The organism is Deinococcus sp. KSM4-11 (genome assembly GCF_004801415.1).
Lineage (GTDB): Bacteria > Deinococcota > Deinococci > Deinococcales > Deinococcaceae > Deinococcus.
In genome coordinates this window covers 1-56,233 of sequence record NZ_SSNX01000004.1, presented here as the reverse complement: position 1 = coordinate 56,233, position 56,233 = coordinate 1, and the positions used below count along the sequence as shown (strand labels likewise).

Genomic DNA, 56,233 nt, shown 5'->3' with positions numbered 1-56,233 from the left:
CAGATAGAATTCGCGCCCACACGGATCAGCACGTCGTCCGGGCCGGGCACCGGCCGGGGGATTTCTCCGATCTCGATGTGGTGGTCACCCTGCATGATCGCGGCAGTCTGCGTCGCCATTCAGTTTCCTCCGTTCGGCAGCGCGCCCAGGTCGGGCCAGCCGTCCGCGTCCCAGCCGAGGTGGGCGGTCTGGAAGTGACTCACGCCATTCTGGTTGCCGTCGTAGTAGTGGTACACGAGGCGCTGCTCCGCGCCGTCCGTGTACACCTCCTGACCGCCGGGGCCGATGTAGCGCCCTTTGGTCGCCTGCACCTGCGTACCGCCGCCCTGCATCATCGGCACCCCCTCGCGGTCGGTGTACGGTCCGGTGATAGCTGTGGAGCGGCCCACCATGATCCGGTAGGTGCTCTCCACGCCCGCGCAGCAGCGGTCGAAGGACACGAACAGGTAGAAGTGGTTCCCGTGCCGCACCAGCGTGGCGGCTTCCACGGCTCCCCCGCCGCGAGACGCGAGATCGTACTGTTTCGTGCCCCTGAGCTTGCCACTGACCGGATCGAGTTCACGCAGCTTGATGCCAGTCCAGTACGAGCCGAACACCATCCAGGCCTTCCCGTCGGGCGTGTCGAGGCGGTACGGGTCGATGGCGTTGAAAGAGTCGCCCTTCTTCGTGGTCAGCACCGGGCCGCGATCCACCCAGCCGCGATCCGGGTGCGCCGGGTCGAGTTTCGCGTTCGTGGACAGGCCGATCACGCTGGTGTTCTCGCCGAACACGGACGCCGCGTAGTACAGGTAGGTCACGCCGCCGTGCGTGGAGAGCGTCGGAGCCCACAGGTTCGGAGGCTGCGTGCCGATCTGGTCGTAGATCCAGTCCGGAATGCGGACGCCCAGCGTGCCCGCGTCCGCCCAGGTGAGGCCGTCCGGCGAGGTGCGCAGGCGCAGGGTGCCGCCGTCCACGTTCTCGATGCCGGTGCCCATCGCCACGTACCCGCCGCCGACCTTCAGCAGGGTGGGATCGTGGAGCTGGGTGTCACCCTTCAGGACGGGCTGCACGGGCGGGCCTCCCCCGCCGGCCAGGGCGGCGGACGCGAGCAGGAGCACGGCCAGGAGCTTGCCCTTCATTACGCCCTCAGGCCCTGGGCCAGGACGTAGTACAGGTCGTTCAGGCGCAGGGACTGGCGGAACTCGCGCAGTTCGGTGTTCGCGTCGATGATCGCCAGTTCCACGCCGGCCATCGCGGCAAAGTCCTCGATCATCTCGGTCGTGACGGCCGTCGAGTACCCGGTATGGTGGGCGCCGCCCGCGTAGATCCACGCCGCGCATGCGGTCTTGAAGTCCGGACGGCACTCCCACACGGCCCGCGCGACCGGCAGCTTCGGCAGGGCCGGGTGCTCCACCGAGTCCACCTCGTTCACGATGAACCGGAAGCGGCTGCCCAGGTCGATCAGGGACACGTTGATCGCCGCGCCCTGCTGGGCATCGAACACGAGGCGCACCGGATCGTCCTTCCCGCCGATGCCGAGCGGATGGACTTCCACGCGCGGTTTCCCGTCGGCGATGGTCGGGCAGATCTCCAGCATGTGCGAGCCCAGCACCTGGTGCTTGCCGGGTTCCAGGTGGTAGGTGTAATCCTCCATGAAGCTCGTGCCGCCCTCCAGGCCGTGTGCCATGACCTTCATGGCGCGCACCAGGGCCGGCGTCTTCCAGTCGCCCTCACCGCCAAAGCCGTAGCCCTCGGCCATCAGGCGCTGCGTGGCGAGACCCGGCAGCTGCTTCAGACCGTGCAGGTCCTCGAAGGAATCCGTGAAGCCCCGGTACCCGCCCTCGTCCAGAAAGGCACGCATGCCCGCCTCGATCCGCGCGCCGTCCAGCAGCGACTGGTGCCGTTCACCGCCCGGCCGGAGTTCCTCAGCCACGTCGTATTCCTTGAGATACGTGTCGATGAGCGCCTGCACATCGGCGTCCGTGGCGGCGTTCACGCGCTCCACCAGATCCCCGATGCCGTGGGTGTTCACGCTGAAGCCGAACTTCATCTCGGCGCTGACCTTGTCGCCGTCGGTCACCGCCACGTTGCGCATGTTGTCGCCGAAGCGCACGAACTTCGCGCCCTGCCAGTCGGCCCACGCCCACGCGGCGCGCGTCCACGCGCCCAGCCGGGCGTGCACGTCCTCGTCACTCCAGTGCCCGACCACGACCTTGCGTTCCAGGCGCAGGCGGGTGTGCAGGAACCCGGCCTCGCGGTCACCGTGCGCGGACTGGTTGAGGTTCATGTAGTCCATGTCGATGGAGTCCCAGGGCAGTTCCCGGTCGAACTGCGTGTGCAGGTGCGCGAAGGGCTTCGTCAGGCTGCTCAGGCCACCGATCCACATCTTCGCGGGGCTGAAGGTATGCATCCACAGGATCAGGCCCGCGCATGTGGGGTCGGCATCGGCCTGCCGGCACAGCGCCCGGATCTCCTCAGCGGTGGTCATCACGCCCTTCGGGACGATCTTCAGCGGGATGGCGGCGCTGCCGTCGAGCGCAGCAGCAATCTGCGTCGCATGGTCGGCGACCTGATCCAGGGTCTCGGGGCCGTAGAGGTGCTGGGAGCCGCATACGAACCACAGTTCCGGGGTGTCGAGGTGAATCAGGGCAGGTGGACTCTGGGTGGGCACGGGGAACTCCTTCAGCGCTGTCCGTACACGGTCGTGTAGCGGGTATGGAGGGCGTCGATGTCGGCGGGGTCGAGGGTCTTGACAGGCGTGCCGAGGCTCGCGGCGAGCTGCACGGCCAGGAACACGCTGCGGGCGACGTCCTCGGCCATCACGGCGGCCTTGAGCGCCGCTTTTGGCGTAGGCCCGATGGTGAACACTCCGTGGCTCTGGAGGATGATTGCCGGGGAGCGGTGGCCGGTCAGGACGCGCACGACCTCCGCGCCGATCTGCTCGCCGCCGATCAGGGCAAAGCCGCCGCAGGGAATGGGGCCGCCGAACTCGTCGGCCATGGCGGTCAGGATGCACGGGATCTCGCGGCCCTGGGCCGCCCACGCGGTGGCGTAGGGGCTGTGGGTGTGCACGATCCCGCCCACGTCCGGCAGGTGGCGGTAGATGTACGCGTGCGTGGCGGTGTCCGAGGACGGGCTGTGCTCGCCCTCCAGCACCTTCGCGTCCAGGTCTGTCATAACCATGCTCTCCGGCGTCAGGTTCTCGAAGGTCACGCCGCTGGGCTTGATGAGCATGCCGCCGTCCACGCGGGCGCTGATGTTCCCGCTCGTCCACGTGACCAGCCCGTTTTTCGGCAGTTCCAAGTGCAGAGCGGTCAGGTCACGGCGGACGTCAGGGTGGCTGTGGGACATACTCATTCGGCCCTCCGGCGCGCCCGCAGGCGGTGCATGACCTCGTTCGCGCCACGCCCGAAGTAGTCGTGGAGCGTGCGGTATTCCCCGTACAGTTCGGTGTACACCGCCTGCGCCGCGGGGTCCGGCACGTAGACGTTGCGGCTGACCTGCCCCATCGCCCTGGCCGCCTCGAAGATGTCCGGGTAGATGCCGGCGGCCACGGCGGCGTGGATGGCGCTGCCCAGGGCGGGCCCCTGCTCGGCGTCCAGCACGCTCAGGGGGCGTCCGGTCACGTCGGCGTAAATCTGCATCAGCAGGCGGTTCTTCTTCAGGCCGCCCGCGATCACGAGTTCATGCACTGGGACGCCGCTCGCCTCGAAGGTCTCGATGATCAGGCGCGTGCCGTACGCGGTCGCCTCGATCAGCGCGCGGTAGATGTCCGGCGCGCGGGTGCCCATGGTCAGGCCCACGATCATGCCGCTGAGTTCCGCATCGACCAGCACGCTGCGGTTGCCGTTGATCCAGTCTAGGGCGACCAGGCCGTGCTCACCGGGGGCCTGTTTCGCGGCCTCGCGTTCCAGCAGGGCGTGGATGTTCAGGCCCTCCTGCTCGGCCTGGGCGTAGTACTCGGCGGGCACGGCATTCTTCACGAACCACGCGAAGATGTCGCCCACGCCGCTCTGCCCGGCCTCGTAGCCGTACAGGCCCGGCACCACGCCGCCCGGCACCACGCCGCACATGCCCGGCACCTCGCGCAGGTGCTCGTCCACCATGACGTGACAGGTGCTGGTGCCCATGATCGCCACCAGGCGGCCGGGTTCGGTCACGCCGGCGGCGGGCAGGGTCACGTGCGCGTCCACGTTCGCCACGGCGACCGGCGTGCCGGGATTCAGGCCGGTCCAGCGGGCGGCCTCCTCGGTCAGGTGTCCGGCGAGGCCGCCCAGCGGACTGAGCTGGTCACCCAGGCGCGTCTGCACGAAGTCCGCGAACTCGGGGTTCAGCGCGCCCAGGTACTCGGCACTGGGGTAGTGGCCGTCCTGGTAGATGGCCTTATACCCGGCGGTGCAGGCATTGCGGGTCTCCACGCCGGTCAGCTGCCACACGACCCAGTCGGCCGCCTCGATGAACCGCTCGGTGGCGGCGTAGGTGTCCGGGTCTTCCTCCACGATCTGAAGGGCCTTGGCGAACAGCCACTCGCTGCTGATCTTCCCGCCGTAGCGCGGCAGCCAGCTCTCGCCGCGCTGCTCGGCCAGGGCGTTGATGCGGTCGGCCTGGGGCTGGGCGGCGTGGTGCTTCCAGAGCTTCACCCACGCGTGTGGTCTGCCGGCGTACTCGGGCAGCAGGGCCAGCGGCGTGCCGTCGGCGCGGGTGGGGAGCACCGTGCAGGCCGTGAAATCCACGGCGATGCCGGCGACGTCGTCGGCGCGCACGCCAGAGGCGCGCAGCGCGGCGGGCACAGCCTGCTGGAACACGTCCAGATAGTCCTGCGGGTGCTGCAGCGCCCAGTCCTTGCCCAGCGGCGTGCCGTCGGGCAGGGTCGTGTCCATGACGGCGTGCGCGTAGGGCGTGACGCCCTCGCCGACGCTGGCGCCGTCCGAGGTGCGGACGACGACAGCGCGGCCGGATTCCGAGCCGAAGTCAACGCCGATGGTGTACTTGTCGGCCATGGGGCCTCCTGCGGGTCTGTGGGGGTGGGCCGTGACCGCTGGGGCCGTCTGGGAGCGGGGCCGGAGCGGGGGCCGTGCGGGGTCGGCCGGATGGGATGCTTGACTGTGAACGATCACAATGTATGATGAGTCGTCCGTATCTGTCAACGCAATCTGAGCAAGACGCCCGTGTCCCTCGCCCCCGCCTCACCCGGCTGCCCTTCGTCTGCACCGTATTGTCCGAGCGTTCTCGCCGTGTCCCGGAACTGGAATCCGGCCATCCCCGCCACCCGATCGTCCTGCCAGGAGGTGTTCCCAGACGTCGACCGCCTGAACTGACAGCGGCCGACCCAGAATCGGCCCACCACACCAGACGACCCCCTGCTTCCCCACCCCTGCTGGCCACGGGACGCCCTGTGCCGTCCCACCCGCTCCCGAGAGGATGACTGTGACTACCCAATCCACTGCTTCAACAAAGACTGGCCGCACCGCGACCGTGGCGCTGAACACGCAGCGCATCGTCTCCGACATCTCCCCGCTGATCTTCGGGGGCTTCGCCGAGCACATGGGCCGCTGCATCTACGAGGGCATCTACGATCCCGCCTCACCGCTGGCCGACGCGCGCGGCTTTCGCCCGGACGTCATGGCCGCCCTGAAAGACCTGAACTACCGGATCATGCGCTACCCCGGCGGCAACTTCGTGTCCGGCTACCGCTGGACCGACGGCATCGGCCCCAAGGCCGACCGCCCCCGCCGCCGCGCGCTGGCGTGGCGTTCCATCGAGACGAACCAGTTCGGCCCGCACGAGTTCATGGAATTCGCCGAGGAACTGAAGACGGAGCCCATGTGGGCCGTGAACCTCGGCACCGGCAGCATCCAGGACGCGGCCGATCTGGTCGAGTACATGAACCTGCCCACCGGCACGCACTTCAGCGACCTGCGGGCCAAGAACGGCCACGCCGATCCCTACGGCGTGAAGTACTGGTGTCTGGGCAACGAGATGGACGGCCCGTGGCAGATCGGGCACCTGGAAGCGAGCGTGTACGCCGACAAGGCCGTGGAGGCCGCCAAGCTGATGCGCTGGATGGATCCGTCCATCAAGACCATCGCGTGCGGGTCATCGAACACGGCCATGCCTACCTTCCCGGAATGGGACCGCGTGGTGCTGGAACGCGCGTGGGAGCACATCGACTACTTCTCCATGCACTACTACGTCGGCAACCCGAGCATGCCCGACGCCAAGGAAGCGGTGGACACGGACTCGTACCTGGCGAGCAGCGTGCACTTCGACGAGCACGCCGAGACGGTCGCGGCGGCCATCCGGCTGGCGAAGGCCAAGAACCGCAGCAAGAAGGACGTGGGCCTGTGCTGGGACGAATGGAACGTCTGGTACCGCGCGGTCGGCGGCGACGGCAACTGGGAGGAAGCGCCGCACATCCTGGAGGAGGTCTACAACCTCGAGGACGCGCTGGTGGTGGCACAGTGGCTGGGCACGTTCCTGCGCAAGTCGGACATCATCAAGATCGCGTGCATCGCGCAGATCGTGAACGTGATCGCGCCGATCATGACGCGCGCCGACGGCCTGTTCCTGCAGACGATCTACTACCCGCTGATGATGTTCAGCAACCACGCGGTCGGGAACTCGCTGGACGTGCTGGTGCAGGCGCCCACCCATGAAACGAAGAAGTTCGGGGAGGTGCCGCTGCTGGACGCCACCGCGAGCTACGACCCGGCCAGCGGGAAGGGCGCGGCGTTCCTGGTGAACCGCTCGCAGACCGACCCGCTCGACGTAACCGTGAAGTGGGAGGACGTGGCGCCGGGCGAGCTGACGCAGGCCTGGCAGATGGCGGGCCACGACCCGATGGCCGCGAACTCCTTCGACGCGCCGGAAGCGGTGACCATCCACACCATCGACGTGCCCAAGCTCGACGGCGGAAGCGTGACGCTGACGCTGCCCCCGCTGTCATTCACGGTGTTGACCAGCCAGCATACGCCGGGCTGACGGCCGAGGCTTGACAGCCCCCGTACGCCGAACTACTATGTGATCGTTCACAAATTCAGTGCCGGGGCGACCCAGTCCCCACCGCGTCGCTGCGGCATGTCCAGACGCCGTACGGAGCCGGTTGCCGTGTCAGCCGTCCTCCACCGCCCTCTCTTTTGCTTCAGGAGGCACCACATGCGCATCACCAAACTGCTCGCCCTGGGACTGGCCCTCTCCGCCTCGGCTCAAGCCGCCACGACCATCGTGTTCTGGGACTTCTTCGGCGGCGGCGACGGCATCCGCATGAAGCAGATCGTGGACGACTTCAACAAGTCCCAGAGCGACATCATCGTGAACCGCACCACCCAGACCTGGGGCAACCCCTTCTACACCAAGGTGCACACCGCCACGGTCTCCGGCCAGACGCCCGACGTCATGACCTACCACCTGTCCGCCGTGCCCTCGGGTCTGCAGAAAAACGACCTGCGGCCCTTCAGCACCGCGGACCTCGCCATGGCCGGCCTGAAGGCCACGGACTTCCAGGCGAACCTGGTCAGCACCCTGAATACCGATGCCAAGGCCGCCGGCAAGACCGGGCTGTACGCCCTGCCGCTCGACACGCACACCTACGTCGTGTACTACAACAAGGATCTGCTGAAGAAAGCTGGCCTGCTGGGTGCCGACGGCAAACCCACCGGCATGAACTCGGTGGCCGACATGACCAAGGCGCTGCAGACCATCAAGGACAAGGCCGGCGTCACGCCCGCCGCGTTCAGCACCAACCAGGATCCGGCGACCCTGTGGCGCATGTGGTACAGCCTGTTCCTGCAGTCCGGCGGCACCATGTACAAGGACGGCAAGCTGTACCTGGGCGACCTGGACACCAAGGGCAAGGCCGCGCTGCAGACCATGGCCGACTGGACCAAGAGTGGCCTAGTCACCAAGAACACCGCGTACCCCGCTGCTGTGGCGCTGTTCACCGCCGGGCGCACCGCCATGATGTTCAACGGCAACTGGGAAGTCCCGACCATGGTGGACGCCAAGTCCAAGGGCACCCTCAAGTTCGACTACGGCATCATGGCCTTCCCCAAACTCGCCGGCAACAGCGAAACCTGGGCCGACTCGCACACGCTCGCCATCCCGAACAACAGCAAGACGCCCATTAGCGCCGACAAGCTCAAGGCCGTCATGACCTTCATCGGCTACGTGAACAAGCAGGGCGGCCTCGGCTGGGCCGGCGGCGGGCACATCCCCTCCTACCTGCCCACCCAGAGCAGCGCGGCCTTCAAGGCGCTGCAGCCCAACGTGCAGTACTCTGCGACGGCGGCCAAGGACGCCACGCTGGAACCCAACGTGCCGATCTTCGGTGTGGGCGGCCCCGTGTATGACGCCGTGGGCAACAACTTCACGCCCGTACTGCTCGGCCAGCTGAGCGCCGATCAGGGCATCGCCAAGTTCAAGGCAGCGCTGACCAGCTTCAACAAGTAAGCGTGGCTTTCAGAGGAAGGGGAGTCGCGTCACGGCGTTCCCCTTCCTCTGAGCGTTTTTAACCCACAAGAAGGCAGGTGACATGCTCAAGACCGCCCCCTCCCAGACCGCGGTGCTCAGCCCCCAGAAGCAGCTTCAGGTCAGGAAACGCTGGCTGACGGCCGCGCTGATGTCCGCCCCCTTCGTGCTGATCTACCTGCTGTTCCTAATCTACCCCTCGCTGCGGGTCATCGTGCTGAGCTTCACGAATTCCGACCTGACCGGCAACGGGCACGGTGTCGGCCTGGCGAACTACACCAAGCTGTTCCGGGAGCCCACCTTCTGGGCGGCCCTGAAGGGCACGGCGTACTTCATCCTGCTGACCGTCGTGCCGAACACCCTGGTCGGTCTGGGCCTGGCGCTGCTGATCATGCGCCTCAAGCGGCTGCGCAACCTGGTCATGGCGGCGTTTTTCCTGCCGTTCGTGCTGCCGGTCAGTGTGGTCACCCTGATCTGGAACTGGGTGCTGGACTCGAACTTCGGGCTGTTCAACACACTGACCGGCTCGACCGTCGCGTGGTTCCAGGATCCCGTGTGGGCCATGCCTGCCGTGGCCCTCGTGACGATCTGGTGGACCGTGGGCTTCAACGTCCTGCTGTTCATCGCAGGCCTGCAGAACATTCCGCCGGACATCTACGAGGCCGCCGCGCTGGACGGCGCGTACGGCTTCCGGATGTTCCGCTCGATCACGTGGCCGAACCTCTGGCCGGTGACCAGCCTGATCCTGCTGCTGCAACTTATCGCGCAGTTCAAGATCTTTGACCAGGTGTACCTGCTCACCGGCGGCGGCCCCTTCGACAAGACCCTGGTGCTGCTGCTGTACTCATACCGCGAGGGCTTCCAGCAACAGCACGGCGGCTACGCCTCGGCAATCGGCGTGGTGCTGATGGTCATCATCCTGGTCGCCTCGGGCATCCAGAACAGAGTCCTGAACAGAGGAGCGCGTTAAATGACGGCGACAACGACTCCACTTCCCCGCACCACCAAGCCCCCACCGAGCCTGGGCGTGCGCCTGGCCCGCATGTGGGGAGCGCTCATCACCGGCCTGACGCTGCTGCTGGCCGCCGCGTGGTTCTTCCCGATCTACTGGGCGGTCATCACGTCCGTGAAGCCCGAGCCCGATACGATCACCGCGCCGCCGACCCTGTGGCCCAAGACCTTCGACCTGAGCAGCTACACCTACATCTTCCAGAACAGCCCGATCGTGCGCTGGTACGCCAACAGCGTGATCACGACGCTAATCATCACCTTCCTGGTGCTGCTGTTCTCCATGCTGTGCGCGTACGCGCTGTCGCAGATCGACTTCCGGGGCCGGCGCTGGCTGTACTTCCTGATCCTGGCCGGGTTCATGATTCCCTTCCAGGCCAGCCTGATTCCTCTGTTCATCTTCATCAACAAGCTGGGGCTGGTGAACAACTTCATGGGCCTGATCGTGCCGCAGCTCGCCGCGCCCGTCGCCGTGATCATCTACAAGCAGTTCTTCGATCAGGTGCCGCCAGAACTCGGGGACGCCGCCCGCATTGACGGGGCCAGCGAGTGGCGGGTGCTGTTCGGGATCTTCCTGCCGCTGAACTGGAGCATCACGCTGTCGCTGGGCATCGTGACGTTCATCGGCGCGTGGAACAACTTCCTGTGGCCCTTCATCGTCATGAACGACACGGCCAAACTGACCATCCCGGTCGGGATCACACAGGTGCAGTCCGCGTACGGTGTCGCGTATGCCAAGAGCATGGCGACCGCCGTGACCGCCGCCATTCCCACCGTGTTCGCGTACCTGATCTTCCAGCGCCGCGTGACCGAGGGCGTCATGGCCACCGCCGGCCTGAAGTAAGCTCACTCGTCCCGCCGGCCCGCCACTCCCGCCACACCACGCTGGGACACGGCGGGCCGGCCTTTTGGGCCCTGGACGTTCGACCGGCCAGAATGGAGGGTGAATGACCACGTCCGAGAAGTCCACTCCCTCTCCTCCCACCGACCGGGCCCGCCCCCAGAACGTCACCATCCACGACGTCGCCCGACACTCCGGCGTGTCCTACCAGACGGTGTCCCGCGTCATCAACAACCATGCGAACGTCGCGCAGCACACCCGCGCGCGCGTCCTCCAGACCATCCAGGAACTCAATTACCGCCCCAGCCTATTGGCCAAAGGGCTCGTCACAAGGCGCTCGCAGCTGATCGGCGTGGTCGCACACGGCATGAACCAGTACGGACCGTCACAGATCCTCCAGAACGTGCAGGAAAGCGCGCACGAGGTCGGCTATGAGGTCATGCTCACCACCCTGCAACAGGTCGACCTGGAGCAGGTGCAGGAAAAGGACGTCCTCACGGCCGCGCGCCGGCTCCAGCAGTTCGGGGTGGACGGCCTGGTGCTGCTTACCAACTACGACGCCCACGACATCGCGCACGGGTTGAGCGGCAGCCTGCCCTTCGTGATGATCGACGCGACCGCCGACGTCCAGGGCCCGACCGTCAGCATCGACCAGTTCGGCGGCGCGGCCAGCGCCACCCGGCACCTGGCCGCGCTGGGCCACCGGCGGCTGCTGCACATCAGCGGCCCGCCCGGCTGGAGCGACGCGAAACTGCGCCGCGAGGGCTTCCGGAGTGTCGTGCAGCAGGGCGGCCTGGAAGTCCTGCCCACCTACGACGGTGACTGGAGTGCCCAGAGCGGTCACCAGGCCACGCTGCGCGCGCTGGATGATGGCCTGGACTTCACGGGGGTCTTCGCCAGCAACGACCAGATGGCGCTGGGCGTCCTGAGCGCCCTCAAGGAACGTGGGCTCACCGTACCCGGAGACGTCTCCGTGGTGGGCTTTGACGATACGCCCGAGGCCGCGCACTACGACCCGCCCCTCACCACCGTAAGGCAGGATTTCGCGCAGCTGGGCCGCAAGAGCCTGGAGGAACTGCTGCGCCTGATCCAGGAACCCGCCGGCCGCGAACGGCATTTCGTGTTCGGCTCCCAGCTGGTCGTGCGCGCCACTACCGCTCCTCCGCGCTGAAGCAGGATGGCGAGAGGCGGGCGCTGAGCATGGCGTGGAGCCTCCGCGCGATCATGGCCTGATCACGGATCAACCGAATACTGAATCCAGCTGAAGCGTCCCCGCCGGTCTCGTGGGCCAGTGCGGTTCCGGCGCGCTCACGTCCACGGAGTGGGGGTTCACATGAAGCTTGCGGCGTTCCGGCCTGGCCTGCCTCTCGTTCTCGCTGCGCTGCACGGTACGGGGGCCGCACAGGATCCGGGGATGATGCTGGTGAACTTCAACGTTCCGGCAACCGTGCCCACCGGGGCCGTCGCCCGCAGCCGGGTCGCGGCGTCCCTGACGCGCTGGCAGGGGCTCGGTGCCCAGCCGGCCACGGGCCTTCAGAAAACCAACGTGGGCACCTACCTGGCCCGGAGCGGGGTCTTCACCGCAGCCACAGCCATGACCGTCGCGGCGGCTCCCATCGACGTGAAGGACGTGGTGGCGGCCGGTTCCGTCTCCTACCTGGGCAACAGGGTGACGGTGCTGCGCGGTCAGGGTTCCATTGCGCTGACGAACCAGGCGGTGACCCAGAACGGCTTCGACAGCGCCCCCAAACTGACGGTCGTGATGCCACTACTCGAACGGCAGAGCCACTTCAACATCGAGGTGAACAGCGCCCTGCTCACCCCGGACGCCGGAGCGACCGCCGGGGACGACTACCGCGTGGTGTTCGACCAGATTCCGGCAGACCTGCAGGTCAGCAAGACCGTGACCGAGGGCGGCAAGATCCTGCTGGATTTCTCGACCGGCGACGCGGCCATCAGGGATCAGGTCCTGTCGTTCGAGCTGTACCGCACGTTCCCGGCATTGAATCCCACCGTGTACGGCAGTGACTACCTCCAGCAGTCGTATGGCGCGGCGGTACCGCCCGGCAGTCCGCTGGCGCGGCAGGTCACGGTTCAGAACTCCAGCCTGCGCTGGACCCAGATCGACTCGCCGTTCTACCCCACCCGCCCCGCGCAGATCGTGCTGAACCGCCCGCCCCTCAAGGAGATCCTGGCCGGCTTCAGGCTCGCCCAGGGCGTCTTCAAGGATCCGGCGCAGGCCATCAGCGACGGCAACCTGGGCCGCAAGAACGGCTACACCCCGTCGAACGACACGCCGCTGTTCCGGGCGATCCAGACCACCGGGTCGTGCCAGGCGAACATCGTGAGTGTCGACGGCCCTGACGCCACCCACGGCGCCCACGGCTGGGTCTTCGGCGCCCGTCCCCCCTGTTACAACATTCCGGGCTGGCAGCACGAGGGCACGGACTTTCACGCCCTGCCGGGCCAGCCGATCTACGCCATGCTGCCCGGCGTGGTGAATGCCGCCCACCGCCTGCCGGGCAGCAGCGTCCGGCCGGGCGGGGCGGTGGAGGTCACCCTGGGCCGCTTCACGGATGCGAGCGGCTATGCCAACGACGTGGTCATGCGCTACCTGCACCTGAATTCCTGCCGGTTACAGGTCAAGGCGGGCGAGACCGTGAAGGCCGGGCAGCTGCTGGGCTATGTCTCCAGCCAGGGCGCCAGCCCGTGCACCATCTCCTTCGGGCCGCACTTTCACCTGGACGTGAAGGTGATCCGCTCGCGGCCCGCCGCGAATACCAATGTCGCCGATTACTACTTCGTGGACTCCATGCTGTTCGTGAACCAGGTGTACCACTACCTGCAGAACGCCTCCACGGGCACCACCACGCCTCCGCCGGATCAGGCCCCGGTCTTTACCGGCTGGACGCTGGACCGCTGCGTACACGCCGGTCAAGCGGGCAACGTGCTGCTGGCCGGTGCAGGCGTGCACCGCTGCGACATCACCATCGACACGGTGCCCAATGGCACCACGGCGGTGCGGGCGGAATTCTCGTACGAGCTGTACTACACCGGCCCGGACGGCCAGCGCGTGCGGGTGGCGATTCCCGACATGGACGTCTGGGACGCCCGGACATCGGGCTCCCCGGTGGGCTTCACCACGCAGGGCGCCCAGTTGCGCATCCAGCTGCCGCTCTCCGTGCGCAGACGCCCGGATCGCGTGTACTCCGAACTGCGCGTGATCGGCCGGGTATACTTCGACAACACGTCCAGCAAATCCATCGTGCAGGCCATCAAGGTGCAGTGAGCGCGCCTGCGCGTACGATGACCCATGGACACGCTGCGCAGACCCTTCTTTCTCGGCGCGGCGCTGTGCTCGCTGCTGGTCGTGCTGGTCGAACTGGGGCAGGCGTTCCTGATCGCGGGCGGGCAGGCGCGGCCGGGCTTCGGCGTGCGCTCGCTGGCGCTGATCGACGGGGTGCTGCTGTACAACGTCATCCTGATGGGCCTGGCCCTGGTCGTCCCGGAGCGCGTGCAGGGACGGCTGCAGGGCATCGTGACGCTGCTGCTGTCGCTGCTGCTGCTGCTTGGCGTGATCGTGCTGGGCCTCACGGCCTTCGTGACCCTGACCGTCATGCTGGGCCTGCTGCTGTCCTTCTTCGGATTTCCCGTGTACCTGGGGCTGTTCGGGCACTTCGACCGCTCGGGCGCGGCCGCGACCCTGGCCCTGCTGATGACCCTGAAAGTGGCCTTCGTGATCCTGCTGGTGCTGGCCCAGCAGCGCTTCCTGCAGAACCGCAGCCTGGTGCTGCTGATTCTGACGTCGATCGTGAGCAGCCTGCTGCTGGCGTGGCTGCACGCCCTGGTGCCGGGCCTGCTCGTCAGCGTGACCGACGCCATTGGCGCAATCGTGGTCGCCATCCTGGCCTTCATGTGGGGCGTCCTGCTGCTGATCGGCGGGGCGGTCGCCACGGTGAAGAGCATCCGCCTGCGGGTGTAGGTCGCGACTGCTAAGGCCCGCCCTGCTGGACGCTGCACGGGAGTTGCAGGCAGGTCACGATCACCTGCGCGCCGTTGCGGGAGACGTCCACGGTCACGTCGTAGCGGCCGTCCTTGACCTTGGCCGGTTCCGGGGTGCCGTGCAGGTCGCCGTAGACCAGTTGCACCTGAAACGGCTGCGGACTTCTCAGGCGCAGGTCACGGGTCACCGCGCTGGTCTGCGGCAGCGCACGGAGGACGAACGAACAGCCCTGCCCGGCGCCCAGCGTGAGCAGGTGCGGATCGGGACACGCGCCCAGCAGCGCCTGGATGTCGGCGTCCTGCACGGGGCGGTGGCGCACCAGCCGGCCGCCCAGCCCCTGCGCCCAGGCGGGCGGATCCGGCCTGGCGTCCGTGGCCTGGTCGCGCCGGGTCAGGCTCAGGCCGGACGCCACGTACGCCGCCACGACCAGCACCGCCAGCAGCACGAAGAACACGCGCGGATTCATGGGGAGGGAGGCGTGATCATCTCGGTGCGGAATTTGATGGTCGGATTGATGAGCACCGGGTCGATGGAGAGGTTGCAGAACCGGCCGCGGCAGGGACCGGCCGACACCGCGACCGTGACCGCACTGCTCTTCGTGACCGGCTGACTGGCTGGCGGCGCCGTGCTGATCACCTGCTCTTTCGGGACGGTATCCGAGTACGTGGGGGCGAGCTTGAAGGTCGTGATCCCGGCCTGTTGCAGGATCGTCACCGCCGACGACGCGGCCCGTCCCACCACGTCCGGCATGGGGAAACTGGCCGGGCCGTTCGACGCGACCAGGGTCACGGCCGCGCCGCGCGCCTGTTTCGTACCCTGATCCGGCTCGGTGCGGATGACCAGGCCCTGCGCGACGGTGTCGCTGTTCTCCTGCTTGGGCGTGTCTGCGACCTTCAGCCCGGCCGCCGTGATGAGTTCCTGCGCCTTCACGAGGCTCTGACCGGCCACGACTGGCACGGTCGCCTGCCGGTTGCCGAGCAGCAGGTACGCGCCGAGGCCGCCCAGCAGGATCACGGCAGCGACGATCACCACCCACCACGGGAAGGGCTTGACGGGCGGGGGCTCTGCCACCTGGAGGGTCACGCTCTGACCCTGCACCACGTCGTCGGGGGAACTCACGTCCTGCATGTCCAGCCGCAGGATGTGCTGCCCGACCGGGGCGCTGGGCGGCAGCGTGAACTTCACCGTGAACTGCTGCGTGCCGGCGATCGGGAAGACGCGCTCGGCGTCACCCTGTACGGTGGCCCAGCCGCCTTTGTCCGTGGCCCTGGGCTGCCATTCCAGCAGGGCGCGGCCCTGCATGGGGCGGCCGCTGACGTTGGTGACCACAAAGGTCGCCTCGCCCTGCCGGTCCGGGCCGAGGGTCACAGTATTGGTCGCGGTGGTGATGGTGAACGCTCCGGGCATGGATCCTCCTGGTGGAAGGGCGTCAGGACAGCGCGGTCTTCACGATTATGGCGACCTCAACCGGAGCCACGTCCACAGCCGTCGGAACTCAGGGAAGCGGCTGGAACGGTGAAGCCCGGCAGGAACTTGAACAGTCCGTCATTGCACATGATGTTCCTTCGGGAAGGCGCTGGGTTCGGCGAGAGGCCAGGCGTTCTCCGCCGGACCTCACTGCCACGCCCAGGGAATGACCTTCCAGCTCAGCAGGACGAACAGGGCGACGAGCGCCACGCCGAGCACGACCGTCCATACAGTGCCCAGCACCACTTTCGGGGAATGGCTGCCGCCAGCGGCATAGCCCATGGCCTCCCAGGGATTGCTGTCGTAGGTGTAGCCCTCGATGCCGTCGGCCACGCCGCCCTTCTTGCTGAGCAGCCCGGCGATCAGCCCCGGCACGAACAGCAGCACCATCCACGCGAGGTACGACAGCACGTAGTACGGGCCGGCCACGAGGTTCTGAACCACATGCACGAACTCGTGCCCGAACAGGCTCTGTTTGGTGTTGCTCATCACGCAGCCCTGCGTGAAGCCGTAGGTGCTCTTGAGGCGAAAGCCGGACTGGTAGCGGTGGGCCTCGGTGCGGGTGTCGGGGCTGTGTCCGGCCCACGCGAAATTGATGAGGTGCAGCAGCAGGCCGGTGGTGTTGCCGCCCAGCCCCCACGTGACGTTCAGCGGGAAGGTGATGATCCCCACCAGGCCGTGAATGCCCCACAGGCCGTTCATGAAGCCCACGCCGCCGCCCACCAGCGTGGCCAGCGCCAGGAGATGGTCCGGCGTGGTCAGCCAGCGGTGGCCGAGCAGCGCGGGAATGGTGTCGATGATGCCGGGCCACAGCAGGAACGCCCACCCGATCACGAAGGCCGCCCGCTCCGGGTGCGGGGCGCGGCTCAGCAGGAAGGCGATGAACAGGCGTACCAGGAACGCCCCGACGAGCAGCAGCGCGGCCGCCTCCACGCCGCGCAGCAGCGCCCAACCGGACTGCCCCTTGTACAAGCCCACGGCCACGCCCACGATGAAGGCCACCGCCGCCGCGATCAGCGCGGCCGTCAGGGGATGCAGGAGGAGCGCCCACGTCAGCGTCATGGCGTCCCTCCAGGCGCGGGTGCCGGCCACACGACCTCGTGCGTGAGGGCCACGGGTTTTTCCAGCTCGACGAGTTGCCGCACCAGATCGGCGTACTGCGCGGAGTCCGGCGGGGCCAGCACCAGCAGATGAAACGCGCGGGGGTCCCCCCCGGCCGTGACGTTCTCCTGCACGCGGAATCCGGTGAGGCCGGTCGCGGCCTCCAGCACGCCTATCAGGCCGCGCGCGGTGCCGCGCATGAAGTTCAGCGGCATGGTGCGCGCGATCAGGAGGCGCAACTGCTGCAGGCCCGGCGCGTACTGCGCCTCCAGCGGGCCGGGGCGCAGCAGGCCACCCAGGTCCAGCCAGCCGGCCAGGAAGGGCAGGAAGGCGTCCGGCGCGCGGTAGGGGTTGAACACGGCGTCCACGCCCGACAGCGAGTCCTCGACCGGCGTGATCAGGTCGGCCATGACGTCCAGGGCGGCGTCCAGCGGCTGCCCCGGCTGGGCGGCGCGCTGCATCACCTCGGGCAGCAGGCGGTCAAGGTCGGGTCGCTTCATCCTCGCTGATCACCTCGATGTCGTGGGCGCCGGAGCAGAACAGCCAAGTGGGCGGCAGCGTCACGGCGTCCGCTCCGCTTCCCGGCACGACCGGCTGGTAGGTCTGTCCGGCGTCACGGCTCAGGCGCTGGCCCCACGGCCCGCCCGCCAGGACGAGCTGCGGCGCCGCCGCCACCGCCCGGACGCGCTCGAAGCGCCGCCCCTCGTTCAGCGGCAGGCCGCTGTCCACGGTCGGCGCCACCCAGGACGGCGTGCCGGCGGCCAGGGGCAGGGACGCCACGCCCATGTGGTGTGAGGCGGCGTATGCGGCGTCCGGCGTGAAGGCCAGCGCGAGGCAGCTGCCGCCCTGCCACCCGGCGTTCAGGGGCACCCAGCCCTCCGGGGGATCCTCCTGGCCGCGCAGTTCCCAGCGGCGGCAGCCGGGGCCGTCCTCGTCGCCCACGGCGGCCAGGCCTGCCCACAGGAAGGCGCGGGCGCCGTCGCGCTGTACGGCCAGCACCCGCACGTCCAGGGTGTTCAGGCCGATCGACCGGAAGGACTTGCTGCCCCCGCCGCTGGAGAGGTACACCCCACCCAGCGACTGCGCCGCGACCGCGATGGTCACGTCGCCCTGCAGATCGTGGTGGGCGGTCACGGCGTACAGCGGCAGGTTCGGGGTGCCGGGCGTGACCGCCAGCGGCGTCACGCGCACCTGACCGGGCAGGGCGAGCACGTCCAGCAGGCCGGTGTCCGTGGCGAGCAGCAGCGAGGACTGCCCGGCCCGCCGAATCCACGCGGCGTCCTGCACCTTCACGTCCAGCGTCTGCGGCGGCTGCCAGCTCTCGCCACAGTCGAAGGACACCATGACCTTCACGCCCTGGTCGGCCGTGTCGCTGATCGCGGCCAGGAAGCCCGGCTGGGCGGGGTGGGCACGCACCAGCCGCAGCGTCTCGCCCGGCAGGGTCAGCACGGCCTCCCAGCCCTCTCCGTCGTTCAGGGAGCGGAACAGGCGATCCTCGCACGCGGCGTACCACGTGCCCGGCTGGAAGGCGTCGGTGGCCAACGAGCGCACCTCGCCCTGCGGCTGCTCGTCCACGGACAGACCCACGCGGTCGACCCACGCCACGCCCGGTTCCGCGAGGGCCACGCCGTAGACGTCCGAGGAGCGCAGCGTCTGGCCGAACCGCCAGCCGTGCTCGCTCCGTGCGGTGGGCAGCGGATTGATGGTCAGGTGCAGCCGCTCGGTGACGCTGGCCCGGATCTGGTCGCGGTTCTGGTAACGCCGCGCCACGACCCGCGCGCTGACCCGCACGGTCTTGAAGCGCGCCCACTGCACGTCGCAGGCGGTGCCCAGGATGCGCCGCGCCTCGATGGCCCGCCCGATGGCGCCCAGCACCTCGGGCTGCTGGGCGTCCAGCAGCTCCTCCGGCGTGAGGTGCGCGCGCTCGTCCGGGGGCACCTCCGGCACGAGCACCAGCCCTACCGTCCCCGGCGTGCCGTGCGCCCACAGCTCGCGCTGCGTGAAGGCCCGGGCCCGCGCGACCGACCGGGCGTGCGCCAGCGCGATGAACTCGTAGTCCGAGGCGGTCACTGCGCGGTGCTGGTGCCGGACGTGCATGGGGCCGCGCACCAGGGCACGGTCCAGCGTCTCGGCCGCCTGCCCGCCGGACGCGGCAGCCGGGTTGGTGACGCTCACGCCCGGCAGTGGGCCTTGCAGGGTGGTCAGGGTGCCGGGAGCCACGTTGCCGTCCTCGCCGCCGCCGCGCCAGTACCACGCGCGCACCTCGCGGCCCGCCTCCACCGGGGGTACGCTTCCCGCCGCGCCGGGTGGGAAGGTCACGGTGCCGGCCAGCCGGTCGGCGAGGTAGGTCTGCGGATCGGGCACGCCCGCACTGAAGAACGGCACTTCCCGGAAGATGCGGTAGACCTTGTCTCCCCAGGTCATGATCGGCGTGCTGGGCTGCACCTCGGCAGGCAGAGCCTCGACGGCCACGATCAGGTCGGCCCCCTGCGCGTCGGTGACTGGCGCGACGATGGGTGGCCGGGCCACCGTCCATGCGCCGCCCGCCGCCGCGCCCGTGAGGGCCAGCAGTTCCCCGCTCACGAACTCGGCCTGGAGGGCGGGCACATCCACGCCCGACCTGCCGGCCGGCAGGTCGGCATCCTGCATGGTGGAGAACACGGGGGGGCTGCCGGTGCCGCCCGCTCCGGCGGTGACGCGCGTGCCCGCCGGGATGCGCAGCGCCGTGCTGGCGGCGCCGCCCGTGCGGGTGAAGTGCAGCGTGACCCGAGCCGCCGAGGGCGGGAGCATCACCACGCCCAGCAGGCGCAGGAACTCCACGTACGCCTTGTGTGGCAGCCGGTTGAGGCGGTAGATCATGGTGTCGGTCAGGAACGCGAACAGTTCCAGCAGCACCGTGCCCGGCTCGCCCGCCGAGAAGTCCGTCCAGTCCGGGGCGCTCTGGCGCGCGCGGGCGATAGCGGCCTCGCGCAGCTGCTCGAAGGTGCGGTCGTCCAGGTTCGGCAGGGGCAGCGCCATTACGCTCCGCCCCCAGGGCCCGCCAGGTTCAGGCGCACCTGCAGCTGATCCTCGTGCAGCGTGGCGCGCACCCGGTAGCGCAGCGTCACCCGCAGCACTTCCGGCACGTCCGGGTCGCGGCCGGCGTCCAGGTGCAGGAGCTGCACGCGCGGCTCCCAGCGCTCGATGGCCTGTCTTACGTAGTGGATGGCGAGTCCGGCGGTCGTGTCGTCGTTCGGCGCGAACATCAGCCGCGACAGGTGGCAGCCGTAGCCGGGCCGCATGACCCGCTCGCCCGGCCGGGTGGAGATCAGCATCAGCAGCGACTGCCGCACCAGCGCCGCGCCGCGTGCCAGTTGCACGCCGCCGCCCAGCGTGAGCCGCAGGCCCGGCCCGTCGGTGGCGGCCTCGCCGGCGTCCAGATCCGGGTGCACGAAGCGCCAGCCCTGATCCGGCGCAGTCACGGGCGTTCCTCCAGCAGCTCCTGGCCGGGCTGGCGGACCAGATACTCGACCACGCCAGGAGGGGTGCCGTCGGTCAGGCCGCGCACGCTGTCGAGCGCCACACGCTGGCCGCCGATGCGTAGCAGCGTGGAGTACCCCTGCTTCACCTTGAGGGTGCGCTGGCAGGGCTTGATGCCCACGCCGTAGTTCGGGCAGAAACGGATGGGCCGCCCCTCCGGGTCATCGTCGACGAGCAGCGCCTGCCCCTCCACGAAGACCAGGGACTGCGAGGCCTGGAGGCCCACCCGGCCGATCTCGTGCGCGCAGACCAGCTGCGCTTTATCCGTCAGGAGTTTCATCAGGCCCTCTCGAAGTTGATGCGCTGGCCGCGGATCAGGACTTCCTGCCCCGGCGCTTCCAGCACCAGCCGCGTCTGCGCGTGGATGTGCAGGCCCTCCGGCGTGAGTTCCACGACGCTGCCCTGGCCGTCCTCCAGGCGTAGCACCCCTGCCGCCGCGTCCAGCACCACCTGCTGCCCGGCGGCCGTGCGCAGCGTGTAGCGCCGGGTGGCGCCGCCCTCCACACCGCTGTCTGGCATGCCTGGCGCGCCGTACAGACCGCCCAGCACCACGCCGGAACTGCCATCCCCGGCGGGCAGCAGCACCAGTACCGTGTCGCCCACGTCCGGCAGCGCCATCAGGCCCTTGTCCGCCCCGGCCGCGAGGCTCAGCACGTGCAGCCAGTCGCTTTCCAGGTCGCCCTGGGCGGGCAGCGTCACGCGCACCCGCCCGAGCGCCTGCGGGTCGTCGACGTGTGTGACCATACCGAAGGTCGCCACGGGCACCGGGGGCGACAGGGGTGGGAGGGGCGCGCTGCTGAACTCGGTCACGAAGCCGGTGGCAGCCTCGATGCGGTGCGTGACCTCCGTGAGGACGAAGTCGCCGTCCAGGCCGTCGCCTAGGCCCTCCAGGCGCACCCCACTGCCCGGCACGAGGCGCACGTCGCCGCCGCTCACGCCCCAGCAGGTGCGCGCTGCCCCCGAGCGCCGATCCAGTTCGGCCTGCGCCAGCCACCGCGCTTCCTCATCGTTTTCGGCCTGTACGCCCACCACCTGCCGGGCGCCGCCACCGCCCGGTGCCTCGGCGCGGCCCTGCACGGCTTGGACGGTCAGGGCGTTCCAGCCGCGCACCTCCACCGAGGCGCAGGCAGGATCGGCGTTGCGTTCCACGCGCACTTCCAGCAGCGCCTGCCCCAGCCGGAGCGTGACCTGCGAGCCGTCCCCGGCGGGCCCCAGGAAGTCGAGCTGGCCGTCCCGGAGGCGGAAGGCCCGCCCGCTGCGTTCACTGAGGAGCCGGAGCAGGTCGAAGTCCGACTGCCGCACCTGCGCGCCCCAGGTGCGCGTCAGGGCGGGCACGTCCAGTTGCACGGCCACGCCCAGGCCCGCCGCGAGTTCCTCGGCGAGGCCGTGCAGGTTCAGCCCTGCGCGCACCTGCGCGGTCTGGCTGCGGCGCAGGCGTTGCAGTGGGTCGTAGGCGCGGATCCGCACTTCCCGCGCGCCACCCGCCAGGAACTCCACGCCCACAGCGGACACCTCCCCGCTGAAGACGGTCGGCCCACCGACGGTGTCGACCACCAGCGGGTCTCCGGGCTGCGCCGGCAGCGGGCCAGGGCCCCGCAGAACCAGTTCGCAGGCGGCCGGCAGCGAGAGCCGCTGCACGACCCACAGCGCATGCACCGCGCCCTCCCAGCCCTCCAGGGTCTGTCCACCCAGACGCACGCGCAGGGCCGCCGTCGGCCGCAGCGCAGGCATGGGCGCCGTCATGGCGTTCCCCCGGAGGTCACGGAACCTGTACCGTCCAGGCCACCGGAACCCGCGACGGACAGCAACTCCGGCAAGTGGAGGAGTTGCCCGGCCACCAGTTCGAAGGGACTGGCGAGGTCGTTGACGGCCGCGATCCAGCGCCACGCGGCCGGGTCGCCGTATATCTGGGCGGCCAGCGTGTCCAGGCGGCTGCCCGACTGCAGGCCATCCCCCTGCACGGCATACACGTCGGCAGGAACGGCGCCCCCCCCCGCAGAGGGCAGAACCGGCCAGTCCCCCCAGCCGGGCGCGGTCGTCGGGCCGGACAGCGTCTCATCCGGCACCTGCTCTGGCACGCGGCGCAGCCGCAGATGCAACCAGGACCGCTGCGGAGCTCCGCTGGCGGCGAACTGCTCGAAGCGCTCACTGACCGCCAGGATCACGCCCAGCACATTCCAGGATTTGCCCCACAGGAAGCGCACGCGGGCCAGGGCTGGCGCGCGGCCCTGCACGCCCTGCTCCTCGGCCAGCTGCCACAGCGGCCGGGTGAGGTCGCGCACGTCCGTCACGCGCTGCGGCGGCTCCTGCACGGAAGTGTCGAACAGCAGGTGCAGCTCGAGTTCCGTCACTCCGCCGCCGAGGGCCAGCAGCGGATCGTCACCCGTGGCCCGGCCACCCAGCAGCCCCCCCACGGACCGGCTCTGGCCCACGCCCGCCTGCCGCGTGACGGTCAGGTGTTCGGGGTTCAGCAGGCACGACACCCGCTCGTTCGTGGCCTCGATCAGGAAATTGACCCGTTCCACCGTTCACCCGCCTGTTCGCGCTCCAGTTCCCGCCAGCGTTCCTGCTCGCGCCGCGCGGCGTGCCAGACGTCCAGCGGATCAGCCTGAACCGCGGGGAGGGTCGGCCAGTGTTCCAGCGGTGGCTCCTCCGCAGCGGCGCTCCAGGCAACTTCGGGCGCGCCGGAGACCCTCTGCGAATAGGTCGGCATGCCCACGGCATTGACGGGCGTCTGGGGCCAAGCTGTGATGCCCTCATCCTGAACGGGTGTGGAGCTGGTCGGCCATGCGGGCACGGGCGAATCCATCAGCTTCGGCGCGGCCAGCGGCCACGGGGGAGGCGCCGAGGGTGGGGCCACCGCAGGCCAGTGCGGCGGGGCGGGTGGGCGGGTCGGCAGGGGCTGATCCCAGGTTGGCGGGAATGGGGGCGGCACCATGGGGCGCACTTCCCGCACCTCGGTCTGGACGGCTGGCGGCGAGGCCGGGTGCTCTGGAAAGACCGGTCGGGAGTCCGTCACAGGAAGCGGAACGGAGAAGGTCAGGGGAATCGGGGTTCCAAGGCGGCGGGGCGGCGCGACCTCCCGGTCGGATGAGTGGGGAACGGCCGGTTGCACCGCGCTGACAGTGAAGCCACGCTCCGGCCCGGCCGGCCCCGACACCGCGGCGCTCTCCCCCGCCTGCATCCAGCGAATCCCCGACGCCCCGCGGACGCGCTCCAGCCATGCTTCCGGCACCCCAGGCCGGTCCGGAACGGGGTCATTCTCCTCCCAAGAGTCCACGGCGCGCAGGGCCTCGACCGCCCAGCGGCGCAGCCAGAGCCGCAGGGGTCTGGGTGGGCGTGGCACCTTCATGCGCGCTCGAGGGTGTCGTACACCAGTGTCAGGTGCTCCAGCGCGGCCTCCTGGCTCATGGCGTCCAGCACCGCGCCGCGCCACTGCGACGGCCACGCGTTCACGAGGTTCCAGCGCATGACCTCCTGCGTTCCCTGCGCGTCCAGCATCAGGATGGACACGTTCTTGCGCACCACCTCGCCCTGCACGGCAGTCATCAGCCAGTCCCACAGTTCACGCGACTTCGTCAGGCCGTACTTCAGTTCCACGTCCGCGTACTCCACCCGGCCCGGCAGCGCGCGGGCAACCTGCCCGTTGCCACCCTCGCGGTAGCGGATCACGCCCAGGCGCACGCCCAGGCCGCTGCACTGCGTGAAGTGCCCCTCCACGACGCCCTGGATGACGATCTTGAAGTTGTAGCTGCGGTACGGATCGAGAGTATCCGGCACGCTCACTCACCCAGCCCTTGCGTGTCGCTGCGCTGATCCATCTGGCTGAGGCGGAACACGATGAATTCCGCCGGTTTCACGGGGGCCACGCCGATCAGCGTGACGACCTGCCCGGCGTCGATCACCTCGGGCGGATTGGTTTCCCGGTCGCACTTCACGAAGAACGCCTCCTGCGGCGTGCGGCCCATCAGCGCTCCGTCCCGCCACTGGTGCAACAGGAAAGCGCTCACGTCCCGCCGGATGGACTTCCACAGCGTCTCGTCGTTCGGCTCGAACACGATCCAGCGCGTGCTCACGGCAATGGACTCCTTGATCATGTTGAACAGCCGCCGGACGTTCAGGTAGCGGAACTCGCTGGCGCTGTCCGCGACCGTCCGCGCGCCCCACACCCGCACGCCCTCGGTGGAGAAGAAGCGCACGCAGTTCACGCCGTGGCTGTTCAGCTGTTCCTGCTCGGCGCGCGTGAGGTGGTACGTGAGGTCCAGCGCGCCGCGCACTGCCTCGTTCGCCGGGGCCTTGTGCACGCCGCGCGTGGCGTCCGTGCGCGCCCAGATGCCCGCCATGTGCCCGCTGGGCGGCACGTCCACCAGCGCGGCCGGGTTCACCGGGTCGCGCACCCGTAGCCACGGAAAGTACACGGCGCCGTAGCCGTCGTCGGACTGCCGGGGGCGCAGGCCGTGCAGTTCGCCAGGCGGCGGTCGGTCAGCACCGTCGCGGGCTGGCGCGTCCGCTCCAGTGCGGGCGGCCGGGGCCGGGCGGGCCACCTGGGTCAGGGCCATCACGTCCGGAACGTCGTGCGCGGCGTCGAGGATCGCCACCCGGTCGCCCAGGCCCTCGCAGTGGCTCAGCAGGGCATCGTAACTGGTCGCGTCCGTGAAGCCCGGCGCGGCCACAATCGCCACGTCGTCCCGCTGCGCGACGAGGTTCAGGGCGGCCGGCAGATCGCGCGACGCCCCGGTATTCACCACGTAGCAGCGCTGCCCGCCGTTCTGGAAAAAGCCGAAGACCGCCTGCGACAGGTCGGTGCTCGCCTGCCCCGCCCAGGCGTACAGGCGCTGGAATTCAGACCAGTTCGTGACCGCGCGGATGTCCTGCGCCAGCGCGCCGGCGTCCGGCGCCACGCCGATGAACGCGGCCGTGCTCGTTCCGACCGCCTCGATGGGCCGTGGGCCGCCCGGCACTTCCTCGACGTAGACATCCGGCGCAAGGTAATTCGGCATGGATACTCCTTTATTTAGGACAACCAGCGAACGGGAAGAGTGGGCGGATCAGGCGGTCTGCTCGGGCGGCGGCACCTGCACCGGCCACGGGGTCTCCCGCCCCGGTAGCTGGGCCAGCACCTCTTGCACCTGGCCGCCCACGACGGCCGCGACGTGCAGGGTGTCTTCCGGGCGGGCGGCCAGTTCGAACTCTCCGGCCGGATTCGTGTACAGCGGTTCCGGCGCGCCCTCCAGCTGCACACGCGCACCGGCCACCGGCTGACCCTGCGCGTCGGTGACGGTGCCACGCCGCCAGACCCGCCCGGAGGACTGCACGCTGAGCACGTGCTCCCGCGCCAATGGAGCGTGCGGTTGTTCCAGCGGCACAGTGACGGGGACGAGCAGCCAGAAGGCCGCTTGGGGCCGCCAGCCCAGGGCCGTCCACAGCTCCGGGGCGGGGTCGCCCAGTTCCACCTGGAAGTCCGGCTCCTGCATGGCCCGAACCAGAAGTTGGCCCAGCAGGTGCTCCGCGGCAGGCGTGGAGCTCGGCGCGCAGGTGACGAGGTAGCGCAGCCGGAACCGCAGCGGCGCGCGAGTCTGTGACCGTGGCGGCGGAAAGGGCAGGATCGCCAGCAGGGTCAGCTGCGCCGACGCTTGACCGTCTGGCGGCGTCTCTGAGGCCGACGTCACGGTGCTCGCTCCCTGCGCGGTGGCCCAGTCGGTCAGCCGCCGGGTGACTCCATCGAACATGCCTTCCTCCGATACCGCTGGCTTCCCGGAGCTGGGCCCCAACGAAGATCGCGGAACTTACCGCTGACGGTCGCCACTGCCTTCAGGAACAGGCCGATCCGTGGCCGTGCCTTCACGCGAGGCGCTGAACCGCTGGGAGGTGGCAGGTCAAGGACTCATCAGGTCTCTCCAGGAAGGGCGGCCGGGAGCTGGACTCGGACGCCGCCGAGGGTGTGCGCTTCGCCCAGAGATGCCGACCACGCGGTCACTCACCAGTCGAAGTAAGTGCAGGGTAGGCAACGCCCCATGACCGGGCCATGATCAGCGGCCGTCGCCTCCTTTCCTGGAGAGAATCCGGAACCCTCAGAGCCCCCAGGGCAGGTCGTCGCGTTCGCCGGTTGCCGGGGCACGGTGAGCGGCTTGTCTACATCGCTGGCCTGGGCGTTTCGCCGTGGGCCTTGCGCTGGACTGTGGTGACCGTTAGGATCTATCAAACGGTTTGAGAAGATCAACCAGGAGGCCAGGGTGACCCAGTCGACCAGGGATGTTCCGCGCTACCTCATTCAATCCGCCGCCCTCACCCTCGAAGTTCTGCTGGTCTTCGGCCGCCCCCCGCACCGCTACACCCCCTCAGAGCTGGCGCAGCAACTCGATCTCGACCGCAACCAGGCGTTCCGCTGCCTGCGGACGCTCCAGCACGTGGGCTTCATCCGGCTCGACGAAGACGACCGCTTTGTGCTCACCACCCTGGTCGATCAGCTGGCCGCCGCCTCGCAGCCGCAGCCCACCTTCGTCAGCGCGGCGCAGCCGTTCATGGACGAGGTGTCGCAGTCGACCGGCGAGACCGTCAACCTGTTTGTGCTCGACGGCGACCAGATGACCAGCGTGGATCACCGCGACGGCCTGCGCCCGGTGCGGCTGGTCACCGAACCCGGACGGCGCACCCCGCTGCACGCCGGCGCCTGCCCCAAGGCCGTGCTGGCCTTTCTGCCGCCGGAACAACAGCACGCCGTGCTGACCGGCCTGCCGGACATGCCCCGCTTCACACCCCATACCGAGCTCGACCCCGAGGCACTCCGGGCCGAACTTGACTCGATCCGCCTGCGTGGCTACGCCGTGAGTGACCTCGACATCGACGAGGAGGCGCGCGGCGTTGGTGCCCCCATCTTCGGGGCGGGTGGCGCGGTCATTGGCGCGATCAGCGTTGGTGGCCCCGCCTCCCGCATGACGCCGCACCGCCTCGCGGAACTCGGTGAAGAGATCAGCGCCGCCGCGCAGCGCATCTCGCGCCAGCTCGGTCACAACCGTCCCCTGTCGTCCCCCCCCAAGTGAGGTGGCCCGTATGAAACGAACTGGCAAGCTGACGTCCCTGATGGCCCTGAGTCTCCTGCTGGCCGGCGCTGCCCGCGCCCAGAGTGCCGATCCATCCGGCACCGCCACCTTCGTGACGACCGCCGACCCGACCTTCAATCCCTGGAGTCCGAACGCCTTCGTGGAGTCCAACCTCATCAACGAACTGCTGTTCCCCGGCCTGACCCGCTGGGACAAGGACCTCAAGCCCGCCCCTGATCTGGCCCTCTCCTGGAAGGCGTCCGCGGATGGCCTGAAGTGGACGTTCAACCTCCGCAAGAACGTGAAATGGTCCGACGGCCAGCCCCTCACGGCGGACGACGTGGCCTTCACCTTCAACGACCTGGTGCTGAAGAAGGAACTCGGCGCGAACCAGGGCAGCACGTGGCGCAACGCGGTGACGAAGGTCAACGTGGTCAATGCCAGCACCGTCGAGTTCATCCTGTCGCGCCCGTGGGCGTCGCTGCCCACGTACCTCGCGTACTACGCCGGCATCCTGCCCAAGCACTCGTTCGCGGGCGTCACCGACCCGTGGAAGTTCACGGCCTTCAACAAGCAGAACCCCGTCAGCTCCGGCCCCTTCAAGGTCTCGCAGGTGGTGTCCGGCGCGACCGTCCGGATGGTGCGCAACGAGAACTACTGGGGCGGCGCGCCCAAACTGCAGGGCGTGACCTTCAAGGTCGTGCCCGACAGCAACGCCCAGCTCGCCCAGCTGCTCTCCGGCGACGTGGACCTGATCGCCATCGGCAATCCCGAGACGGTCGACCGGGTCAAGAGCAGCCCGAACCTCACGCTGGACATCGCCACCTCGAACATCTACTACTTCGTGGCCCTGAACCAGGACGACCCGCGCTTCCAGGACGCCCGCGTGCGCCAGGCGCTGCTGTACGCCATCAACCGCCCGGCCATGATCTCCAGCGTCCTGAAGGGCTACGGACAGGTCGCCACCGGCCCGATCGCGCCCATCCAGAAGACCTACTACAACGCCAATGTCCAGCAGTACCCCTACGACCCGGCCAAGGCCAAGGCGCTGCTCGCGCAGGCCGGCTGGAAGCCCGGCCCGGACGGCACGCTGATGAAGGACGGCAAGCCCTTCGTGATCAGCATGCCCACCGCGTCGTACCAGCAGCTCGTGCCGATCTCGCTGCTGGTACAGCAGTACTGGAAGGACATCGGCGTGAAGGCCGACCTCAAGACCATGGACTGGAACTCGTACATCCAGCAGGTGATCGTCAAGCGCGACTACCAGGCGTCCGCCGCATGGTGGTCCACGCCCGCCGACCCGGACGTGCTGCCGTACTACGACTCCTCGGCCGCGAACGTGGGCAACAACATCCCCAACTACAAGAACCCCAAGCTGGACGCGCTGCTCGAAAACGGCCGCAAGGCCGGCAGCGTCCTCGCCCGCCGGGTCGTGTACAACGAGGCGCAGGCGCTGATGGCCAAGGAACTGCCGTACCTGTACCTGTGGTACCCGCAGAGCATCACCGCGTACAACAAGCGCCTGCAGGGCATGCGCGGCATCACGCAGGCGGCCGACTTCCAGTACGCCAACGAGTGGTTCGTCACGAAGTAAGCGGAGAGGGCGCGCTCCACAGCGCGCCCGCCTCCTTTGAAGGAGGGCACTGATGCTGGGTTTTCTGGTTCGCCGCCTCGGGCAGGGCGCGCTCGTGCTCGTCCTGATCTCGCTGATCACGTTCTTCCTTATCAACCTCGCCCCCGGCGGGCCGAGCGCCGCGTCGCGTTTCGAGACGACCGCCGAGGAACGCGCCGCGCTGACCAAACAGCTGGGCCTCGACCAGCCGCTCGTCAGCCGCTACGGGCAGTGGGCAGGCGGGGTGGTGCAGGGGAACTTCGGCGTGACCCTCAACGGCGGGCAGCCCATCGGCCCGATCCTGCGCCAGCGGCTGGGGAACACCGCGCAGCTCGGCCTGTCGGCGCTGCTGCTGTCGGTGGTGATCGGCATTCCGCTGGGCATCCTGACGGCGATGCGCCGCAACTCCGCGCTGGATCATGTGGTGAACGCCATCACCACGCTGGGCATGAGCATCCCGGACTTCTGGACCGGCATCATGGCGATCCTGCTGTTCTCGGTGGTGTGGAAGGTGCTGCCGTCGTCCGGGCTGTACGACGCGAGCGCGGGCTTCTCGGTGGTGGGCTGGCTCCAGCACATGATCCTGCCGGCGGGCGTGCTGGCCTTCGTGATGCTGCCGAACCTGGTGCGCTTCACGCGCTCGTCGCTGCTGGAGGTGCTGGGCATGGATTACCTGCGGACCGCGCGGGCCAAGGGGGTCACCGAACCGCGCGTGATCCGCAAACACGCCCTGCGCAACGCCCTGGTGCCGATCATCGCCATGGTCGGCCTGATCCTGCCGGCGCTGCTCAGCGGCTCGGTGATCATCGAGAGCGTGTTCGGCCTGCCCGGCATGGGTCGCCTCGCGGTGGACGCCGCGCTGGGGCGCGATTACAACACCATCATGGCCGTCACGCTGGTGGCGGGCGCCGTGGTGATCGTCACGAACCTGCTCGTGGACCTCACGTACTCGTTCGTCGATCCGAGGATCCGTCATGACTGAGGCCCGCGATCTGGGCACCGCGCGCGTGCCGGCGGAGCGTCCGGTGCGGCGACGGGCCGGACTGGTCGCCCGGCTGGTCACGCACCCGGTCGGTTTTGTGGCGATCACCATCCTGGCGCTGCTCTACCTCACCGCCTTCCTGGGGCCGCTGGTGTACACGGCGTCGCCCATCACGGCCGATCCGCTGAACACCACGGCCGCTCCCTCCGCGCAGCACCTGCTGGGCACCGATGAACTCGGCCGCGACGTGTTCGCGCGGCTGATGTACGGCGGGCGCATCACCCTGATGATCAGCGTCATCTCGATGGTCGTCGCCCTGAGCATCGGCTCGCTGGTCGGCGCGCTGGCCGGCTACCACCGGGGCTGGCTGGAGACGGTTCTGATGCGGATCGTGGACACGTTCATGGCGATTCCCAGCTTCTTCCTGATCCTGGCGGCGCTGGCCGTGCTCGGGAACAGCCCGCCAGTGGTGGTGTTGGTCGTGGGCCTGGGCTTCTGGCCGCAGGTGGCGCGCATCGTGCACGCCGAGGTCACCAAGATCCGCAACTTCGACTTCGTGGAGGCCGAACGCGCGCTGGGCGCCTCCAGCAGCCGCATCATCTGGCGGCACATCTTCCCGCAGGCGCTGCCCGCCACGGCAGTGCTGACCACCCTGGGCATCGCGTGGTCGATCCTGACCGAGACCGGCCTGAGCTACCTGGGACTGGGCATCCAGCCGCCGCTGGCGTCGTGGGGCAACATGCTCCAGAACGCCCAGACGTACTTCTGGGTCAAGCCCGCCCTGGCGGTGTATCCGGGGCTGATGATCGCGGTGGCGGTACTGTGCTTCAACCTGATCGGCAACGTGCTGCGCGACCTGACCGACCCGAGGAGCCGGTGAACGCCAGTCCCGCGTGGTGGACGGCGCTGAGGGCCGAGCTGGCCCCGGTGCTGCCGCGCCTGCGGGTGGCGCTGTACGCCTCGGGCGGTTCGGCGTACCACCACGCGGCGCTGGTCGCGCAGTGGGGCGGCGTTCCTGAACCCCTGACGACAGCCCAGATCCAGGCGGGCGACCTGGCCGGGTATGACGTGCTGGTCATGCCGGGCGGCGGCCTGCTGGGCATGGGCGGCCTGCTGGCTCCGCTGGGTGAAGAGGGCAGTCGGATGATCCGCGACTGGGTGGCCGGGGGCGGGATGTACATCGGCTCATGCGCCGGGGCGTACCTGCCCGCCAACGTGCCCGCGAGCTTTGCCGGGCAGCATCCGGCCATCGTGCCCCTGCACCTGCTGGACGTTCCCCTCGCTAATGGCGCCGACGGTGGACTGGGCGGCCTCGATTCGCCCGGCGTGGGTGTCCTGCACGCCACGGTGAGCGCCCCGGCGCACTGGCTGACGAAGAGCCTGCCGCCTCATTTCGAGGTCATGCACTACAACGGGCCGTGCTTCACGCCCATGCATGGGTCAGACGTGACCGCCGTGACGCGCGTGGAGGGCACCGGCACGGCCTTCACCCCCTGGGAACGGAGCCTGCCGGGCACCACCCCGACCCTGGTGGACACCCTGATCGAGACCCGCGCCGCGAACGTCGTCGCCGGTGCCTTCGGTGAGGGCACGGTGGTGCTGTTCGGCTCGCACCCCGAATTCGGGTTCGACGCGCTGCAACTCGGCTGGGGCGAGGCCGCCCGGCTCTTCGGGAATGCGCTGCTCCACCAGGCCGGGCGGAAGCGGTCGCTGCCCTGCGAGGCCACGGGAGCGGCACTCACCGTCGACCTGGCCGACGTGGCGGACGCGCTGACCACCGCCTCTGAGCGCTTCCAGCGCCTGAGTACTATCACCCCGGAGCTCAGCGGGGCACCGGTGTTCCTGGGCCAGACGGCCCCAGACCTGTGGAGGGCGGCCCTGAGCGAGGCGGCCACCCTGAGCGCCGACACGGCCACGTACCTGACATCCCTGACGAGCGTGCCCTCGGCGTGCGCGGCTTGGATCGACTCGCCAGCCGCACCGGAGCAGGATTACGGCTTCGTGGGCCTGCGGCAGCTCGCCGCACAGATCCTCGGGCTGCTCGACCAGGCTGAGGAGCACCTGCGGTCTCCTCCACCGCCGGTGACGTCCCCGTACGGCGACTGGGATCGGCATCCGTACCACCTGCTGGCCAGCTCGTACCTCAGCGCCGCCGGACTGACGGCCGCTGCGAGCCTCGCCGCCGGCACCCTCGGCACCCTGGCCGGCACCGACCGCCTTCCCCCCCACCCGATGTTCCAAGAGGAAAGACCATGACTGACGTGAAAGACCCGACTGCCCAGCACGACGCCCCGCTGCAACGTAAGAACTACACGGGCTACAAGTCCTTCTCGTACCTGGAACCCGGCGCGGACTACAAGGTCTACCCGCTGGCGCAGGAACTGAACCGCGTGCAGAGCACCCGCCCGGAGGTCACGCCCGAGCAGGAGGCCCGCGTGCGTCGGCTGTTCCAGGAGCAGCTGATGATCTCGCTGCACGACCACTGCTTCATCGCGCCGGAAGACCTGAGTCAGTTCCTGGAATTCCGCCGCTGGGGCCGCGACTTCACCGGTTACGAGGGCCTGAGCGTGTCCGGCCTGGACGCCGTGTTCGACAACCTGATGAACGGCACGGCCATGATCACCTCGCGCGGCGGGTGGAAGTGGGACGACATCGTCTTCGACCTCGGGATGCGCCTGTCGGACATTGCGCACCAGGAGATGGTGGTGCACTGCAAGACCACCGAGGACATCGTGAACGCCAAGAAGAACGGCCAGATCGCCTTTATCGTGTCCATCGAGGGCGCGGCGATGATCGAGAACGAACTCGACCGCCTGGACATCCTGTACGGACTCGGCGTGCGCTGCCTGGGCATCGCGTACAGCGAGGGCAACCAGCTCGGCGGCGGCCTCAAGGAACCGCGTGACGGCGGCTTGACCACCTTCGGGCGGCAGGCCGTGAAGCGCATGAACAAGCTCGGGATCGCCATCGACGTGAGCCATTCCGGCGACCAGACCGCGCTGGACACCATCGAGGTGAGCGACAAGCCGATCTTCATCACGCACGCGGGCGCGCGGGCGCTGTGGAACTCCAACCGCCTGAAGCCCGACGACGTGATCCGTGCGTGTGCCGCGAAGGGCGGCGTGATCGGCATCGAGGCGGCCCCGCACACCACGCTGACCGAGAAGCACCCGCGCCACAGCCTCGAATCGTTCATGGAGCACTTCGAGTACTGCGTGAACCTCGTCGGCATCGACCACGTGGCCTTCGGCCCCGACGTCCTGTTCGGCGACCACGTGGGCCTGCACAACGCCCTGACCGAGGCGCTGTCCATCGGCGCGTCGCGCGGGCACCTGAGCTACGACAAGGTGCCGTTCGTGGACGGTATCGAGAGCCCCGCCGAGGCCTTCCCGAACATCGTCCGCTGGCTGGTGAAGCACGGCTACAGCGACGAGGACATCGGCAAGGCGGTGGGCGGCAACATCATGCGCGTGCTGAAGGAGGCGTGGTACCGGTGAGCCACAGAATCACCGTGAACGGCGTGGAGCTGGTCTACGAGGACGGCGGGCAGGGCACAGCCATCGTGACCCTGCACGGCGGCCCCGGCATGGGCAGCCGCGCCGGCGACTGGGCCGCGTTCCAGCCGCTGACCGACTCCTTCCGGCTGATCAGTTACGACCAGCGCGGCAACGGCGAGTCTGGCGCCGGCGAGCCGTACTCGCACGCGCAGTTCGTCTCGGACCTCGAAGCGCTGCGTCAGGATCTCGGGCTCGGCAAGATCGTGGTGCTGGGCGGCAGCTACGGCGGTTTCCTGGCGCTGGAGTACGCGCTGGCCCACCAGGAACACGTGCACGCGGTCATCCTGCGCGACACCGCCGCCAGCAACCGTTTCCAGGACACCAGCATGGAGCGCGCCATGAGCAGCGGGTTCCCGATGGATCAGGAACGGCTGGAGAGATTGTTCGCCGGACAGGTCGCCAGCGACGACGAGTTCCGCGAGAGCTTCGGCATGATCCAGCCGCTCTACACCGTGGAACGCGACCCGGCCGCCGAAGCCGAGCGCCTCGCCCGCATTCCCTTCCGGTACGAGACGCACAACTGGGCGTTCAGCCGCAACCAGCCGGACTACGACCTGACCGGCCGCCTGCACGAGATCCAGGTGCCGGTTCTCGTCACGGTCGGGCGCGAGGACTGGATCACGCCGCTGGAGGCGTCCGAGGAGCTGGCCGCCGGCCTGCCCAACAACGAGTTCGTGGTGTTCGAGCACAGCGGCCACTCGCCGCACGTCGAGGAGCAGGAGCGGTACCTGGGCGTGGTGCGGGACTTCCTGGCGCGGCACGTGCCGGCGTCCGTGACCGCATGACCACGGATCCGGCCCCGGCCATCCCGCCGATCAGTCAGGAGGAACGCGCCCAGCGCGCTCAGAACGTCTTCGAGCACCTGCCGGCGGGCACTGACGCCGCCGTGCTGTTCGACGACCAGTTCATCCAGTATTACGCCGGCTTCGCGTTCCACGCGACCGAGCGGCCCATCGCGCTGCTGCTCCTGCCCGGCGGAGAACGGCACCTGTTCGTGCCCCGCCTGGAGCGGGAACACGCGCAGGCCTTCGCCCAGGCCGAGCAGGTCGTGGACTACCCCGAGTATCCCGGTGACGTCCACCCCATGCAGCGCCTCGCCGCGCACCTGAAGTCGCTGGGGCTGGACCGCGGCCGGATCGGCGTGGATCACGACGGCTACCCGGCCGTGATGGGCTACAGCGGGCCGGCCGTCAGCGAAGTGCTGCCCGACGCGACCATCCTGAGGGTGTCGCCGGGGCTCGACGCACAGATGGCGCTGAAATCCCCGGCAGAACTCGCCCTGATCCGCGAGAGCGTGCGCTGGGGCGACCACGCCCACCGCCTGCTCCAGCAGTACACCGAGGTCGGCGCGAGTGAGACCGACGTGGAGGCACGGGCAACCCGCGAGGCGACCGCTGCCATGGTGGCCGCCATCGGCGAGCAGCGGCGCACCCCGAACCGCTGGCTGAGCGGCGCGGTTGCGCTATACCGGGGGCAGATCGGGGCCGCCAGCGCGCTGCCGCACGCCATGACCAGCGGCGTGCGCTTCCAGGCCGGCGACACGCTGGTGACCGGGGCGGGCGCGGGTGTGGGCGGGTACATCAGCGAACTCGAACGCACCATGTTCATGGGTGAGCCCACCGCCGAGCAGCGCACCTTCTTCGCGCACATGCTGGCACTTCAGGACATCGCCTTCGACGCCCTACGCCCCGGCGCGACGTGCGCGAGCGTGGACGTCGCCGTGCAGGCCTACGTCGACCAGGAGGGCCTTCAGGCGTACTGGCGGCACCACGTCGGCCACGGCCTGGGACAGCGCATCCACGAGGCCCCCTTCCTCGACCGGGGCGATCCGCGCGTGCTTCAGCCCGGCATGGTGCTGAGCGTCGAGCCGGGCCTGTACGTGCCGAACCTGGGCGGCTTCCGGCACTCGGACACCATCCTGGTCACGGAATCGGGCATGGAGCTCCTGACCTTCTACCCGAGGCAGCTGGACGACCTGATCATTCACTAACCACGCTCCGGCTTCACTGGGTCAGGCCTCATCCCTACTACTGATCGCTTGTACGTAGAGACAGCACCTACTGCCGGGAATCTGGATTGCACTGACGCAGGCTGTCACACCTCCAGGCCAGTTCAGAGGCCGCTGAATAGCCTTTGAACTGGCCCGCCCGAACAGATCCGGCGGGCCAGTTCGTTATTGCCGACGATATTCGGTCTTATCGTCGTCTAATCGGTGCTGACTCTGTAGAGCCGATCGCTCCCCCTACAAATGTTTGATATGCTCAACAGATGATCAATCCAAGAATAAAACAGTAAAGGCACCAGCCTATCCGTTTGTGCACATAGGAAACTATATTTCAGGACACAAGCAGCTATCATAAACGATCGTTCGCTTAAGGGAGGAGTATGGATCTCTATAATCTTGTTTCTTGGCGTCCCCCTAGCATCTTATGCCCAAGATGTGCCGCTATTCTTGTTACCTATGGAAAATCATACGGAGATTTATCGTCTGTGGGTCAGTATGAAAGCCTTTCAGCAACCTGGACGCCCGAACATAAGGCAAACTCATTGGAAAGTAAATCAACAGCACAAGGACTACAGCATTCCTGTCCAATATGTGATCTAACCTTCGACTTCAAGCCCAATCTTATGCCAGATTATGAGATAAAGAAATTGGATAATCTCAGTAAGCTAGTCGGGCTTGCGATCAACCTTCCGCCGTATACCCCCGTAGATAAAGTGAATGCCTCTCCATTAGCTCTAATTTTGGAGATGATTTCAAGTGCAGAAAACTTCATAAACTTCACCACTTGGAATATGGATTCAACCTTCTTGACTGCGCTGCACATCGCTTCTCAGAGGGTCAAAATAAGAGGCATAATCAGTCGACCCCTAGATCCGTACTCAGCCAGCCTCTACAAAAGCCTGAAGGATAATCCAAACTTGAAATTAGTCATCACAGAATCAAGAGATGTAAGTGCCGTACATACTAAACTTATGGTTATAGACGGATTAGTTATTGTGGAAGGATCTGCTAGCCTGAGTGTTAGCGCATTTGAAAAGGTGTCTGGGACAAACAAGCCGCCCGGAGAGAAGCTAGTTGTCTCTTGTGATTCGATGAAAGTCATTGGCGATAACAATAAATACTTCAGTACTAATTGGAAGCTGTACCAGAAAATGGACTCAAACAACCCCAGAGATGTATTCGACACCTTCTGGGATTACATCTGACTAACAGCTGAGTGCAACTACCTTTACAGACGGAGTCGTTGGGGGTTAGCCTAATACGGCGGAGACTTTTCGGCGACTCCACTCTGCTGTGATAAATGAAAAAACTCCGCACTAGACGGAGTTTCTTGGTGGCCAGGGCCGGACTTGAACCGGCGACCCAACGATTTTCAGTCGTTTGCTCTACCAGCTGAGCTACCTAGCCGTGCTCCCCTATCGGGGAGGGTGTGGCGGTCCGGACGGGATTTGAACCCGCGACCTTCTGCGTGACAGGCAGATATGCTAACCGCTACACTACCGGACCGTGCTGGTGATTGTGATTCGCTGCCGAAAAAGCAGCGGGGTTAAGGATAGCCGCGCTTCCCGGTCTTGTCAATGCGCAGGTGCGCAGATGATGTCTGCTCAGAAGGGCACGGCACGGACACTCTGCAGGGGCAGGTCCACGCTGGGCTCGACGAGGAGCTCAAGGTACTCGCGGGCGTGCAGGGCATCGATCATGGCGAGGCGGTGTTCCTCGTCGATCAGGATGCCGTCGTCGATCTGGGTGTGGCCGTAGACGCCGAAGCTCAGGCCCGCCATGTCGACGTATTCGGGCGTCTCGTGGAACCAGCGCTTGGGGCTGTGATCCGCGTAGAACAGGTCGTCGTAGTGGCTGTGGGCGGGCAGGGGGGACACGTGCGCGAACTGCAGGTTGCCGACGCGAATCTCGCGGGGGAAGGTCTGCATCCACAGGCGCAGGTGATCCGGGAGCATCAGGCCGCCATGCTCCGGGTCGAATTCGTTGTGCACGATGCCGCCACTGGTGCCGAGGACGTAGGTGGCATTCAGGACGGCATCGTCGTGGTTTCCAAGGATGATGTGCACGGCGTGCGGCGCGGCCTCCTGGTAGGCCTTGAGCACCTCAAGTTGCTTGACCTGCTCACGCGCCGCGAGGAAGAGGTGATCCGGGTCTTTCGGGTCGAAGCGGGCCACGCCGGCCAGCCGGGCGTACTCGCGCTCGTTCTTGGGATGAACGAGGTCGCCGATCAGGATGACCTGGAACAGGCCGGCCAGCACAGGCGGCGTGGGCTGAAGGGAGCCGTCAGCGCAACTGGCCGCGCGCAGGGCGGCCCACAGGGTATCGAAGTCGGCATGCACGTCGCCGAACGCCAGAAACTTGTGCATTCGCCCGCCAGTGTATCCGGCTGGTGGAACGCTGGGAAGGGTTCACCGGGAGGCCGCAGGAGTCCCAAGTCTCAGCGAAGCCTGCATTTTGTTCCACGTCCGGACTCCCGACCACGGGCCGCAGGCGAGCATCGGAGTTCGTTTCAGCCTTTGAGCAGCGCCTGGAGTTCCTTGTAGATGGCGCGGCTCTCGTCGAGCGTCTCGCCGTACCCGCGCATCAGGATGCGGGCGGCGTCGCCACCCCGACCGGCCACCTTGAGCTGCTCGAGCAGGTCTTCGATGTGCCGGCGGGCTTTTTCCATCTGCGGGTCGCGGGGCGGTTCGGGCGGCAGGGCGCGCGGCGCCGTGTCGGCGGGCAGGGGCGCCTCGGCGTCGAGATCCGTAGTGTTCGCGCCGTCATCCGGGTCGTATTCCACCCACGCGGGCTCGCCGGCGGGCGCCACGCCGTAGGTGCGGGCGGCGTCGGCCAGGGCGGCCAGTTTGGCGTCGTGCAGGGTGTGGGCCGTGGCGAGGCCCTCGCGGTGGGTGCCGTGCAGGGTCAGGCGGGCCCGCACCACGGGCGGCTGCACGCTGTCGCAGGCCCACGCGAGTTCCCACTGCGGATCGAGGCGTTCGAGGTGGGCGGCCAGGGCGTCCACGTCCGGGGCGGGGATCACGCGGGCCTGGTCGCCCCGCACTTCCAGGGTCGCCCAGGAGGTCATGCTGGCGCGCAGGGCCTCGCGCACGCGGTCAAGTTCGGCCATGCCGGCAGTCTAGCCCCTGAAAGGATGGGCAAAAGCAGGGCGAGCGGCCGCCGTGTGGGTCAGCCCGATCCGCCGAGAGCGGGAACTTCTGGCGGGCGGGATGATCCGGGTGAGCCGGGGGGGTTCAGAAGGCCGCCGCGGGGTGTCCTCGTCTCCTGCCAAATGACGGCTCTAGCGTGCAGGTTGCAGCGTGAGCGTCTGGACGCGGCCCCAGTCGGCCGGGCGGGTGCTCATGGGCAGGTACTCCCCGGCGATCCATTTGCCCTGCTGATCCGCCACATGGTCGCCCAGGGGGTTGCCGCCCTGCCCGAGGCTGCCCACATACACGCTGGCGTCCGGGTTGGCAAGGTCGATGATCTGCCGGTAGCTGGGGCCGTGCGTCTGCCGGAAGGTGCCGGCCTCGGGGCGGGCCACGTCCACGGTGTTCGTGCCGCCGGGCGTGGGCGCGGCGTGGTTGAACAGCCATGCCAGGGCGGGCACCTCGCCGAAGGCGCGGTGGTTGCTGGCGACCGTGTGCAGTCGGCCGTATGTCCACTTCGCAGGATCGCTGCCCAGCCGGGCCGTGAGGTCGGTCACGGCAGCAGACAGGGTCGTGCGGAGTTCGGTGGCGCAGTCGGGGACATTTCCGGCCTCGTTGCGGCACAGTTCGCCGTCGGCCTTCAGTTGGTTCAGGACACTGAGGCTGTTCATGGTGGTGGCGTCGCCCAGTTCGTCCTGGGCCATCTTCTGGAGCTGCATCAGCCACGCCTCGAAGATGGTGGCCTGCACGCTGGCCGTGGTCTCGTTGCCATCCCAGCCGCGCAGGAGATCCAGGGCCGCCGCTGCGGCCGCGTCGGCCGGGGTGGCCTTGAGCAGCACGCTCTGGAAGTCCCGCCAGACCAGGCTGGTGGTGTCGAGCTGTACGGCCCGCACGTCGGCCACGGTGAGGCCCGTCGGTTTGGCCTGGAGCAGCTGCGTGATGCGCTCGGCTCGGTACGGTTCGGCCCAGTTGCGCACCGTGCCCAGCGCGCCCGCGTCCGGCATGACCTGGTTGTTCGCCGTCACGACTAGGCCGTCGGCGGGGTTCAGGGTGTGCGGCAACTGGGCGAAGGGAATGTACCCCTGCCACTCGTGCTGGCCGTCACCGGCCACGGGCAGCGAGCCGTCCCAGCCCCGGCGGACGGGCACGCGGCCCGGCGCGTAGTAGCCGGTGTTGCCGTCCACATCGGCGTAGACGAAATTCTGGCTGGGGGCCACGTAGCGCGACAGGGCCGCCGTGAAGTCCGTCCAGCTCCGCGCGTAGTTCAGGTTCAGGAAGGCGTCCATGGTCGTGTCGCCCGGTTGCAGGGCCGTCCACTTCAGGGCCACGCGCTCCCCCACCCCGGCCGCGCCCGCGCCGCTCACGATCGGGCCATGCGCGCTCTCCTGCACGACCAGGGAGACGTCCGGCGCGCCCTTGACCCGGATCACCTCGGTGCGGGATGTGAGCTTCACGCCGGCGGGCTCCACGTACAGATCCTGCACGTCCGGGTTCACGTTCGTGACTCCCCACGCCACGCGGTCGTTGCGGCCGATCACGATGCCCGGCAGGCCCGGAATGCTCGCGCCGATCGCGTGGAGCGTGTTGCCCTGAACGTCCGCCAGGTACCACAGCATCGGGCTGGTCAGGGCCAGGTGCGGGTCGTCTGCCAGGATCGGCCGGCCGCTCGCCGTGCGGGTGCCCGCCACCACCCAGTCGTTGCTGCCCTTGCCCGGCACCGGTTGCAGGCCCAGGGCGCGCGCCGCCGCGAGATGTTCCCGCAATGCCGACAGGGCCTCGTTCGGCAGGAGCACGCCGCCCGAGGTGCGCGCCGGGACGGGGTTCTCGTGACCAACCTCGTCCGCGCTCAGGATGGTCGGGGCGCCTTTCGGGTACGGCGCGGTCACCTGGGCCAGACCCGAGGTGCCCAGGCGTTTGACCACGCGGCTGCCCAGCACCTCGTCGTCCATGTTGCCGCCCAGGTCGTAGGCCATCAGCTTGCTCCACGACAGGCTGTCCACGTCGGTCCAGGCCGCCGGGGTGAAGCCCAGAATGCGGAATTCCGGCGCGATCTTGCCCTGCCGCATGGCCGCGTTCACGCCGGCCGTGTAGGCGCTCACCAGTTGCCGGGTGCGCGGCTGGAGGGCCGGCAGGGCCGACTCCGCCGCGCGCTGGAAGCCCCAGGTGCGCAGGAACTTGTCCTGCGGCAGGGCCGCCGCGCCGAGCACCTCCGAGAGGCGACCCTGCGCCACCCGGCGCTGGAATTCCATCTGCCACGCCCGCTCCTGCCAGTGCACGAAGCCCAGCGCGAACAGGGCGTCTTCGTCCGTGGCCGCGCGAATGTGCGGCACGCCCCACTGGTCACGCGTGACCGTCACGGAACTCGACACGCCCGGCACGTCCAGGGTTCCGGACACGCGGGCGGCCGACGTGCTCCGCAGCCACAGCACCGCCGCCAGCAGCAGCGCTAGGATCAGTGCCACCGCCCACACCACGCCCCACCCGAAGCGCGCCACACGCGACCTCTGCCGCGTCACCGTTCCCGTCGTCATTCGAACCTCCAGCCAATTGGACTGGGTTCAATATAGCGGCGGCTCCAGCAAACGGGGCCGCCCGGGTGCATCCCGGCGGCCCCTGGACTTCACGCTGACGCTAGAACTCCTCGTCCTCCAGCGACATCAGCGAGTGCTGCCACGCCGGGTGCAGCGGCAGCGTCTCGGCGAGGGGCAGCAGCGCCGCCACCTGCTCGTACGACGCGCCCTGCACCACCGACGCACACACGCCCGGCTGCACCGTCAACCTCGGTTCCGCCAGGGTGCAGTCCAGCACCCCGAACTCGAAGGCCGACTCCAGCGCCACGCCCAGGGCCCGCGTCACCACCGCGCCGTAGCCGTTCGAGAAGCGAAAGGTGAGTACGTCGCCCCCCGGCACGGACTGGCGCTGCGGCAGGGCCAGCACCTGCGGGAACTCCACCGCCTGCACGAAGAGGTACCCGTTGTCGTGGTCTGGAGGATCCAATAGCGTCATGAGCAGCGCACTCCCGGTCACCCGGACGTAGCGTGACGAACAGTCCGGGCAGCCCGCCAGCACAACCGCTGGCCTTGAGGACACCGTAGGGACTGTCAACTTACCCGCCCCTTACCCCACCGAAAGCTAAAGACCCCCGCCGGGCCGCATGCGGTCAGGATTCGGCGCGCCCAGCGGCCCTTTCCCACGACCCGGCTAGGGATCACCCCAGGTGGACGCCGCCACAGGGGGTTACTTGGACGGGACGTTACGGGAGACGGCCACGGTGGTGATCGTTCGGGATGTCACCGTCTGGTTCCCGATGGTCTGCGCGGCGGCCAGGGTGAGCGTCACCTGCCGGGCGTGATCGACGGCGGTCTCACAGCAGGTGTCGAAGGTCGCGGTGCCGAGCAGGTCGGCCACGACCCGGACAAGGCCGCCGGCTGGCGCGGCGCTCGGCAGGGTGCCGCCGGGCGTGCAGGCCCGGTACTGCATCAGGACGCGCTTGTCGGCGTTGGCCGGATCCGTGGGCAGGGTGGACCACACGCTGCCGCTGGTGACGCTGCTGCGCAGCACGACGTAATACACGATGTACTCGAAGGCGGTGGTACAGGAGCCGCCCGGATCCGCCGGGACGACCAGGGCCAGCAGATCCGGGCCGGCGACTGCGGGCGCTCCCGTGGCGTCGGTTCCCACCGGAGCGGCCTGGCCGGGGGGCAGCAGCGTGTAGGCGCGGCGCACGTCGTCGGCCACGACGTTCGAGGTCTGTTGCAGGTGCTCGATCCCGGCGGAGGTGCTCACGCTCTGCTGAGTGACATGGCTGGTGCTCTGCACGAGTGCGAAGACCAGGCCCAGGATCAGCACGCCGATGGCCATGGCGACCAGCAGTTCGATGAGCGTGAAGGCCGCGACGCGGTTCATCGGCGGGAGAATTCCGTGCTGGTCGTCAGAGGCTGCCCGCTGCCGGTGGGGCTATAGGTGACCGTCAGGCGCATGAAGTTCGCGGCGGGCGAGGGAGTGAGGGTGGCGGCGGCCGCCGTGCTCTCCGTGAAGGTGACCGTCTGGGGAGGCGCGGCGCAGGGGAAGGCGCTGGTGGCCGCCGTGTCGGTGGGCACCGTGACCTCGCAGGCCGTGACTTCCCAGGTGTAGCCGCCGAGCGTGGCGGGCCGGGGGGACGAAGCGCTGACCGTGCCGAAGCGGTGCGGGTCGAGCCAGTCACGGGTCATGACCTCGATGTACTGCTGCGCGGCCTGGTTCACGCCAAGCCGGGTGCGCGAGTGGCTGTTGGTGGTCAGGGACGTGATGATCGCCGCCGACAGGGCGATCACGATGGCCAGGATGGCGATGGCGACCAGCACCTCCACCAGCGTCAGGCCCCGCACGTGGGAACGGGTCGTCACGGGGTGACCACCTTCAGCAGGGCCGTGGGGCCGAGCAGGTACGCGTCACGGCTCACGCTGGGCAGGCTGACGGTGAACAGCAGGTCCGTGGCGAGCGTGCCGAAGGGGGCCTTCAGGGTGACCGTGGTGGTGGCCGTGCAGGTCTCGCTCCCGCCCACCACCGTGCGCTGGCACAGGCCCAGGCTGCTGGCCCCCACCGGGAAGACCGCGCTGTAGCCAGCGGCCTGAATGAGCGTGATCGTGCGGGCCGCCGTGTCCACCCTCAGGGTGATGTCCTGGTTGGTGGTGCGCACCCGGGCCTTGGCCTGCGTGACGATCCGCTGCACCTCGGCCACGGCCGCGTCGACCTGCGCCCGCTGCGCCCAGCGCAGGTAGGAGCTGATTCCGAGGGCCGCCAGGATGCCGATGATGGCCAGCACCATCAGCAGTTCCAGCAGGGTCACGCCGCCGTGGCCCATGGCGCGGGGGCGCGTCAATGGCCGTTCTCCGCCCACGAATACCGGGCGACCGCCACCCTGGGTTTCGCGGACTCGGGCAGGGCCGCGTTCAGCCCGCTGAGCAGGCTGCTCAGGATGCTGCGGTCGTAGCAGAAGGTGGACGCGCCCGTCGCTCCGCTGGGCGTGGCACAGCGGTTGGCGGCGGGGGGCGCGGTGGTCGTGCCGCTCAGGGTGGTCGTGCGGGCGGCGTTCAGCGCGTCCGTCACGGCATTCTCGACGAGCACGCTGCCCACGAAGGACCCGTCCGTGGCACTCAGGGTGACGTTCGAGCCGGGGCCGGTGGGCAGGTGGTCGCTGGCCGAACTGGCGCTCAGGTCGTGCGTCCCGATCACGTACAGCAGGCCGTGAAACACGCTGCCCGGGGCGAGGGTCACGGTGATGTTCACCGGCGCGCCGCCGGGGACGTCGGCCAGGGCAGGCGCCCGCACGACCACGATCCGGGCCGTCGGGCAGTCGCTCAGGGTGAGGGTGGGGGCGGGGCTCTCCGGCAGGTCGATCCAGCGCACCACGCCGCTGCACGCGTCCGCGTCGTAATGCGCGCCGATCTCGCCGCCGAAGGTCGGCTTGCCGATGCCGAAGGTCTCCGTGAACAGCCGATCCGCGCGCACGTCGAGTTCACCGCAGGCGTAGGCCTGACAGTCCATGCCCCCCACGGGCAGGCCGCCCGCGGCCGAGGTGAGCAGCGCGGCACCACGCGCGGTCTGGGTGAGGCTCAGACCGTCGGACAGGGCGGTGTTCGAGCTGTCCAGCGCGGCCAGATCGACGGTGTGGGCCAAGGCGTCGACATGCCGCACCTTGAAGGCCAGATCCGTGGCCGGCTGCGACGCCAGTGTCACGACGTCCCCGACGTCGGGCAGGGGGCCGCTGCGGACGCCCACAGTGTACGTGACGGGAGTTGTGCCGGTGGGCTGGCACGTCGAGCGGCAGCTGATCGTGAAAGGCGTGGAGGAGACGGGCGCGGCCGGGTTGCCCTCGACCAGCCGGTCGCTGCTGACCAGACGCCCGGTGGTGTTCACGGCGGCGTTCGAGAGCGTCTTGAGGATGTAATAGACGTCGTACTTCAGGGAGATCGACCGGCTCGCGCCGCTGGGGGCATTTCCCACCGACACGAGATCGACACTGCCGCCGTCGGCGGTGCCGTGCACAGCGAACGCACCACCGGGCAGTTCCGCACCCGAGGTCAGATCACTGAGGTGCAGGACATTCGCCACCTCGTTGGCCACGACGTCCGGGCGACTGTTCACGTAGCGGCTGCCGCTCGCGCCCAGGTAGGCGTCGATGCGGGCCACGGCGCGTTCCAGGCCAGCGTTCGCGGCGTAGAACGCGGGGATCTTCTGCGCTTCGGCCGCCACGGACTGCCGGGCCGACACGGCGAAGGTGGACGCCACGACCAGCAGCATCACGACCAGGACGGCCATGGAGAGCACCGCGATCAGCACGAATCCGTCTCGTTTCAAGCCACCCTCCTGAGCGTCACGTCATTCATGATGGGGGGAAACCCGCACGCACCGTTCTATCCCACTCCGCGGAACTGCACATGAAGTCAGTCCCGCACGTCGACCAGTTCAGCGGGCCGGTCAGGGCGCACCTGCACGGCGAGGACGCGGCGGATGGGCGTGACATGGTCGGGCAGGAGCAGTTTACAGCGTACAGGTGGCCTGAACCCACCAGTCCGGGTGACCCGCCGCGATGGCCTGCGCGGCCGCGTGCGCGGCGTCCTCGCTGGCCGCCAGGGCAAAGCAGGTGCTGCCCGACCCACTCATCAGCGGCGACCGCAGGCCCACGTCCGTCAGGGCCTGGAGCGCCTCCCGGATGGGCGCGTGACGGGCCGCGACCGGTTCCTGAAGCGCGTTCGGGTACGGCACGGGCCGCCCGTCGGCGAGCGTGGCGAGCACCTCGTCGATGTCCAGCGGCGGGGTGGTGGTCTCCTCGGCATCCAGCCAGAGGTACGCGTCGCGGGCACTGACCTCCACGCCGGGATTCACGAGTACCAGCGGCGTGCGCGGCACGGGCAGGGGCGTCAGGATCTCGCCGGTGCCCTCCGCGACGGCCGCGCGGCCCAGCAGAAAGAAGGGCACGTCGGCTCCCAGCGTCCGGGCCAGGGCGTGCAGGTCGAGTCCCGCCGGATACAGGCGGGCCAGGGCCATCAGGGTGGTGGCGGCGTCGCTGCTGCCGCCACCCAGCCCGCTCGCCACCGGCAGGCGCTTGTGCAGCGTGAGGTGCGCGCCCTGCGTCATGGCGGCCGCGTCCAGGTAGGCGCGGGCCGCGCGGTACACCAGGTTCCGGTCATCGGTGGGCAGGTCGGCACCGTGCCCCCCCGAAGCGTGCACCTCCAGCGTCAGCGTGGCCGCCGGGGCAATGCTGAGGTCGTCGCCCACCTGCAGCGGCACCAGCAGGGTGTGGAGGTCGTGGTAGCCGTCGGCCCGCAGCGCGCGGACGCTCAGCCCCAAGTTCACCTTGGCGGGCGCGAAGTAGGTGGCGGCGCCAGCGGAGGGCACATCAGGCATGATCCTCAGCATCCCACACCCTAGCCACCGCCTGCGCGAGGGGCAGATCCGCGGGCGTGGTGACCTTGAACAGCCGGGCGTCGCCGGGCACCAGTCTGACCGCGCCGCCCTGCCGGGCGATCAGGCCCGCATCGTCGGTGGCGGCGTGTCCATCGGCCACGGCCAGTTCGTGGGCCGCGAGCAGCAGCGTGCGGAGAAAGGCCTGCGGGGTCTGCACGGCCCACAGGCCCTCGCGGAGCACCGGTATGCCCCACTCACCTCCGGGGGTGGCGCGCACCAGCGTGTCCGCGACGGGCAGGGCGGCCGTGGCGGCGCCGGTCTCCGGCACGGCGGCCAGCAGGGCCCTGATCGTCTGGGCACCCAGGAAGGGCCGGGCGGCATCGTGAATCAGGACGACCTCGGCCGTGGTGGCGCGCAGCAGGGCATGGACGGTGTCCTGGCGGGTCGCGCCGCCGCCGATCACGCGCACGCCCGCTTCCTCCGGCAGGGTATGACCGGCGGGTAGGGCCACGATCACCTCGTCCACGTGTGGGCGCAGCGCGTCGATGCTGCGCGCGAGCAGGCTGCGGCCGTTCACGCTCACGTAGGCCTTGGGGCCCTGCCCCAGCCGTGTGCCGGCCCCGGCGGCGGGGATCAGGGCGGCGGTGCGCACGGTTCTCAAGGGCTCCCGGATCTGTCCCAGCGACGGAAGTCCGGCGTGTCCAGCCCGAACTGGTCAAGCACGCGCGCGGTCACGAAGTGCAGCAGGTCGGCCACGTCCTTCGGCGCGTGGTAGAAGCCGGGGCTGGCCGTCATGATGGTCGCCCCGGCGTCGTGCGCGGCGAGCGCGTTTAGCAGGGCCGGCCTGGGCAGCGGATCTTCCCGCAGGGCCAGCACCAGCGGCCGGCGTTCCTTGAGCGTCACGTGGGCCGCGCGGGTCAGCAGGGTGTCTGCGAAGCCGTGCGCGACCTTCGCGAGCGTTCCTGCCGAGCAGGGAATGATCAGCATGCCCTGTGTGCGGTACGAGCCGCTGGCGATGCTGGCGGCCAGGTCGCGGTCGTCGTGGACGTGCGTCGCCAGGGCGCTCAGGTCGGCGAGGGTGGGACCCCCCTCGGCGCTCATCACGCGCTTGGCCCCGCTGGACACGACCAGGTGCGTCTCCACACCGGCCGCGTGCAGGGAGCGCAGGGTGTCCAGGGCATAGGGAATGCCGCTGCCGCCGGTCACGCCGACCACCAGCTTCATGCAGGGTGCTCCATGCGCTCAAGCTAGCAGGCCGCGCCGCTCACCGGCCCGCCCACGTCAGGAGCGGGCCGGAGCGGGTGCATCCCGCCGCACGCGCCGCGCATGCCGGACTTCCGCACCCACGAACACCAGCGTGTTCAGCGCGTAGGTGACCACCAGGGCGCCCAGCACGGCAGCCTGCCCGCCCGCGCCCGTCAGGGTCGGCAGATCCGGGAAGCTCACCAGTCCGCTGCGTGGAGCCAGCGCGGCCACGGCGGCGCTCCAGGCGAGGAGCAGCACGCCGCCCCAGGCGCTGTCGAGCAGGGTCGTCCCGGGCAGCAACAGGCCCAGCGCGCGGTACGCGAACGGTCGGGAGCGGCGCAGGGCCAGCGTAGCGCGCGGCAGCAGCAGCGACAGGATCAGCAGGGCCGACAGCAGGATCGCGCCGGACAGCACAGTGCCCAGGCGTACGCTGCGGCCCGCGCCCGCCGTGAACAGATCCTGTGGCGACCTCAGCAGACCGCCCAGCGTGACGCTCAGGTCGCCGGTCACGGCGCGGGTCAGGCTGCGCTCGTCTGGGTAGCACAGTCTGGGCTGCCCAGGGCGGTACGTGCGCTGGAACGTGGCGGAAGGCGTCGCCGGATTCAGCCCCAGGTTGAAGGCAGGAGCGGCCAGATCCGGCCGGGCCGACAGCGCCGCGCGGTAACGGTCGCGGGCCTGCGCTTCGTCCCCCCGGCCCTGCGCGATCACGCCCAGGTTGTTCTGCGCGCAGGCGTCCGGCAGCGCGCGGGTGTAGGCGTCGCGGGCCGCGCCGTCGTCGCCGTCCAGGTGCGCGGCGAGGCCCGCCAGCAGCGCGGCGTCCGGGCCGGGGCGCAGGTTCAGGTCGGCCAGCTGGGCTCCACTCCACCCGCCGCCGTAGGTGCCGAGGTTCAGGGCGGGGGCGTGCAGCGCGGCGCTGGCCTGGTTGGCCCACTGCCAGCCGGCCAGCCCCGTAACCAGCGCGGCGGCCAGCAGGGCCAGCAGCAGCCGCTCGCCCAGCGAGGTGTAGGCCACCGTGACGCGCCGGGCACGGGCCAGCGGGTGGCGCAGCCAGGAGCGCCAGCGGCCGCCCAGCGGCGCGGTGTCGGCACTCTGGGTCGTCCACGCCCGGGCCTGGAAGGCCAGCAGCGCGGCGACCAGCGCCAGCGCCAGCGTCAGGGTGACCAGTCGGGCGGCATCCCGCACGCTCCGGAGGCCCTGCGGCCCGAGGTTGTACAGGGTACCGGCGTTCAGGGAGCGCGTGAACTGCCGCCACTGCTCGGCCTCGCCGCTGCGGCCCTGCGTGTCCAGCACGCGGGCGTACCGCTCGTACAGCGCGGGCCCACCCTCGAAGCGGGGGTGAAGGTCTCGCAGGTAGCGCATCCAGACGTCCGCGCGGGCCAAGCGGTTCTGGGCGAGTAGGGTGCCCACGTACCCACTCGGATTCCCGTACGCCGACAGGGCGGCGCGGCTGACCGACAGTTCCGGGTCGAGGCCGCGCGCGGCGGCGTCCTTCAGGGCGCGGCCCAGCGCGAGATCGGCGGCGGCCGGGTACCCGTCCCGGTCGAGTCGGGCGGCCAGCTGCACCCACGCGGGAAAGGGCAGCGGCCCGGCCAGGGCCCGCCGGACTCTGTTCAGGGCCCGGTACGGATCCGCCTGGGCGGCGTGCGCCTCGCGCAGGGCCAGGAAGGGATTGGTCGGATCGGCCCGAACCGCCTGGGCGAGCAGCGCGGCGGGCATGGTGTCGGCCACGCGGGCCAGCCAGCCGGTCACGCGGATATCCGGAGGCAGCACCACGCGTTCACGCACGTCCAGACCGTCAGTGGTGTCCAGCGTGTAGCGCTCGGTCAGGCTGCCCTCCTGCGTGGTGACCAGGACTGCGCCGCCGGAAGCGTCGATGGAGGTCACCAGGCCGGGCAGATCGGCGCGGCCGAGCACGCTGCCGGCACTGCTCAGGGCGTACACGCTGGGGCCCGCCCCCAGGTAGGTGACGCTGCCCACCTGGAGGGGCCCGCTCAGGTCGCCCATGGCCGCCGGGTAGGTGCGCTGCCATACGACGCGCGGACCGTCTTCGAAGCTGAGGGTGCGGCCCTCCAGCACCGGGACAGCCTGTCCGGACACCGTCAGCAGGGCCAGCAGGAGCGGCAGCCACCGCAGGGCGGTCATGGGCGTTCCGCCTCTGCACCCGGTTCCGGCACGGGTCGCGGCGACGGGCGGGCCAGCAGGTGCCCGGCCCGCACGGCCATGGCCCCTCCCCCGGCGAGCAGATCCGGCAGGCCGCCGTAGCGCGTGGCGAGCAACAGGCCGACCGGCACGGCGATGGCCGTGGCAAAGGGCACAGCGTTCAGCTTCACGCTGGCTTGCAGGGTCGCCCTGTACAGCGGAATCAGGATCAGGGCGGTGCCGAGCATGCCGGCCAGCGTAATGGGCGCCACGACCAGCAGTGCGCCCAGCAGAGGCGCGATCCCGCCACCGCCCCGGAACCGGAAGTACAGCGGGTAGCAGTGCCCCAGGACGACCCCCAGCATGGCGACCCAGGTGGCCTGCGGCGTGAAGTGCAGGGCCAGCCCGGCGGCCAGCACGCCCTTGAGGATGTCGAACGCCGTGACCAGGATGGCGGCGCCCACGCCGTACTGGCGGTAGGTGCCGCTGCCGCCGGGCAGGTCACGGCCCCGGATGTCCTCGCCGCGCGCGCGGGAGTACAACACGCCCGCCACCAGCGATCCGAGGAGGTAGGACGCGACGGCGACGAACAGCAGGGCGGGCATACGCGCTGCATTCTACGGGCACGCCCCACACCGCGCCCTACACTGGGCCGCATGTCTGGAACGGAGCACACCGGGGCGCTGTCCCGCGCGGAACTGCGGCGCTACTCGCGGCCCCTGCTGGTGCCGGAGTGGCTGGATGCGGGCGCGCAGGAGCGCGTGCGGGCGGCCACGGTGCTGGTGGTCGGGGCGGGCGGCCTGGGCAGTCCGATCATCGCGCAGCTCGCGGGCGCCGGCGTGGGCACGCTGGTGATCTGCGAGGGCGACCGGGTCGAGTTGAGCAACCTGCACCGGCAGACCCTGTACTCGGTGGCGGACGTGGGCCGCGCGAAGGCCGATGTGGCGGCGGCGCGGGCTCAGGCGATCAATCCGTACGTGCGGGTGCGGGTGGTGCCGCCGCTCTCCGGGGACAACGCGGACGCCCTGGTGGCCGCAGCAGACCTGGTGATCGACGCGACCGACAATTTCGAGGCGCGTTATGCCATCGCCGATGCCTGTAGGCGGGTCGGCCGCGAGTGGGTGTGGGGCGCGGCGGCCGGAACGAGCGGCATGCTCAGCGTGTTCGGGCCGGACGTGGGCCTGCGAGACGTGTTTCCCGAACCGGGGGACGCGGAGTCCTGTGCTGAGGCGGGGATCCTGGGGCCGCTGCCGAACGTGGTGGGGGGAATGATGGTCCTAGAGGCGTTGAAGGTGCTTGGAGGGGTGGGCGAGCCCCTGCGTGGGCGGCTCTGGACACTGGACGCGCTGTCCGGGCGGGTACGGACACTGTCGCTGCGGACTCCGGTTGACACGTCGGATTAACCGATTTCACATCTTATACTCATATTTTTTCGCCGTCCCAGTGAGGATCGCGCCGATTCTACAGCGTTTTTGTCCTTACGGTGACAGCAGAATTGGGCGAAAAAGAACGGCCCAGTGCGGCCGGATCGGCTTGACGGCAGGGAATTGTATGTTACCGTTCATTTGAGCCGCGCGTCAGCTCAAATCCACGCCTGGAGGTTCAGCATGGCCAAAGCCAGCAAGCCCGCCGCGAAGAAGCCCGTCGCCAAAGCCGCCCCGAAACGCACCAGCGCTGCCAGCAGCAAGATCGCCAAAACCCAGATCATCGACATGGTCGCCGACAAAACCAGCCTGAACAAGAAACAGGCCGGCGAAGCGGTCGCCACGATGCTGGACGCGATCGTCGGGGCGCTCAGGGGCGGCCAGAGCGTCGGACTCCCAGGTCTCGGAACCCTGAGCGTGGCACACACGGCCGCGCGCACCGGGGTTCGGCCCGGCACCAGCCAGAAGATCACCATTCCTGCCGGCAAGAAGGTGCGCTTCAAGGTCGCCAGTACCCTCAAGGGCACCCTCTAGGGACGCCGAGCGACTCCACAAGGCCCCCGCATAGATCTGCGGGGGCCTTCCTGTGGCAGGCACCGAATCGGCTCAGGACAGAATATTTACGCAATCTTCATCTCTGAGCGTCGGCTGCGGTTTTGTGATCTCCCCCACCCGACGTCCACCCGGACGGCGCGTACGGTGACCTCATGAAGAGCCTTTTATTCCTCACCTTAGCGATCATGGCCAGCAGCGCCGCCGCCAAGCCCATCGTCGTCGGCAGCAAACTCGACCCCGAAGCCCAGATCCTCGGCCAGATGATCCTCCTCACCCTCAAGAATGCCGGCCTCGACGTCACCGACAAGACCAACCTCGGCGACACCGGGGTTAACCGCAAGGCCATCCTCGCCGGCGAGATCGACGTCTACCCCGAATACACCGGCAACGCCGTCTACCTCTTCCCCGCCGCCAAGATCGGCGCCAAGCAGGCCGGCAACCCCGGCACCATCTACGGCCTCGCCCGCCAGCTCGACGCCAAGAACGGCATCACCTGGCTCAAGCCCGCCAACGTCAACAACACCTGGGTCATCGCCGTTCCCCAGGCCCTGGCCACCAGCGCCAAACTCTCCAGCGTCGCCGACCTCGCCACCTACCTCAAGGGCGGCGGCACGTTCAAGATCGCCGGCAGCCCCGAGTTCTTCAACCGTCCCGACACCATGCCCGCGTTCGAAGCTGCCTACGGCTTCAAACTCACGGCCGCCCAGAAACTGGAACTGGCCGGCGCCACGCCCCCCCAGACCCAGCAGGCGGCGGCGAGCGGCACGAACGGCGTGAACGCCGCCATGGCCTACGGCACGGACGGCACCCTGAGTGCCTTGAAGCTAGTGGCGCTGAAGGATCCGAAGGGCGCGCAGGCGGTATACCAGCCGGCACCGATCATTCGGACGGACACCCTGAAGGCCAATCCGCAGATCGCGGACTTGCTGAACAAGACCTTCGCGGGCCTGAGTGCACCGATCATGCAGGGCCTGAATGCCAAGGTGGCCCTGGAGGGCCGCACCGCCCAGGATGTCGCCACCGAATACCTCAAATCCAAGGGACTCATCAAGTGAACGCCTTCCCGCTCTGGGATCAGCCCTGAGCGTGCTCGCACCACGGAGCGGCGGGGCGGGGGCCAGCGTGGCCTCCGCCCCCTCGTCTGCCCGCGCGGACGTGCAGGCGGTGGTGTGGCTGGGCAGCGCCGCCATGCTGGTCGCGAGCGCCCTGCCCTGGGTGCTGCTGCGGCCCAACCGCCTGGCCCCCGGCGAGTATCTGCGGCTGCCCACGCCCTGGCTGGTGGCTGCACTCCTAGTTGCCCTCCTGCCCGCCCTGATGGCCCGACGGGCCCGGAGCATGGTGTGGCTCGCGGCGGGCGCTGCGCTGGTGCTGGGTGTGTGGCTGCTCGGCGACCGGACGCACGCCGCCCTGATCGCACAGGCCCCGTTTGCACGGGCCAGCGCCGCAAGCGGCCTGTGGCTGTACCTGCTCGGGGCGGCCATTGCTGTGTACGGGGCCAGGCAGGCCGCGGGTACCCGGCGTGCCCAGCTGCTGACCTGGACGTGGCTGCTCCCGGTCGCGCTGCTGGTCTTGTTCGGTCAGCTGTCGAGCTGGTCCGTGCTGGTCGAGGGCCGCAACGAGGGGCCGCGCTGGGTGCAGGAGCTCGGGCAACACCTGCGGCTGGTGGGCAGCGCGCTGGGGCTGGCCCTGCTGATCGGCGCGCCGCTGGCCGTGTGGGCGGCCGGGCGCGAGCGGGTGGCCGGCGCGGTGCTGGGGCTGGCGAACGCTGTGCAGACCATTCCCAGCCTCGCCCTGCTGGGCCTGCTGATCGCGCCGCTGTCCGCCCTATCTCACGCGCTTCCGGTGCTGCGCCAGTGGGGAATCAGCGGGATCGGGGTGGCTCCGGCCTTGACGGCCATGACCCTGTACGCGCTGCTGCCAGTGCTCCGAAACGGCGTGGTTGCACTGCGGGGCGTGCCGCCCGGCGCGGTCGATGCGGCGCGCGGCATGGGCATGACGGGCAGCCAGCGGTTCTGGCGCGTGCAGCTCCCGCTGGCCCTGCCCGTGTGGCTGGCCGGCGTGCGGCAGGCCGCCGTGCTGCTGGTCGGCGTGGCCGCCGTGGCCGCCCTGATCGGCGCGGGCGGCCTGGGCACGTACATCTTCAAGGGCCTGCAGAGCGCGGCGGCCGACCTGATCCTGCTGGGGGCGGTGCCGGCCGCCGTGCTGGCCATCATCGTGGACGCCCTGCTGCGCGGCCTGGAGCAGCTGCTGGGCCGCCGACTGGGGAGCGTCGCATGATCCGACATGAATTCTGGAGACACCTATGATCGAGGTACAGGGTCTGGAGAAACGCTACGGCGACACGTACGCCGTCCGCGATCTCGATCTGGTCTTTCCCGACGGGCAGCTCACGGCACTCCTGGGGCCGTCTGGGTGCGGGAAGACCACCACCCTGCGCATGATCAACCGACTGATCGAACCGACCGGAGGGCGCGTGCTGCTCCAGGGCCAGGACACCCGCGACCTTCGCCCGGAGGCGTTGCGCCGGGGCATCGGGTACGTCATTCAGCAGATCGGGCTGTTCCCACACCTGAACGTCGCGCAGAACGTTGCGACCGTGCCGGACCTGTTGGGCCGTGACCGCCGCGAGACCGCCCGTCGCGTGGACGAACTGCTGGCCCTGGTGGGCCTCGATCCGGCCACCTTCCGGGAGAAGAAACCCGCCGAGCTGTCGGGGGGCCAGGCACAGCGGGTGGGCGTGGCCCGCGCCCTGGCGGCCGATCCGCCCGTGCTGCTGATGGACGAACCCTTCGGCGCCCTCGATCCGCTGGCCCGTGACGCCCTGCAGGACGCCTTCCGGGAGATCCAGCAGCGGCTGAAGAAAACGGTCGTGATGGTCACGCACGACATCGACGAGGCCCTGCGCCTGGGCGACCGGGTCGCGCTGATGAACGCCGGCCGGCTGGAGCAGGTGGGGACGCCCGATGAGCTGATCCACCGCCCGGCCAGCGACTTCGTGCGCCAGTTCCTGGGCGAGGACGCCACCCTGCGGCAGCTCGCGGGCCGAGCCGTCGCGGAGTTCATGACGCCCGGCCCGGTGCCCGAGAACCTGCCCCGCATCGACGCGGCTCTGAACGCCCGCAGCGCCCTGAGCATCATGCTGCGCGACGGCACCGATACCCTGGGCGTCACGCAGGGGGGCGAACCGGTGGGCACGGTCAAGTGGTCTGCGCTGCGGGCGCATGAACCCAGGGGCGCGTGAGGGCCGGTCGGCGGTGGGGCGCGCTGCTGTGGCCGGCGCTGCTACTCCTGAGCCTGCTACCGGGTGTGCTGGGCACGGTGCTGAGGCCCCTGAACCTGGGCGAGGTTCCAGTGGCCTTCGACCCGCCCCTGTGGCGTCTGACCCTGACCCACCTGGGACTGGTGCTGCTCTCGACGGTGATCGTGGTCGCAGTCGGTATTCCCATTGCCGTGGTCGTCACGCGCCCGCAGCGGGAAGCCCTGCGCGGCTTGGCCGAGACCCTGGTTGGCCTGGGACAGACCGTGCCAACCTTCGCCATCCTCGCGCTGGCCGTGCCCGCCCTGGGCTTCGGCTGGAAGCCGACCCTGCTGGGGCTGATCGTGTACGGTCTGGTGCCCGTCGTCAGCAACGCGGTCGCTGGGCTCCAAGCCGTCGATCCGGGGACACTCGACGCGGCGCGCGGCATGGGCATGACAGCTCCGCAGCGTCTGTGGCGCGTCGAATTCCCGCTGGCCCTGCCGGTGATCCTGGCAGGCGTGCGCACCAGCACGGTATACAACGTCGGAACGGCTACCGTCGGCGCGGCGCTGGGCGCGGGCGGCCTGGGCGCGCCGATCATCAACGGCCTGTCGCAGCAGAACACCGCGCTGGTGCTGGTGGGCGCCATCCTGTCGGCGCTCCTGGCGCTGAGCTTGGACGCCCTCCTCGGCCTGTTCACTCCGGTCGACGCACAGCGTTGATGCAGCAACGGTCTACACCATCTGCGAGGTCTCTCACACTTCTCGCCTAAGATCATGTCCATGACACCCGCCTGGCAGGCACCAGTCCGCAGGACTGTCCCTGTCCGTAATCTCCGCTAGGACGGCCCTGCCTCACCGCTGGGCCGCGCTTTATTGCGGCGCGGGGTGTTATGCCCACCCATCCTCCCAGAGGTGCACTGTGACACAGACTGCCTTCCAGCCCGGAGACCGCGTTGTCCTTCCCCCATATGGCATTGGCGTGGTTCAGGGAACCTGTCAGCGCCCTGTGGGCGGGCAGGAACAGGCGTATTACCAGGTGGCCTTCGCCAACACCAGCAGCCGCGCCTACGTTCCGGTCGCTGCTCCGGCCGGCACCGGCCTCCGGGCGGCGTTGACCGCCGGCGATATGCCCGCCCTGCTGGCCTCACTGCATTCCAGCACCTTAAACCTGCCCCGTCAGTGGGCTGCCCGCCACCGCCGTGTGGCCGACATCCTCGCCAGCGGCGATCCCTTCGAACTGGCCATCCTGACCTGTGAACTCAGGCGCTGGAACGTGCAGCGCGGTCTTCCAGATCTGGATCGGCAGGCGCTGCGCCGGGCCATTCGCCTGCTGGAGCAGGAGGTCAGCGGCCTGGAGGATACCGAGGCGGCACAGGTTCAGGCGCTGCTGGTCACCGCGTGGCACGAGGCGCCACAGGAATAAGGGCCAGACCACATCCGAAGGCAACCTGTTTTCTAGAAAACGTGAACAACACAAGAAGAAGCCCGGCCTCCTTTTCAGGGGGCCGGGCTGGGGATGAAGACAGTGCTGGA

The 56,233-nt window shown here is 69.0% G+C and carries 54 protein-coding genes and 2 tRNA genes (1 of these 56 cut by a window edge); 23 read left to right on the top strand and 33 right to left on the bottom strand.

The annotated features are described in order from the left end of the window. The 5 genes in view from E7T09_RS12530 to E7T09_RS12510 are tightly spaced (at most 11 nt apart) and all read right to left on the bottom strand, a layout consistent with a single transcriptional unit that may run on beyond the window. A protein-coding gene (locus E7T09_RS12530) for a zinc-binding dehydrogenase (protein ID WP_136389550.1) crosses the window boundary here: on the bottom strand, positions 1 to 119 show its start. The gene continues 916 nt to the left of window position 1, outside the view; 119 of the gene's 1,035 nt are visible here — the first part of the coding sequence; it begins with the start codon at positions 117 to 119; the stop codon falls past the left edge of the window. Then, entirely contained in the window at positions 120 to 1,118 is a 999-nt protein-coding gene (locus tag E7T09_RS12525) for an arabinan endo-1,5-alpha-L-arabinosidase (RefSeq protein ID WP_136389549.1), read from the bottom strand. Further along, a complete protein-coding gene (gene araA, locus E7T09_RS12520) occupies positions 1,118 to 2,650 on the bottom strand; it encodes an L-arabinose isomerase (protein ID WP_240741764.1) in 1,533 nt (510 codons plus the stop codon). The genes E7T09_RS12525 and araA overlap by 1 nt, the downstream gene beginning before the upstream one ends. 11 nt (positions 2,651 to 2,661) lie before the next feature. Beyond that, positions 2,662 to 3,336, bottom strand: a complete 675-nt coding sequence (locus E7T09_RS12515; protein ID WP_205747012.1) for an L-ribulose-5-phosphate 4-epimerase — start codon at positions 3,334 to 3,336, stop codon at positions 2,662 to 2,664. Next, positions 3,333 to 4,979, bottom strand: coding sequence for a ribulokinase (locus E7T09_RS12510; protein ID WP_136389548.1), 1,647 nt, complete (start codon positions 4,977 to 4,979; stop codon positions 3,333 to 3,335). Before E7T09_RS12510 ends, E7T09_RS12515 begins: the two co-directional genes overlap by 4 nt. 427 nt (positions 4,980 to 5,406) lie before the next feature. Between E7T09_RS12510 and E7T09_RS12505 the strand changes: the two genes are divergently transcribed. The 7 genes from E7T09_RS12505 to E7T09_RS12475 all read left to right on the top strand — a co-directional run bounded on the left by E7T09_RS12505 (position 5,407) and on the right by E7T09_RS12475 (position 14,276). Continuing rightward, positions 5,407 to 6,960, top strand: coding sequence for an alpha-N-arabinofuranosidase (locus E7T09_RS12505; RefSeq protein WP_240741763.1), 1,554 nt, complete (start codon positions 5,407 to 5,409; stop codon positions 6,958 to 6,960). Between the two features lie 174 nt (positions 6,961 to 7,134). Beyond that, complete coding sequence (locus tag E7T09_RS12500; RefSeq protein WP_168734831.1) at positions 7,135 to 8,427, top strand: extracellular solute-binding protein; 1,293 nt, start codon at positions 7,135 to 7,137, stop codon at positions 8,425 to 8,427. A gap of 82 nt (positions 8,428 to 8,509) precedes the next feature. After that, the gene (locus tag E7T09_RS12495; RefSeq protein ID WP_136389546.1) at positions 8,510 to 9,415 is read left to right on the top strand and encodes a carbohydrate ABC transporter permease; all 906 of its coding nucleotides are present in this window, start codon (positions 8,510 to 8,512) and stop codon (positions 9,413 to 9,415) included. Beyond that, a complete protein-coding gene (locus tag E7T09_RS12490) occupies positions 9,416 to 10,297 on the top strand; it encodes a carbohydrate ABC transporter permease (protein ID WP_205747010.1) in 882 nt (293 codons plus the stop codon). Positions 10,298 to 10,400: 103 nt separating this feature from the next. Next, positions 10,401 to 11,465 carry a LacI family DNA-binding transcriptional regulator gene (locus tag E7T09_RS12485; protein WP_136389545.1) on the top strand — a complete coding sequence of 355 codons (1,065 nt, stop codon included), beginning with the start codon at positions 10,401 to 10,403 and terminating at the stop codon, positions 11,463 to 11,465. A gap of 162 nt (positions 11,466 to 11,627) precedes the next feature. Continuing rightward, entirely contained in the window at positions 11,628 to 13,583 is a 1,956-nt protein-coding gene (locus E7T09_RS12480) for a M23 family metallopeptidase (RefSeq protein WP_136389544.1), read from the top strand. A gap of 24 nt (positions 13,584 to 13,607) precedes the next feature. Beyond that, positions 13,608 to 14,276 (top strand): hypothetical protein, encoded by a 669-nt coding sequence (locus E7T09_RS12475; RefSeq protein ID WP_136389543.1) that lies wholly within the window; start codon positions 13,608 to 13,610, stop codon positions 14,274 to 14,276. Positions 14,277 to 14,286: 10 nt separating this feature from the next. On the opposite strand, the gene E7T09_RS12470 is transcribed toward E7T09_RS12475, so the two are convergent. The 13 genes from E7T09_RS12470 to E7T09_RS12410 all read right to left on the bottom strand — a co-directional run bounded on the left by E7T09_RS12470 (position 14,287) and on the right by E7T09_RS12410 (position 26,113). Next, positions 14,287 to 14,763, bottom strand: a complete 477-nt coding sequence (locus tag E7T09_RS12470) for a hypothetical protein (RefSeq protein ID WP_136389542.1) — start codon at positions 14,761 to 14,763, stop codon at positions 14,287 to 14,289. After that, the gene (locus E7T09_RS12465; RefSeq protein WP_136389541.1) at positions 14,760 to 15,704 is read right to left on the bottom strand and encodes a PASTA domain-containing protein; all 945 of its coding nucleotides are present in this window, start codon (positions 15,702 to 15,704) and stop codon (positions 14,760 to 14,762) included. Before E7T09_RS12465 ends, E7T09_RS12470 begins: the two co-directional genes overlap by 4 nt. Positions 15,705 to 15,911: 207 nt before the next feature. After that, positions 15,912 to 16,826 (bottom strand): hypothetical protein, encoded by a 915-nt coding sequence (locus E7T09_RS12460; protein ID WP_136389540.1) that lies wholly within the window; start codon positions 16,824 to 16,826, stop codon positions 15,912 to 15,914. Further along, the gene (locus tag E7T09_RS12455; protein ID WP_136389539.1) at positions 16,823 to 17,365 is read right to left on the bottom strand and encodes a phage tail protein; all 543 of its coding nucleotides are present in this window, start codon (positions 17,363 to 17,365) and stop codon (positions 16,823 to 16,825) included. Before E7T09_RS12455 ends, E7T09_RS12460 begins: the two co-directional genes overlap by 4 nt. After that, the gene (locus E7T09_RS12450) at positions 17,346 to 19,883 is read right to left on the bottom strand and encodes a baseplate J/gp47 family protein (protein ID WP_136389538.1); all 2,538 of its coding nucleotides are present in this window, start codon (positions 19,881 to 19,883) and stop codon (positions 17,346 to 17,348) included. Before E7T09_RS12450 ends, E7T09_RS12455 begins: the two co-directional genes overlap by 20 nt. After that, positions 19,883 to 20,326, bottom strand: coding sequence for a GPW/gp25 family protein (locus E7T09_RS12445; protein WP_136389537.1), 444 nt, complete (start codon positions 20,324 to 20,326; stop codon positions 19,883 to 19,885). Before E7T09_RS12445 ends, E7T09_RS12450 begins: the two co-directional genes overlap by 1 nt. After that, entirely contained in the window at positions 20,323 to 20,664 is a 342-nt protein-coding gene (locus tag E7T09_RS12440; RefSeq protein ID WP_136389536.1) for a hypothetical protein, read from the bottom strand. Before E7T09_RS12440 ends, E7T09_RS12445 begins: the two co-directional genes overlap by 4 nt. After that, entirely contained in the window at positions 20,664 to 22,127 is a 1,464-nt protein-coding gene (locus tag E7T09_RS12435; RefSeq protein ID WP_136389535.1) for a phage baseplate assembly protein V, read from the bottom strand. The genes E7T09_RS12440 and E7T09_RS12435 overlap by 1 nt, the downstream gene beginning before the upstream one ends. Beyond that, complete coding sequence (locus tag E7T09_RS12430; RefSeq protein ID WP_136389534.1) at positions 22,124 to 22,909, bottom strand: hypothetical protein; 786 nt, start codon at positions 22,907 to 22,909, stop codon at positions 22,124 to 22,126. The genes E7T09_RS12435 and E7T09_RS12430 overlap by 4 nt, the downstream gene beginning before the upstream one ends. Then, positions 22,888 to 23,736, bottom strand: a complete 849-nt coding sequence (locus tag E7T09_RS12425; RefSeq protein WP_136389533.1) for a hypothetical protein — start codon at positions 23,734 to 23,736, stop codon at positions 22,888 to 22,890. The genes E7T09_RS12430 and E7T09_RS12425 overlap by 22 nt, the downstream gene beginning before the upstream one ends. Next, positions 23,733 to 24,164: a phage tail protein gene (locus tag E7T09_RS12420; protein WP_136389532.1), complete on the bottom strand. Its 432-nt coding sequence runs from the start codon at positions 24,162 to 24,164 to the stop codon at positions 23,733 to 23,735. The genes E7T09_RS12425 and E7T09_RS12420 overlap by 4 nt, the downstream gene beginning before the upstream one ends. Positions 24,165 to 24,166: 2 nt before the next feature. Continuing rightward, a complete protein-coding gene (locus E7T09_RS12415) occupies positions 24,167 to 25,384 on the bottom strand; it encodes a phage tail sheath C-terminal domain-containing protein (protein WP_136389531.1) in 1,218 nt (405 codons plus the stop codon). Between the two features lie 48 nt (positions 25,385 to 25,432). Then, on the bottom strand, positions 25,433 to 26,113 hold the full coding sequence (locus E7T09_RS12410) for a carboxypeptidase-like regulatory domain-containing protein (RefSeq protein WP_136389530.1): 681 nt from the start codon (positions 26,111 to 26,113) through the stop codon (positions 25,433 to 25,435). 504 nt (positions 26,114 to 26,617) lie between these two features. Between E7T09_RS12410 and E7T09_RS12405 the strand changes: the two genes are divergently transcribed. The 9 genes from E7T09_RS12405 (at position 26,618) to E7T09_RS12365 (ending at position 36,785) form a co-directional block, all read left to right on the top strand. After that, positions 26,618 to 27,424: an IclR family transcriptional regulator gene (locus E7T09_RS12405; protein ID WP_136389529.1), complete on the top strand. Its 807-nt coding sequence runs from the start codon at positions 26,618 to 26,620 to the stop codon at positions 27,422 to 27,424. Positions 27,425 to 27,434: 10 nt separating this feature from the next. After that, on the top strand, positions 27,435 to 29,018 hold the full coding sequence (locus tag E7T09_RS12400) for an ABC transporter substrate-binding protein (protein ID WP_136389528.1): 1,584 nt from the start codon (positions 27,435 to 27,437) through the stop codon (positions 29,016 to 29,018). Between the two features lie 52 nt (positions 29,019 to 29,070). Beyond that, positions 29,071 to 30,018: an ABC transporter permease gene (locus tag E7T09_RS12395; protein WP_136389527.1), complete on the top strand. Its 948-nt coding sequence runs from the start codon at positions 29,071 to 29,073 to the stop codon at positions 30,016 to 30,018. Beyond that, positions 30,011 to 30,898 (top strand): ABC transporter permease, encoded by an 888-nt coding sequence (locus E7T09_RS12390; protein ID WP_136389526.1) that lies wholly within the window; start codon positions 30,011 to 30,013, stop codon positions 30,896 to 30,898. Before E7T09_RS12395 ends, E7T09_RS12390 begins: the two co-directional genes overlap by 8 nt. After that, the gene (locus tag E7T09_RS12385; protein ID WP_136389525.1) at positions 30,895 to 32,274 is read left to right on the top strand and encodes a BPL-N domain-containing protein; all 1,380 of its coding nucleotides are present in this window, start codon (positions 30,895 to 30,897) and stop codon (positions 32,272 to 32,274) included. The genes E7T09_RS12390 and E7T09_RS12385 overlap by 4 nt, the downstream gene beginning before the upstream one ends. After that, the gene (locus tag E7T09_RS12380) at positions 32,271 to 33,515 is read left to right on the top strand and encodes a dipeptidase (protein WP_136389524.1); all 1,245 of its coding nucleotides are present in this window, start codon (positions 32,271 to 32,273) and stop codon (positions 33,513 to 33,515) included. Before E7T09_RS12385 ends, E7T09_RS12380 begins: the two co-directional genes overlap by 4 nt. Further along, positions 33,512 to 34,360: an alpha/beta fold hydrolase gene (locus E7T09_RS12375; protein ID WP_136389523.1), complete on the top strand. Its 849-nt coding sequence runs from the start codon at positions 33,512 to 33,514 to the stop codon at positions 34,358 to 34,360. The genes E7T09_RS12380 and E7T09_RS12375 overlap by 4 nt, the downstream gene beginning before the upstream one ends. Continuing rightward, the gene (locus tag E7T09_RS12370) at positions 34,357 to 35,565 is read left to right on the top strand and encodes a Xaa-Pro peptidase family protein (protein WP_136389522.1); all 1,209 of its coding nucleotides are present in this window, start codon (positions 34,357 to 34,359) and stop codon (positions 35,563 to 35,565) included. The genes E7T09_RS12375 and E7T09_RS12370 overlap by 4 nt, the downstream gene beginning before the upstream one ends. 500 nt (positions 35,566 to 36,065) lie before the next feature. After that, a complete protein-coding gene (locus E7T09_RS12365) occupies positions 36,066 to 36,785 on the top strand; it encodes a phospholipase D-like domain-containing protein (protein ID WP_136389521.1) in 720 nt (239 codons plus the stop codon). A gap of 126 nt (positions 36,786 to 36,911) precedes the next feature. Here E7T09_RS12365 and E7T09_RS12360 read toward each other — a convergent pair. From E7T09_RS12360 to E7T09_RS12290, 15 genes are all read right to left on the bottom strand, one after another. Then, positions 36,912 to 36,987 (bottom strand) — tRNA-Phe (locus E7T09_RS12360). A 23-nt stretch (positions 36,988 to 37,010) separates the two neighbouring features. After that, a tRNA-Asp gene (locus E7T09_RS12355) sits at positions 37,011 to 37,086 on the bottom strand. A 98-nt stretch (positions 37,087 to 37,184) separates the two neighbouring features. After that, positions 37,185 to 37,946, bottom strand: a complete 762-nt coding sequence (locus tag E7T09_RS12350; protein WP_136389520.1) for a metallophosphoesterase — start codon at positions 37,944 to 37,946, stop codon at positions 37,185 to 37,187. Between the two features lie 143 nt (positions 37,947 to 38,089). Then, a complete protein-coding gene (locus tag E7T09_RS12345) occupies positions 38,090 to 38,689 on the bottom strand; it encodes a single-stranded DNA-binding protein (RefSeq protein ID WP_136389519.1) in 600 nt (199 codons plus the stop codon). Between the two features lie 171 nt (positions 38,690 to 38,860). Continuing rightward, positions 38,861 to 41,239: a penicillin acylase family protein gene (locus E7T09_RS12340; protein WP_136389518.1), complete on the bottom strand. Its 2,379-nt coding sequence runs from the start codon at positions 41,237 to 41,239 to the stop codon at positions 38,861 to 38,863. A 100-nt stretch (positions 41,240 to 41,339) separates the two neighbouring features. Next, a complete protein-coding gene (locus tag E7T09_RS12335) occupies positions 41,340 to 41,714 on the bottom strand; it encodes a hypothetical protein (RefSeq protein ID WP_136389517.1) in 375 nt (124 codons plus the stop codon). A 231-nt stretch (positions 41,715 to 41,945) separates the two neighbouring features. Beyond that, on the bottom strand, positions 41,946 to 42,614 hold the full coding sequence (locus tag E7T09_RS12330; protein WP_136389516.1) for a type II secretion system protein J: 669 nt from the start codon (positions 42,612 to 42,614) through the stop codon (positions 41,946 to 41,948). Continuing rightward, positions 42,611 to 43,093 carry a prepilin-type N-terminal cleavage/methylation domain-containing protein gene (locus tag E7T09_RS12325; protein WP_136389515.1) on the bottom strand — a complete coding sequence of 161 codons (483 nt, stop codon included), beginning with the start codon at positions 43,091 to 43,093 and terminating at the stop codon, positions 42,611 to 42,613. The genes E7T09_RS12330 and E7T09_RS12325 overlap by 4 nt, the downstream gene beginning before the upstream one ends. After that, complete coding sequence (locus tag E7T09_RS12320; protein WP_136389514.1) at positions 43,090 to 43,569, bottom strand: Tfp pilus assembly protein FimT/FimU; 480 nt, start codon at positions 43,567 to 43,569, stop codon at positions 43,090 to 43,092. The genes E7T09_RS12325 and E7T09_RS12320 overlap by 4 nt, the downstream gene beginning before the upstream one ends. Next, the gene (locus E7T09_RS12315; RefSeq protein ID WP_136389513.1) at positions 43,566 to 45,047 is read right to left on the bottom strand and encodes a hypothetical protein; all 1,482 of its coding nucleotides are present in this window, start codon (positions 45,045 to 45,047) and stop codon (positions 43,566 to 43,568) included. The genes E7T09_RS12320 and E7T09_RS12315 overlap by 4 nt, the downstream gene beginning before the upstream one ends. A 183-nt stretch (positions 45,048 to 45,230) precedes the next feature. After that, positions 45,231 to 46,097: a 4-(cytidine 5'-diphospho)-2-C-methyl-D-erythritol kinase gene (locus E7T09_RS12310; protein ID WP_136389512.1), complete on the bottom strand. Its 867-nt coding sequence runs from the start codon at positions 46,095 to 46,097 to the stop codon at positions 45,231 to 45,233. Further along, positions 46,090 to 46,749 carry a 2-C-methyl-D-erythritol 4-phosphate cytidylyltransferase gene (gene ispD, locus E7T09_RS12305; RefSeq protein ID WP_136389511.1) on the bottom strand — a complete coding sequence of 220 codons (660 nt, stop codon included), beginning with the start codon at positions 46,747 to 46,749 and terminating at the stop codon, positions 46,090 to 46,092. The genes E7T09_RS12310 and ispD overlap by 8 nt, the downstream gene beginning before the upstream one ends. A 5-nt stretch (positions 46,750 to 46,754) precedes the next feature. Then, positions 46,755 to 47,321, bottom strand: a complete 567-nt coding sequence (locus E7T09_RS12300; protein WP_136389510.1) for a UbiX family flavin prenyltransferase — start codon at positions 47,319 to 47,321, stop codon at positions 46,755 to 46,757. 57 nt (positions 47,322 to 47,378) lie between these two features. Beyond that, positions 47,379 to 49,484: a hypothetical protein gene (locus E7T09_RS12295; RefSeq protein WP_136389509.1), complete on the bottom strand. Its 2,106-nt coding sequence runs from the start codon at positions 49,482 to 49,484 to the stop codon at positions 47,379 to 47,381. Next, positions 49,481 to 50,086: a glycerol-3-phosphate acyltransferase gene (locus E7T09_RS12290; protein WP_136389508.1), complete on the bottom strand. Its 606-nt coding sequence runs from the start codon at positions 50,084 to 50,086 to the stop codon at positions 49,481 to 49,483. Before E7T09_RS12290 ends, E7T09_RS12295 begins: the two co-directional genes overlap by 4 nt. Before the next feature lie 51 nt (positions 50,087 to 50,137). On the opposite strand from E7T09_RS12290, the gene E7T09_RS12285 reads away from it, so the two are divergent. From E7T09_RS12285 to E7T09_RS12255, 7 genes are all read left to right on the top strand, one after another. Beyond that, a complete protein-coding gene (locus tag E7T09_RS12285; protein WP_136389507.1) occupies positions 50,138 to 50,884 on the top strand; it encodes a HesA/MoeB/ThiF family protein in 747 nt (248 codons plus the stop codon). A 204-nt stretch (positions 50,885 to 51,088) separates the two neighbouring features. Beyond that, the gene (locus E7T09_RS12280; protein ID WP_136389506.1) at positions 51,089 to 51,439 is read left to right on the top strand and encodes an HU family DNA-binding protein; all 351 of its coding nucleotides are present in this window, start codon (positions 51,089 to 51,091) and stop codon (positions 51,437 to 51,439) included. A gap of 173 nt (positions 51,440 to 51,612) precedes the next feature. Beyond that, the gene (locus tag E7T09_RS12275; RefSeq protein ID WP_136389505.1) at positions 51,613 to 52,515 is read left to right on the top strand and encodes a glycine betaine ABC transporter substrate-binding protein; all 903 of its coding nucleotides are present in this window, start codon (positions 51,613 to 51,615) and stop codon (positions 52,513 to 52,515) included. Between the two features lie 67 nt (positions 52,516 to 52,582). Continuing rightward, positions 52,583 to 53,737 (top strand): ABC transporter permease, encoded by a 1,155-nt coding sequence (locus E7T09_RS12270; RefSeq protein ID WP_370293906.1) that lies wholly within the window; start codon positions 52,583 to 52,585, stop codon positions 53,735 to 53,737. 25 nt (positions 53,738 to 53,762) lie between these two features. Continuing rightward, positions 53,763 to 54,701, top strand: coding sequence for an ABC transporter ATP-binding protein (locus E7T09_RS12265; RefSeq protein ID WP_136389504.1), 939 nt, complete (start codon positions 53,763 to 53,765; stop codon positions 54,699 to 54,701). Further along, positions 54,698 to 55,420 carry an ABC transporter permease gene (locus E7T09_RS12260; protein ID WP_136389503.1) on the top strand — a complete coding sequence of 241 codons (723 nt, stop codon included), beginning with the start codon at positions 54,698 to 54,700 and terminating at the stop codon, positions 55,418 to 55,420. Before E7T09_RS12265 ends, E7T09_RS12260 begins: the two co-directional genes overlap by 4 nt. Positions 55,421 to 55,619: 199 nt before the next feature. After that, positions 55,620 to 56,123: a CarD family transcriptional regulator gene (locus E7T09_RS12255; RefSeq protein WP_136389502.1), complete on the top strand. Its 504-nt coding sequence runs from the start codon at positions 55,620 to 55,622 to the stop codon at positions 56,121 to 56,123. Positions 56,124 to 56,233 lie beyond the last annotated feature (110 nt).

Bases quoted from the DNA above. Each gene is read 5' to 3' on its own strand.
- E7T09_RS12280 (WP_136389506.1), top strand. From the start codon at position 51,089: ATGGCCAAAGCCAGCAAGCCCGCCGCGAAGAAGCCCGTCGCCAAAGCC.
- E7T09_RS12490 (WP_205747010.1), top strand. From the start codon at position 9,416: ATGACGGCGACAACGACTCCACTTCCCCGCACCACCAAGCCCCCACCG.
- E7T09_RS12510 (WP_136389548.1), bottom strand. From the start codon at position 4,979: ATGGCCGACAAGTACACCATCGGCGTTGACTTCGGCTCGGAATCCGGC.
- E7T09_RS12310 (WP_136389512.1), bottom strand. From the start codon at position 46,097: ATGCCTGATGTGCCCTCCGCTGGCGCCGCCACCTACTTCGCGCCCGCC.
- E7T09_RS12515 (WP_205747012.1), bottom strand. From the start codon at position 3,336: ATGAGTATGTCCCACAGCCACCCTGACGTCCGCCGTGACCTGACCGCT.
- E7T09_RS12370 (WP_136389522.1), top strand. From the start codon at position 34,357: ATGACCACGGATCCGGCCCCGGCCATCCCGCCGATCAGTCAGGAGGAA.
- E7T09_RS12435 (WP_136389535.1), bottom strand. From the start codon at position 22,127: ATGACGGCGCCCATGCCTGCGCTGCGGCCGACGGCGGCCCTGCGCGTG.
- E7T09_RS12525 (WP_136389549.1), bottom strand. From the start codon at position 1,118: ATGAAGGGCAAGCTCCTGGCCGTGCTCCTGCTCGCGTCCGCCGCCCTG.
- E7T09_RS12300 (WP_136389510.1), bottom strand. From the start codon at position 47,321: ATGAAGCTGGTGGTCGGCGTGACCGGCGGCAGCGGCATTCCCTATGCC.
- E7T09_RS12455 (WP_136389539.1), bottom strand. From the start codon at position 17,365: ATGAAGCGACCCGACCTTGACCGCCTGCTGCCCGAGGTGATGCAGCGC.
- E7T09_RS12465 (WP_136389541.1), bottom strand. From the start codon at position 15,704: ATGCCCGGAGCGTTCACCATCACCACCGCGACCAATACTGTGACCCTC.
- E7T09_RS12440 (WP_136389536.1), bottom strand. From the start codon at position 20,664: ATGAAACTCCTGACGGATAAAGCGCAGCTGGTCTGCGCGCACGAGATC.
- E7T09_RS12475 (WP_136389543.1), top strand. From the start codon at position 13,608: ATGGACACGCTGCGCAGACCCTTCTTTCTCGGCGCGGCGCTGTGCTCG.
- E7T09_RS12290 (WP_136389508.1), bottom strand. From the start codon at position 50,086: ATGCCCGCCCTGCTGTTCGTCGCCGTCGCGTCCTACCTCCTCGGATCG.
- E7T09_RS12265 (WP_136389504.1), top strand. From the start codon at position 53,763: ATGATCGAGGTACAGGGTCTGGAGAAACGCTACGGCGACACGTACGCC.
- E7T09_RS12340 (WP_136389518.1), bottom strand. From the start codon at position 41,239: ATGACGACGGGAACGGTGACGCGGCAGAGGTCGCGTGTGGCGCGCTTC.
- E7T09_RS12275 (WP_136389505.1), top strand. From the start codon at position 51,613: ATGAAGAGCCTTTTATTCCTCACCTTAGCGATCATGGCCAGCAGCGCC.
- E7T09_RS12495 (WP_136389546.1), top strand. From the start codon at position 8,510: ATGCTCAAGACCGCCCCCTCCCAGACCGCGGTGCTCAGCCCCCAGAAG.
- E7T09_RS12380 (WP_136389524.1), top strand. From the start codon at position 32,271: ATGACTGACGTGAAAGACCCGACTGCCCAGCACGACGCCCCGCTGCAA.
- E7T09_RS12470 (WP_136389542.1), bottom strand. From the start codon at position 14,763: ATGAATCCGCGCGTGTTCTTCGTGCTGCTGGCGGTGCTGGTCGTGGCG.
- E7T09_RS12390 (WP_136389526.1), top strand. From the start codon at position 30,011: ATGACTGAGGCCCGCGATCTGGGCACCGCGCGCGTGCCGGCGGAGCGT.
- E7T09_RS12350 (WP_136389520.1), bottom strand. From the start codon at position 37,946: ATGCACAAGTTTCTGGCGTTCGGCGACGTGCATGCCGACTTCGATACC.
- E7T09_RS12330 (WP_136389516.1), bottom strand. From the start codon at position 42,614: ATGAACCGCGTCGCGGCCTTCACGCTCATCGAACTGCTGGTCGCCATG.
- E7T09_RS12485 (WP_136389545.1), top strand. From the start codon at position 10,401: ATGACCACGTCCGAGAAGTCCACTCCCTCTCCTCCCACCGACCGGGCC.
- E7T09_RS12285 (WP_136389507.1), top strand. From the start codon at position 50,138: ATGTCTGGAACGGAGCACACCGGGGCGCTGTCCCGCGCGGAACTGCGG.
- E7T09_RS12335 (WP_136389517.1), bottom strand. From the start codon at position 41,714: ATGACGCTATTGGATCCTCCAGACCACGACAACGGGTACCTCTTCGTG.
- E7T09_RS12410 (WP_136389530.1), bottom strand. From the start codon at position 26,113: ATGTTCGATGGAGTCACCCGGCGGCTGACCGACTGGGCCACCGCGCAG.
- E7T09_RS12480 (WP_136389544.1), top strand. From the start codon at position 11,628: ATGAAGCTTGCGGCGTTCCGGCCTGGCCTGCCTCTCGTTCTCGCTGCG.
- E7T09_RS12500 (WP_168734831.1), top strand. From the start codon at position 7,135: ATGCGCATCACCAAACTGCTCGCCCTGGGACTGGCCCTCTCCGCCTCG.
- E7T09_RS12460 (WP_136389540.1), bottom strand. From the start codon at position 16,826: ATGACGCTGACGTGGGCGCTCCTCCTGCATCCCCTGACGGCCGCGCTG.
- E7T09_RS12395 (WP_136389527.1), top strand. From the start codon at position 29,071: ATGCTGGGTTTTCTGGTTCGCCGCCTCGGGCAGGGCGCGCTCGTGCTC.
- E7T09_RS12400 (WP_136389528.1), top strand. From the start codon at position 27,435: ATGAAACGAACTGGCAAGCTGACGTCCCTGATGGCCCTGAGTCTCCTG.
- E7T09_RS12295 (WP_136389509.1), bottom strand. From the start codon at position 49,484: ATGACCGCCCTGCGGTGGCTGCCGCTCCTGCTGGCCCTGCTGACGGTG.
- E7T09_RS12345 (WP_136389519.1), bottom strand. From the start codon at position 38,689: ATGGCCGAACTTGACCGCGTGCGCGAGGCCCTGCGCGCCAGCATGACC.
- E7T09_RS12450 (WP_136389538.1), bottom strand. From the start codon at position 19,883: ATGGCGCTGCCCCTGCCGAACCTGGACGACCGCACCTTCGAGCAGCTG.
- E7T09_RS12415 (WP_136389531.1), bottom strand. From the start codon at position 25,384: ATGCCGAATTACCTTGCGCCGGATGTCTACGTCGAGGAAGTGCCGGGC.
- E7T09_RS12425 (WP_136389533.1), bottom strand. From the start codon at position 23,736: ATGAAGGTGCCACGCCCACCCAGACCCCTGCGGCTCTGGCTGCGCCGC.